This is a genomic window from Streptomyces sp. NPDC021225, from assembly GCF_044332865.1.
GTDB lineage: Bacteria > Actinomycetota > Actinomycetes > Streptomycetales > Streptomycetaceae > Streptomyces.
Genome location: NZ_JBIRPV010000016.1, coordinates 1 through 57,015 on the forward strand (window position 1 = coordinate 1; position 57,015 = coordinate 57,015).

Sequence of the window (57,015 nt, forward strand, 5' to 3'; positions counted from 1 at the left end):
TTGGAGCGCGCCGAGACTGAGCGGGTGGAGGGGTGCGTGTCTTGGCGCGCTGCGCGGGCTGGACTGAGGAGCCGCGCGGCGACGGAGGAGCGAGCAGTGACGAGGGAAGCTCGTGCGTTGGAGCGCGCCGAGACTGAGCGGGTGGAGGGGTGCGTGTCTTGGCGCGCTGCGCGGGCTGGACTGAGGAGCCGCGCGGCGACGGAGGAGCGAGCGGTGACGAGGGAAGCCCGTGCGTTGGAGCGCGCCGGGACTGAGCGGGAGGGAGGGGCATGAGCGCGCCACAGCGGCGCGCGGGCGCTCCCGACCAGACCCCGGACGGCATGGGCGCCCCCCTGCGGATCGTCCGGCTCGCCAACTTCGTCACCCCCTCCTCCGGCGGGCTGCGTACCGCGCTGCGCGAACTGGGCGCGGGCTACCGGGCGGCCGGGCACGAGCCGGTCCTGGTGGTGCCGGGCGCGCACGCCTCCGACGAGCTCACCCCCCAGGGGCGGGTGATCACCGTCCCGGGGCCCCAGGTGCCCGGCACCGGCGGCTACCGGGTGCTGACCGACCGCCGACGGCTGTCCCGGCTGCTGGACGGGCTCGCGCCCGACCGGCTCGAGGTGTCCGACCGGACCACCTTGAGGTGGACGGGGGAGTGGGCCCGCCGGGCGCGCGTGCCCTCGGTGATGGTCTCCCACGAGAGCGCCGACGGCGTGCTGCGCACCTGGGGCGTCCCCGAGGCCGCCGCCCGCCGGGCCGCCGACCGGCTGAATGTGCGCACCGCGCGGGCGTATTCGCGGATCGTCTGCACCACGGAGTGGGCGGCGCGCGAGTTTGTACGGATCGGCGCGCGCAACGTCGTACGCGCCCCCTTGGGCGTCGATCTGGACCACTTCCGCCCGGCCCACCGCGACCCGGCGCTGCGCGACCGGCACCGGGGCGGCGCCGCGGTGCTCCTGGTGATGTGCTCGCGTCTGTCGCCGGAGAAGCGACCGGGTCGCGCGCTCGACGCGCTCGCCGAGCTGGGCCGGCGGGGCGTGCGCGCGGCGCTCGTGGTCGCGGGCGACGGCCCGCTGCGGCCGCGCCTTGAGGCCCGCGCTCGCGCGGAGGGGCTCCCGGCCGCGTTCCTGGGCCATGTGGCCGACCGGGGCACGCTCGCCGCGCTCCAGGCGAGCGCCGACGTCGTGCTCGCCCCGGGGCCCGCGGAGACCTTCGGGCTGGCCGCGCTCGAGGCGCTGGCGTGCGGCACGCCTGTCGTCGTCAGCGAACTGTCCGCCCTCCCGGCCATCGTCGGCGCCGCGGGCGCGACGGCGGCGGACCATGGCGCGGCGTTCGCGGACGCCGTCGAACACGTCCTGTCCCGCCCCGAGCCCATCCGCCGCGCCGCGGCCCGTGCCCGCGCCGAGCGCTACAGCTGGCCGGAGGCGGTGGCCGCGTTCCTCGCGGCGCACGACGCGCAGCCCGTCCACGACGTGTCTCCTGTCCACGGCGGGTCGCTCGTCAGCGGCGATGTCTCCGGTCGTGATCGCCGTACCGATGAGGCCCCCTCCTCGGAGGCGTCGGCGCGCGCGGACGGCCTGCCGGTCGGCCCGGCCGCCGGGACCGGGCGATGAGCTCGGCCCGCGGCGCAGGCCCCGTTCGGGCGGTCTCGGCCGCCGTCCCGCGTCAGCCGGTTATCGACCGCAGCACCCGACGCGAGGGCGCCCCTGTGCCCTGTGATGCCCCTTCAGCCTGGACTCATCTGGGGCGAAGGCCAGGGGAGTCACAGCCTCGGAGATCGCCCGGCCGGGGCCCGGGCCGCGTCCGCGATGTCCCGCCGGGCCCAGGACCGCGACCCCGCGGACACGACCTGGGCACACGGCGCCGCGGCCTGCCGGGGCGCCGACGGCTGTCCAGCGCGGCCTCGGCCTCGGTGCACGCGGCTGCCGCCGCTACCCGCGCCGACCGGAGCCGGACGCCGTACCGCGGACCCGGTGGCCGGCAGCAGCGAAGCGGTACGGCGATGCGACGCCCGCCCGGACAACCTCGAGGCCAGGCGGCGGGATCCCTCTCGTGGCGGGCGGTCAGCCGGACGCGGCCGGGCACTTCCGAAGGCGCTGCCGACCACGGCCTGTCCCGCGTGCGGCGGCGGCTGTGACCGCGATGTGGGGCCCGGGCGCCCCGGTCCCGGCGGATCCGGCGGGGCGGCAGGACGGAGAGGTCCCGCCGGACGGCGTCGTCGTGGCGCCGCGTACCGCCGCGCGACGAGCCGTCGGGCAGCGGCCGGAGACGGGCGAGCCGGGCGGCCTGACCGTGGGCCCGCTTCCGGCACGTTCTCCGCGGCCGCCGGTTTCGGCCGCCCCGGCCGTTTTCGCGGCCGTCCCGGACGACCCGGGCGGCCATCCGGCCGTACAGCCGCCGCGGTCCCCGGGCCCGCCCGCCGCCGTCGACCGCGCACCCCACACCCTGCGGTTCGTCGCGCTCGGCGACTCGCTGACCGAGGGGATGGGCGACCCCGCGCCCGGCGGGGGCCGGCGCGGCTGGGCCGTGCACCTGGCGGCCGGGCTCGCGCCCCTCCCGGGGGCGGTGGAGCTCGTGAACGTCTCCCGGAGCGGCGCGCTCTCCACCGACGTCGCCGACGGGCAGCTGGCCGCCGCCCGCGCCGCCCGGCCGCACCTCGCCTCGGTCGTGGCCGGCGCGAACGACACCCTCCGCGCCGCGTTCGACATCCGGCGGGTCGCCGAGGCGCTCGACACGACGATCGGCGCGCTGCGCGCCGACGGCGCCGTGGTGCTCACCGCGTGTCTCCCCGACCCCGGCCGGATGCTGGGGCTGCCGCCCCCGCTCGCCCGGCCCCTGGCCCGCCGGATGCGCGCCGTGAACGCCGTCGTGCACACGCTGTCCCGGCGGTACGAGGCGGTGCATGTGCATCTCGCCGACCACGCCTGGGTCGCCCGGCGGGCGGCGTGGAGCGTGGACCGGCTGCATCCGAGCGAGCTCGGACACCGGCTGCTGGCGCGGGAGTTCCACGCGTGCCTCGCCGCGCGCGGGATGGCCACCGGCCACCCGCCCGCCGAGGCGCTCGACGGCCCGCCGCCGTCGCTGCTCTCCGGCACCTGGTGGATGGCCACACGCGGCACCCGCTGGGTCGCCGACCGCTGCACCGATCTGCTGCCCGACCTCCTCCGGCTGGCGGCCGTCGAATGCCGCCACGCCGTGCTGGGCACCGGCCACCTGCTGGACGCCCGGGACCGTCGGGAGACCCGCGCCGCCCTCGCCACCATCACCCGCGAGCGGGCCACCCCCCACGACACCGACCAGGCCGATCACACAGACCCGGCCGTCCGGACAAAAGGGGCGACAATGGCGGGGTGACGACGGGACGCTGGGAGTTCTGGATCGACCGTGGCGGGACCTTCACGGACGTCGTGGGCAAGCGCCCGGACGGCCGCCTGGAGACCCGCAAGCTGCTCTCGCACCACCCCGAGCGATACCGGGACGCGGCCGTCGCCGGCATCCGGCTGACGCTCGGCCTCGCCCCCGACGAGCCCATCCCGGCCGACCGGATCGCCGTCGTCAAGATGGGCACCACCGTCGCCACCAACGCCCTGCTGGAGCGCACCGGCGAGCCGACCGTCCTGGTGGTCACCGAAGGCTTCCGGGACGCGCTGCGCATCGCGTACCAGAACCGCCCCCGCCTGTTCGACCGGCGGATCGTGCTGCCCGAGGCGCTGTACGACCGGGTCGTCGAGGTGCCCGAGCGGGTGGACGCCCACGGCGGCGTGGTGCGCGCGCCGGACCTGGACGCCACCGCACGCGCGCTGCGCACCGCGTACCGGGACGGCTTCCGCAGCGCCGCCGTCGTGCTGCTGCACGGCTACCGGCACGCCGCGCACGAGCGGGCGGTCGGGGCGGTGGCGCGCGAGCTGGGTTTCACGCAGGTCAGCTGCTCCCATGAGGTGAGCCCGCTGATGAAGCTGGTGCCGCGCGGCGACACCACCGTCGTCGACGCGTATCTCTCCCCGATCCTGCGCCGCTATGTCGAGGACGTGGCCGCGGAGCTGCGCGGCATCCGGCTGATGTTCATGCAGTCCAACGGCGGGCTGCGCGAGGCCTCGCACTTCCGGGGCAAGGACGCGGTGCTGTCCGGCCCCGCGGGCGGGGTCGTCGGCATGGTGCGCGCCTCGGGCGAGGCGGGCCACGACCGGGTCATCGGCTTCGACATGGGCGGCACCTCGACCGATGTGTCGCACTACGCGGGCGAGTTCGAGCGGGTCTTCGGCACCGAGGTGGCCGGGGTGCGGATGCGCGCTCCGATGATGAACATCCACACCGTGGCGGCGGGCGGCGGCTCGGTGCTCCACTTCGACGGGCGGCGCTACCGCGTGGGGCCCGACTCCGCCGGGGCCGTCCCGGGCCCGGCCTGCTACCGGCGCGGCGGCCCGCTGACCGTGACCGACGCGAACGTGATGCTGGGCCGCGTCCAGCCGGGCCACTTTCCCGCGGTGTTCGGCCCCCGCGGCGACCAGCCCCTGGACGCCGAGACGGTGCGCGGCCGCTTCGCCGCCCTCGCCGCCCGCATCGCGGAGGAGACGGGCGACCGGCGCGGGCCGGAGGAGGTCGCGGCCGGTTTCCTGGACATCGCGGTGCTCAACATGGCCAACGCCGTCAAGAAGATCTCCGTGCAGCGCGGCCACGACATCACCCGCTACGCGCTCACCAGCTTCGGCGGCGCGGGCGGCCAGCACGCGTGCGCGGTCGCCGACGCGCTCGGCGTGAACACCGTGGTCGTGCCGCCGCTCGCGGGTGTGCTCTCCGCGTACGGCATCGGCGTGGCCGACGCCACCGCCATGCGCGAACAGGCCGTCGAGGCGGAGCTGGGCGAGGCCACGCTGCCGCGGGTGCGCGAGACCTGCGCGGAGCTGGAGCTGCGGACGCGCGCCGAGCTGCGCGCGGACGGCGTCCCCGAGGAGACCGTCACCACCTCGGCCCGGGTCCATCTGCGGTACGCGGGAACCGACTCGGCCATCCCGGTCCGCCTGGACACCGCCGAGGCGATGGCCGAGGAGTTCGTACGGGAGCACCGCGCGCGCTACGCCTTCACCATGGACAAGCCGCTCGTGGCCGAGGCGGTGTCGGTCGAGGCCGTCGGCGCGGCGGGCCCAACGGCCCCCACCGGCGGGTACCCGGACGGGCGGCCGGGGCGCGCGGGCGGGCCGCGCCCGGCCGCCACCGTGCGGATGTTCACCGAGGGCGCCTGGCGGGACACCCCGCTGTACGAGCGCGCCGAACTGCGCCCCGGGGACGCCGTCACCGGCCCCGCGATCGTCGCCGAGTCGGACGCCACCACCGTCGTCGATCCGGGCTGGCGGGCCGCCGTCGGCGAGGGCGGCCATCTGCTGCTCACCCGGGTGCGCCCGCGGCCGCGCACCATGGCGGTCGGCACCGAGGTCGACCCGGTGATGCTGGAGGTGTTCAACAGCCTCTTCATGGCGATCGCCGAGCAGATGGGCCTGCGCCTGGAGAACACCGCCCACTCCGTGAACATCAAGGAGCGGCTGGACTTCTCCTGCGCCCTCTTCGACGCCGGGGGAAATCTCATCGCCAACGCCCCGCACATCCCGGTGCACCTCGGGTCCATGGGCGAGTCGATCAAGGAGGTGCTGCGGCGCAACGGGGACGCGATGCGGCCGGGCGACGTGTACGCCATCAACGACCCGTACCACGGCGGCACCCATCTGCCGGACGTCACCGTCGTCACCCCGGTCTTCGACGAGCGCGGCGCCGAGCTGCTGTTCCTCGTCGCCTCGCGCGGCCACCACGCCGAGATCGGCGGCATTACGCCCGGCTCGATGCCCGCCTTCAGCCGCCGGATCGAGGAGGAGGGCGTGCTCTTCGACAACTGGCTGCTGGTACGGGACGGCCGACTGCGCGAGCGGGAGACCCGCGAGCTGCTGACCTCCGGGCCGTATCCGTCGCGCGCCCCCGAGGCGAACCTCGCCGATCTGCGGGCCCAGATCGCCGCCAACGAGAAGGGCATCCATGAACTGCGCCGGATGATCGGGCAGTTCGGCCTGGACGTCGTCCACGCCTATATGGGACACGTGCAGGACAACGCCGAGGAATCCGTGCGCCGCATCGTCCCGCGCCTCAAGGACGGCTCGTACCGCTACGAGACGGACAGTGGCGCGGTCATCGAGGTGTCCCTGAGGGTGGACCGCGCGGCGCGCGGGGCCGTACTGGACTTCACCGGGACCTCACCGCAGCAGCCGGGCAACGCCAACGCGCCCAGCTCGGTGGTGATGGCGGCCGTGCTCTATGTCTTCCGGACGCTGGTGGCCGAGGACATCCCGCTCAACAGCGGGTGCCTCAAGCCCCTCGAGGTCCGCATTCCCGAGGGCTCGATGCTCGCGCCCGCCTTCCCCGCCGCCACGGTCGCGGGCAACGTCGAGACCTCACAGGCCGTCACCGGCGCGCTGTACGCGGCGCTGGGCATCCAGGCCGAGGGCTCCGGCACGATGAACAACGTCACCTTCGGCAACGACCGCGTGCAGTACTACGAGACCGTGGCCAGCGGCTCGGGAGCCGGGGACGGCTTCGACGGCGCGGACGCCGTGCAGACCCATATGACCAACTCCCGGCTGACCGACCCCGAGGTCCTGGAGTGGCGCTACCCGGTGCGCGTGGACGCCTTTGAGGTGCGGCGCGGCAGCGGCGGCCGCGGCCGCTGGCGCGGCGGCCACGGCGTCACCCGCCGCATCCGCTTCCTGGAGCCGATGACGGTGGCGCTGCTGACCGGCCATCGGCGGGTGCCGCCGTACGGCATGGCGGGCGGCGGGCCGGGCGCGTGCGGCGAGAACCTGATCGAGCGCGCCGACGGCTCGGTGGACCGGCTCGGCGGCTGTGACACGGCGGAGGCCGGGGCGGAGGACGTGCTCGTCGTCCACACGCCGGGCGGCGGCGGCTTCGGCCCGCCGCGCGACTAGGGTGTTCCGACTGCCCGAGCGACTGCTGAGCTGACTGTCTGTCATAACCCGTATGCCGTAACCGGAGTTCGGCGCCCGTACGGCCGTTTGCCGCCCGGGCCGCGGGGGACCCGCCACCCGTCAGGCGTACGGCGATCGGCAGCTGAGGAGCGGCCATGGAGTGGTGGCGCCACGCCGCGTGCGTGGACGAGGACCCGGAACTGTTCTTCCCGGTGGGGGTGGCGGGCCCGGCGGCCCAGGAGCAGCGGGCGCGGGCCAAGCGGATCTGCGGCCGCTGCCCGGTGATCGACGAGTGCCGGGAGTACGCGCTGGACGCGGGGGTGACCCACGGCGTGTGGGGCGGCACGAGCGAGGAGGAGCGCCGGGCGCTGCGCGTCCGGGCGCGGCGGCGGCACGCACGGTGACGGTCGGGCGCGGCTGAGCGGCAGCCGGGGCGGGGCGGCGGACTGCCGCGGCGCGGAGGGATGGCGCTGAGCTGAAGGACGGATCGCGCCTCGGGCCGCGCTACCGCCGCCGCAGCACGCCGCGGATGAACGCCGCCTGCCCCGCGTGCTGGAGATCGTCGGAGATGACGCTGACCAGCCGGACGCCCAGCGTCACCGGTGGGGTCCACGCCTCGTCCACGATCACGTCCAGATCGGCGTCGCGCAGCCCCCGGACGAAGCCGACGGTGCGCTCGTGGACGGCGTCGTGGTACCCGAGGAGCAGCTTCGGGGGCACCCGGACGGCGGCCACGTCCTTGGCCCGGTGTCCGTAGCCCGTCGCCGCCGCCGAGAAGGGCAGCCCGAACCGGTCGTACCAGCCCTCCTCGGTCCAGACCTGCTCGGTCTCCGCGACCTCGGAGACATGGTCGTCCTGAACCCGCGTCAAGTGCCACACCAGCCAGGCGACGGTGTTGGCCTTGTCGTCGAGGCGGGTGGCCAGCTGGTCCTCGTTAAGTCCCTTCACCGCTTCGTGAACCGTCTCCTGAACGCGGCCGAAGCCGTCGGCCAGGACGTCTGCGCTGTTCATTCTCACGATCGTAGGTGGCCCGGCCCCGATTTCCCGGTCATCTGAGGTCGTGGTGAGCGGAATGGCGCCGCGGTCCGTATGGAAGGGGGGTCCATGCCGTCCAGGGCCCCGGCGACCGGAGGGCGGCGCCGTGCTGGAACGACGTAAGGAGGCAGGCTGGTGGGACACACGCGGCGCAGGGCGCACCGTGTCGCGCGCCTGGTGGCCATCGGGGCAGTGGTGTGCGGCGGTCTGATGGTCTCTCAGGCCGCGGCGGACGGATCGCCCGCCCACAAGTCCGGCGGCGATCCCACCCGGGCCCTGGGGGCGAGAGACACCCGGGACGCCGAGCTGGCCAGGAGCCTGGTGGACAAGCTCGGCACCTCCCGTACGGCCGGCGGCTGGATCGGCGCCGACGGCCGGGCGGTGGTCGCGGTGACGGATGAGGCGGCGGCCGAGGAGGTCACCCGGGCGGGGGCGCGGGCCAAGCAGGTGCGGTACAGCATGCGGCAGCTGCGCTCGGCGACCGACACGTTACGGGCGGCGCCCCGGGTGGCGGGGACCGCTTGGGCGGTGGACGCCACGACCAACAAGGTGGTGGTGCTCGGCGACAGCACCGTCTCCACCGACCAGTGGTCACGGATGAAGGGGGTGGCCGCGGAGATCGGCGGCGAGGTGCGGATGGAGCGGACGACCGGCTCCTTCACCACCCGCACAGCCGGCGCCGAGCCGATCTTCACCCAGGGCGGGCGCTGCTCGGCCGGGTTCAATGTGACCAACGGCCAGGCCGGGTTCATCCTGACGGCGGGCCACTGCGGTCCGAACGGCACCCCGTGGTTCGCGGACAACCAGGGAAACACCACCGTCGGCACGACGGTCAGGAGCGACTTCCCCGGAAGCGACTTCTCCCTCGTGCAGTACCAGAACGCCGACCTGGACCAGAGCAGCGTGCTGAACGTCGGGAACGGGCAGATCGTGCGGATCACCGGCGCCGCCGATCCGGTCGTCGGCCAGCAGGTGTCGCGCAGCGGCAGCACCTCGGGGCTGCGGTCGGGCGAGGTGACGGCGCTGAACGCGACGGTGAACTACCCCGAGGGCACCGTCAGCGGGCTCATCCAGACCAATGTGTGCGCCGAGCCCGGTGACAGCGGGGGCCCGCTGTTCGCGCAGAACGTGGCGCTCGGCGTGACCTCCGGCGGCACCGGCGACTGCACCAGCGGAGGCGTGACCTTCTTCCAGCCGGTGACCAAGGCGCTGACTGCGCTCGGCGTGTCCATCCCGAACGCCCCGGCGAGCGACGGCGGCGACGCCGCCGCGGGCGCCGCGCCCACCACCCCCGCCAATGGCGCCAACGGCGCGGGCGCCCCGGTTGCGCCGGGAGGCGCGGGCGGACAGGTCAGCCCGATCATTCCGGGGACCCAGGGCGACACGTCGTCGCTCGCCGGGATCGTCTCCTACGCGGAGAGCCTCGGCCCCGGGCTGGCGCTCATCGGCGCGGGACTCCTCGGGTTCCTGGCCACGCTGGTCATCCGGCCGGGCCGGCGGAGGTACAGCGGCTATTCCACCCGCTGGGGGTGAGGTCCTCCGGCGGGCGGCCGCGTGTCGGGCGGCCTCCTGCCGCAGCCGCCGCGCGGCGCCGCCGGTGGACCAGCGGCGCCCGCGGCGGAGCGACCGCCTACAGGGCCCACCCGGGGGCCGGCCTGATCCGTGGGCGGTGCGAGACGATCTCGCCCTCGATATCGCGTTCCGCGGCGATCAGCAGCTGTTCGCCCAGGTCGTGCATGGCCCGCCCGGCCGCCAGCTCGTCGCCGATCTCCGGCACATCGTGGTCCTCGGGGCTGCACCGGGCGACGCCCCGGCCGGTGAACGAGGTGTCCTTCGTGTCGAGCACCACACGCGCCTTCGTCGTTCCCTGGTCCTCGTAGAGGTAGAGGTGGACCTTCCACTCCATTGTCTGCGGCATGGCCGACTCCTCACCTGGTTTCTCACCTGATGGCGGTCCGGTGTGCTCCGGATATGGCTTGTGCCCGCCTCACGCGGATATCACCCACTCTAGTGAGTGTCCTGTGCTGTTTTCTGATGCTGCGCGGTGTTTGCGGCGTTCTTGGCGGCGCCCCGGCCGGAGCCCTCGGTCTCGCGCCGGAACGCCCAGGCCATCCGGGGCTCGACCAGGGGGCGGAACACGCGCCGCACGGGCGCGGTGCACTGCACGGTGATCATGGCGATCGCGGCGCCCGTGACCGCCAGCTCGCCGACGGGGGTGTGCAGCCAGGGGTGGTCGTACCAGTCCCAGAAGCGGGACGACTTGATCACAAAGCCGTGCAGCAGATAGCCGTACATCGTCCCGGTGCCGAGCGCGGTGATCCACAGCCGCCGCCCTGGCACCCAGGCCAGGAACGCGGCCGTCAGCGCCAGCGCCAGCAGAAAGAGCGCGGGGGTGGTGAACACCCCGGCCCAGGCCGGCACGCCCCGGCCTGCCACGCTCCCGCGCCGGTAGAACCACCCCGCGTCCAGCCGGGGCGCCAGCGCGTACGCGGCGAGCAGCGCCCCCGCGCCGACCGGCAGCGCGGCCAGCCGGACCCGCCGGGTGCGCAGCCGCGTGAAGTGCTCGGGCCGCAGCGACAGCCCGAGGACGAAGAAGGGCAGGAACGCCAGCACCCGCTGGAGGGCCAGATCGCCGCCCACGTCCGGTGAGACCGCGGCGAGCACGGACAGGGCCAGCGCGACCGGCACCGGATGGCGCAGGGCCGGCCACAGCGGCGTGGTGAGCCGCCAGATGAACAGCGCGACCAGGAACCACATCACATACCAGGGGTCGAACAGGCTGATCGGATAGCCCGGGTCGTCCTGCGCCCAGCGGTAGAAGAGGGTGTACGCGACCTCGAAGACGACGTACGGCACCGCGACTCCGGTCAGGAGCCGCCGCAGCCGCCCGGGCCCCAGGTCGAAACCGCGCGAGAAATAGCCCGATATCAGCGCGAAGGCCGGCATGTGGAACGCGTACACCGTGAGATACGCCGCGGTCACGGTGCGGCTGCCGTAGGTGAGCGGCTCCCAGGCGTGACCGCAGACCACCAGCACGATGGTGAGGTACTTCGCGTTGTCGAAGTACGGGTCGCGGGTGCGGCCCGCGGAGCCGCCGGCCCGGGGCGGCGCGGCGGCGGCCGACGGAGTTCGCACTCGCGTGGGGCTGTCCTGCTGCACTGACTCTCCCGGGAACATTTGATCGAACGGTCATCGGACCCGGGGGCGCCTGCCCCGCCGCGGCCGCTCTCAATACAGATCGCCGCGGGGAAATCTCCGCGATCCGAGCCGCCGCGCGGTGGCTCGGCGGCAATCCGCGGGTAGTCCTACGTTTCAAAGCACGGTCACCGCAGGTCACTTCGCCCACACCGCGAGGCCCGAGACTTGAGGCCATCGCCGGACCTTACGGAGGAGCCATGCCCGCACCTGTGTTCAGCCGTCGCCACGGCATGCGCGCCGCGACAGCCGCGGCCCTGGCCATGCCACTGGCCATCCACGCCGAGGGCGCCGCCGAGGCCGACTCCGGCCCGGAGCGTGACGCGCGGCTGCGCGTCATGACCTTCAACCTCCGCTACGCCTCCGACGCCGAGCCCAACTCCTGGGCCCGGCGCCGCCCCGTGATGCGGGAGCTGCTGCGCCGCGAGGCGCCCCAACTCCTCGGCACCCAGGAGGGGTTGTACGGCCAGCTGCGCGATATCGCCCAGGACCTCGGGGCGCGTTACGACTGGCTGGGCACGGGGCGGGCGGGCGGCAGCCGCGATGAGTTCATGGCCGTCTTCTATGACACCGGCCGCCTCGAACCGCTCGAGTACGACCACTTCTGGCTGTCCGACACCCCGTATGTGATCGGGTCCAACACCTGGGGCGGGGCGGTGGTCCGCATGGTCACCTGGGTCCGTTTCCATGACAAGCGCACCGGAGGGCAGTTCTACGCCCTGAACACCCACCTCGACCACCGCAGCCAGCCCGCCCGCGAGCGCGCCGGCGCGCTGATCACCGAGCGGCTCGGCGGCCTCGACGCCGCCCTGCCCCGCATCGTCACCGGCGACTTCAACGTCGCCGCCCACGGCAACCCGGTCTACGACGCGATGCTGGGCGGCGGCTCCCTGGTCGACGCCTGGGACGCCGCCGAGCGGCGCAGCGCGCTGTACGCGACCTTCCACGGCTACAAGCCGCTGGTCCCGGACGGTGACCGGATCGACTGGATCCTCACCTCGCCCGCGGTGCGCACGCATGCCGCCACCATCAACACCTACTCCCGGGACGGCCAGTTTCCCAGCGACCACCTCCCGGCGCAGGCGCTCCTGGAACTGCCCTAGGCTGCCCAGTCGCCGATCTGCCGCCGCGCGCGCCCGATCAGGGCGCGGGCGGCGGGGCTGATGGGGCCCTCGGCGCGCCAGGCAAGCGCCAGGGTGCCGCGCAGCGCGGGCCGGGTGATCGTGAGCGCGCGCAGGTCCTCGCGCGACCGCACGATGCCCGAGGGCACGATCGCGATGCCCAGCCCGCGCGCCGCGAGCTGGGCGAGCACCGCGGGGGTGCCGGCCTCGAAGGCGATGTGCGGGGTGAACCCGGCCGCGGCGCAGGCCTCGTTGAGCAGCGAGCGGATGCCCGTGCCCTGGGGCAGGCTGATCAGCACCCGGTCGCGCAGCGCGTCGAGCGGGATCGTCGACCGCCCGGCCAGTTCGTGATCCGGGCTGACGGCCGCGACCACCGCGTCCTCCGTGACGACGTGGGTCTCGAGGTCCGGCGGGGGCGTGGTGCCGAAGGCGATGATCGCCGCGTCCAGCCGGCCGCCGCGCAGCGCGTCGATGAGCCGGTCGGATCCGTCCTCGGTGAGGGTGATCTCCACTGCCGGGTGGTCGTCGTGGAACTCGGCGAGCAGCGTGGCCAGGTCGACGTTGTGGGAGGTCACCGTACCGATGGCGACATGTCCGCGGACCAGCCCGGTCAGCTCCTCGACGGCCAGCCGCACCCCGGACACCGCCGAGAGCGCGGCCCGGGCGTGGGGGAGGACTGCCGCGCCGACCTCGGTCGGCCGCACCGAGCGCCCCGAGCGGTCCAGCAGCTCCTGCCCGAGCTCGTGCTCCAGGCGCCTGATCTGCGCGCTGACGCCCGGCTGGGCCACATGGAGCCGCTCCGCCGCCCTGGTGAAGTTGGCCTCCTCGACCACGGCCACAAAGTATTCGAGCTGCCGAAGTTCCATAACGATTGATTCTAGCGAGCAGCACAACCAGCTCTTGGACTTCTAGATCGCGAGGCCGCAGAGTGGAGGTGTCAGGACGAGAGACGACCGGAGACCGGGAGCAGCCATGACCGATCGGACCACCGCCCGCGAGCGGGCCACCGAGCCCGAGGACCTCACCCGCCTGTTCGTGGAGCGGGCCAACGCCGGGGACGCCGAGGGCCTCGCCGAGCTGTACGAGCCCGACGCCGTGCTTGCCTATCCGCCCGGGTCGCAGACGGTCGGCCGCGACGCGATCCGGGCCGTGTTCGAGCGGATGCTCGCGCAGGTGCCCCGCTTCGAGCAGGAACCGGCGCTGCCGACCGTCCGCAACGGCGACCTCGCCGTCACCTCCACGCACCCCGCCGACAACACCGGCGGGCGGGTCCAGGTCGTACGGCGCCAGCCCGACGGGAGCTGGCTGCGCGTGATCGACCGCCCCGAGATCAGGAGCTGACCGTGCGGGTGCTCATCGCCGGGGCCGGGATCGGCGGGCTGACCGCCGCCCTGAGCCTGCACGCGGCGGGCATCGAGGCCACCGTGATCGAGGCCGTCCGCGAGCTGCGCCCGCTGGGCCTCGGCATCAATCTGCTGCCGCACGCCGTGGGGGAGCTGACCGCGCTCGGCCTCGGCGAGGACCTGGCCCGCATCTCGGTCGCCACCGCCGAGAACGTGTACTGCGACCCGTCCGGGAACACGCTCTTCACCGAGGCGCGCGGGCTCGCCGGGGGCTACCGGTGGCCGCAGTACTCGGTGCACCGCGGCCGGCTTCAGGCCCTGCTGCTGGCCGCCGTGTACGACCGGCTCGGCCCGCAGGCCGTACGCACCGGCGCCCGGCTGCTGGACTTCGAGCAGGACGCCGACGGGGTCCGGGCCCGGGTTCCCGGGGCCGAGATTCAGGCGGCGGCGCTGATCGGCGCGGACGGGCTGCACTCGGCGGTGCGCGCCCGGCTGCACCCCGACCAGGGCCCGCTGCTGTGGTCGGGGGTGCGGATGTGGCGCGGGGCGGCCGAGGCCGGGCCGTTTCCCGGTGGCCGCTCCATGATCATCGCGCGCGGCCCGTCGGGTGCCGAGCTGATCGCGTATCCGATCGGCCCGTCCCTGGTGAACTGGGTGGCCATGGTGACGGTCGCCGAGCCGGGCCCGCTGCCCGGCGGCGCCGACTGGAACTCCCCGGGGCGCGCCGATGAGGTCCTGGAGCACTTCGGCGCCTGGGACCTGGGCCGGCTGGACGTACCCGCGCTGATCGAGAACAGCCCGGAGATCCTGGAATACCCGATGGTCGACCGTGACCCCCTGCCGACCTGGGGCGAAGGGCGGGTCACCCTGCTCGGCGACGCCGCGCACCCCATGTACCCGGTCGGCGCCAACGGGGCCTCGCAGGCCATCGTCGACGCCCGGGTACTGGCCGAGGAGCTCGCCCGTGACTTCTCCCGCGGCCTGGCCGCCTACGAGAAGGCGCGGCGGGAGGCCACCGCCGCCGTCGTCGCCGCGAACCGTGAGATGCAGCGCTCGGGGGACGCGCGGTCCCCGGAGGAGCTCGCCCGGATCACCACGACCTACCGGCGCGCCACCCGCGCCGACCACCACCACTGAGCCGGCGCCGAGGAGCACCGCAGCCGCGCGCTCAGGGGCGGCGGGCCCCCTGCCGGGCGCAGCGCAGCCAGGCGTCGAGCAGCCGGGCGGCCGAGCCGCCGACCGGCCCGACGGCGTCCGCGAGGACGGCGGCATCCGGGAGGTGGGCCGCGTCCACCGCGGCGACCGCCGCGCCCGCGTCGTCGACGGTGGCCGAGCAGACCGCCAGCAGGTAGTCCGGCACGGTCAGTTCGGGGTCGGTGCAGCCGACCAGCGGGGTGCCGACGGCGGCGACCAGCGGGAAGACCGTCCCGGGGATGCCGATCGCCGCCTCGGCGCGCGCGGAAGCCGTGACCGACGGGACGTCGCTGATCTCGTAGCGGTCCCAGAGCCGGCGGTCCTCGCGCGGGTGCAGACCGACCAGGATCCGCTTGCCCGCCGCGGCGAGCTTCTCCGCACCGGCCAGCAGCAGTTCCGTGCCCGGGGCCGCGTCTCCCGTGGCGTCCGGGTGTGTGACGCTGGTCAGGACGAGCACCAGACCGGGCTCCGGGCGGCGCGCCGGGAGGCGGTCGGTCTGCGGTGAACCGACCGCCCGGACCGGCCGCCGCGTGCCCAGGTACTGGGCGAACGCCCGTCCCTCGGCAGGCGAGGAGGCGGTCAGCAGCCGGATCCGGGGGCGCAGCTCGCGGGCGCGCGGCGCCTCGACCGGCTTCTGGTAGGCCAGGGCGCTCGCGGCCAGCGGGAGCCGCCGGAACCGGGCGGCGCAGTCCGCCGGCCAGTCCCCGGCCCCCGTGACGACCAGCAGATCCGCCTCCGGGGCGTCGGCCGGGGTGGCGACCCGCACCGGGTCCCCGGGGGTGATCTGGGTGTAGTCCGGCACCAGTTGGGTCAGCTGCCACCCGCGCCGCGCCACCTCGGCGAGCAGCGGCTTGACGTGGTACGTACCCCAGGGCTCGTTGGTGGCCACCAGCACCCGGGGCGGCCTGCCGCGCCCGGGCTCCGCGGCCGTCGCCGTACCGCCGAGCGCCAGCCCCGCGGCCCCTCCCAAGACCCCGCCGAGCACGGCGCGGCGTGACACCTGAAGTCCGTTCATGATCGGCACCGTAATGATCCGGCCCGGCGGACGAAGGCGACAGCGCGTGAACACCTCAGGAACACGCGCCGTCGCCTTCGCCCGCCGGGCCGCTGCCTTTCCGCGGTTTATCCGCGCTCAGATACGGGTGCGCAGCCTGATGACGGTGCCGTCCGTGTCGGCCTGCATCTGCACCACATCGCACAGCATGCGGACCCCCCACAGCCCGAACGCGGGCTCCGAGTCGGCCGGCGGGGCGAAGCCCCACAGCGCGTCCGGGTACCAGTGGCCGGGGCCGGAGATCTCGCTGACCAGATCGCCGTTGTCGGTCCACATCCGGAGGGCGGCCGGCGCCCTTCCGTGCCGGGCGGCGGTCGTGGCCACCTCGACCACGGCGGCGACCATGTCGCGCAGCGCGTCACCCGCAAGCCCGTGGCGGTCGGCCCGCTCGGTGGCGAAGGCGCGCAGGGCGTCCATGTCGGCCGTGTCGATGGACATCATCTCGGCCAGCCGGGGGGCGCGGGGGAGCGGCCGGCGGTCGCAGGTGGCGATGAACGGGCCCGGGTCGGTGTACTGCGGGCTCCTGCGCGGCCCCTCGCCGTCGATCATCTCGGGGTGGGTCCGCCGCGCGTAGTCGAGGATCTCGTTGGGCAGCGTCTCCCGGTCGTAGCAACAGATCACGCGCGCGCCGGAGTCGCTGAACGCCGCGTTGACGATGGACTCGTAGCGCGCCCACTCCACGACCTCGAGCGGGGTGCGCCCCTGCCACACCGGCTCCGCGACCAGCCGGGCCCGGCGGGGCTTCTGGGCCTTGACGTAGGCGTCGTAGGCGGCGATGGTCCGCACCGGGTGCTGGTACCAGCTGAGCGCGTCCTCGAACTGCACCGACGAGGCGTCCTGGCCCAGAGCGTCCCGCAGCGCGGTGATGTTCGCTTTGGAGGCGACGACGGCGACGGCGTCGTCGGCCTCGAGACCGGCGCGCAGGAAAGGCACGCCGACCGAGACCACCTCCTCCTCGTCCTGGTAGAGGAATCCGCGGTGCACCATGGAGCCGCGGTCCTCCGCGACTCCACTGCTCTGGCCGGTCATAGGGGCTCCCTCGCGCTGTGCCGGAAATACGCACACACGTCCGTTGCTCGGTCAACTGGACGGTGTGATGCGCAGTCTGCCACCCTCGCCCGTGTGTTGCACCGCCCTCCTCAACATCGAACAACACGTGAACGCAACGGTGTTGCCCATCGAAGGGGCAGGCGGTGGGCCGCGGCAGGGACACCTGCCGCTCATGGACGAGCCCATGGGGGTGGCATAGCATCCCCGGCGTGACACAGCTGAAATATGTCAACGCAAACGGACTTGACTTCGCCTACTACGAAGCGGGCCCGACCGACGCGCCGTTGGCGCTCTGCCTCCACGGATTCCCCGACACCGCGCACACCTGGCGCCATCTGCTACCGGCCCTCGGCGACGCGGGCTACCACGCCGTCGCGCCCTTCATGAGGGGCTACGCGCCCACCGGCATACCCGCCGACGGCGCGTACCAGGCCGGCGCGCTGGCCGCCGACGCCAACGCGCTGCACGACGCGCTCGGCGGCGGCGACGACGCCGTGCTCATCGGACACGACTGGGGCGCGATCGCCACCTACGGCGCCACCGGCCATTCCCCCGAGCGCTGGCGGCGGGCCGTCACCATGACCGTCCCGCCGCTCGGCGGAGTGCTGGCCGACTTCTTCGGCTTCGACTACGGCCAGTTCAAGCGCTCGTTCTACATTTTCCTGTTCCAGACGCCCCTGGCCGAGGCGGGGGCCGCGGCGCACGACATGGCCCTGATCGACGGCCTGTGGCGGGACTGGTCGCCGGGCTACCACCACGCCGAGCAGGACATCGCCCACGTCAAGGAGAGCCTGCGGGAGCCGGCCAACCTCGAGGCCGCCATCGGCTACTACCGCGCCCTGTTCGACCCGTCGAAGCACCTGGAGAAGTACGCCGCCGAGCAGGAGGCGGTCACCCGGACCGGGGAGCGGCCCACGCTCTATCTGCACGGCACGGACGACGGGTGCATCGGCGCGGACGTGGTCGGCAGCGCCAAGGACCACCTCCCGCCCGGCTCGCGCGTCGACCTGGTCGAGGGGGTGGGACACTTCCTGCACCTGGAGCGGCCCGAGGTCATCAACCGCAAGATCCTGGACTGGCTGGCCGAGTAGGCGCCCTTTTCTTTTGGGCTCGGTTCGCGGCCGGCTGAGGCGGCGATACCGCGACACGTGGCGCGCCGCGCGCCCACCCCACCGGTGAACCCGGCTCCCACCAGCGGATACGGGCTCACCGGTGGCCGCGGTATACCGGCCCGCCCCTCGGTTTACCGCCGCTATACCGCCGCTACCCCGCCCTCTTCCACACTGGACACATCGCTACAGCCGTCCGGTTGGGATGCGTCTGGAGAGGGCCAGTGAACGTCGACGAGCAACAGCACACGCACACCGAGCACGAAGCCCTCTACGCCTGGAGCACCTTTCAGGTCTCCGGCGGAGTGGAAGGGTCCGGCCCCAGCGGCACCTGCCGCGCGGAGAAGACCGCACGCGCCTGCCTCGAGGCGGCGCTTCAGGCCGCGGCCGTCCACTCGGACGTGTACTCCTGGGGACAGCTCAGCCAGGTGCAGGGGAACCTCGACCAGCCCTTCCACCTGTGGTCCCGCGCCCCGGTCGCCTGGGCGGAACCGGGGCCGCGGGAAACGGTCACCTGGCGGCCCGGGCTCGCGCCGCGCGGGCAATGACGCGCAACGGCATGCGGTGAGGCGGTGGCAATGCTCGTGTCAGGGGAATTCGGGATGAACAGCAGCGGAGCCGGAATCGGGCTCAGGACACCGGGAAGCCGGCCACACGCCGGCCACGGCCGCGGCCAGGGGCGCGAGGCGAATCCCGCCCGGGTCTACAACTACCTCGTCGGCGGCAAGGACAACTACCTCGCCGACTACGAGCAGGCCCAGCGGTTTCTGAAGGTCGCCCCCGAGGTCCGGGACACCGCGCTGTCCAACCGCCGCTTCCTGGCCCGGGCCGTCCGCGACCTGGCCGCGGACGGCATCACCCAGTTCCTGGACATCGGTTCGGGCCTGCCGGTGAACCCGAACGTCCACGAGGTCGCGCAGTCGGTCAACCCGCTGGCCCGGGTCGTCTACGTCGACAACGACCCGATCGTGGCCAGTCACGGACGCGCGCTGCTGGCCGGCTCGGGCACCACCACCATCAGGGCCGACCTGCGCGAGCCCGAGCGGATCCTGGACAACCAGGAGCTGCGCCGGCTGCTCGACCCGCAGCAACCGGTGGCGATCGTGATGGCGTTCGTCCTCGACTACATCGCCGACGCGGAGGACCCCTGGGGCCTGGTCGCCGAGCTCATGGACTGGGCCGCGCCGGGCAGCTGTCTGGTCCTGTCCCATGTCACCGGCGACTTCACACAGAACCCCTACCGGGACTGGTCCGGGTTCACCAGCCCCGTCTCGTCCGGGGCACGCGACCAGTCGCAGATCCAGGGATTCTTCAGCGGGCTGGAACTCCTGGAGCCCGGCCTTGTGCAACTGCCGCTGTGGCGGCCGGGCATCGGCGCCGAGCACGACCCGTCCCGCGTCTGGGCCTACGGCGGCGTCGCCCGCAAGCCGTAACCCACGGGCAGACCCCGGCCCGGCCCGCCTCAGCGCGGGCCGGGCCGTACGTCCAGCGTCATAAAGGCGGGGAAGAGCCCGCTCCAGGTGTGCCCGCGCCAGCTCTCGTACGTACCCGCCTGCTTCCACACCGGCAGGCCCTGGTCCAGGTGCGTCCGGCCCTCGGGGAACCTCCCCTGCTCCATGTACGTGATCCCCATCTCGTACAGGGCGAACCCCTGGTGGTGGATGTTGCCGGTCCGCCGCGCCCCCTCCAGGCTCTCCTTGAAGCAGGTCAGCGCCTCCTCGGACCGGCCGAGACCGCGGTGGGCCCGGCCCAGGTTGCCCAGGCCGACCACCTCGGCCGCCCGGTCGCCGGTCTCCCGGGCCAGGGCCAGATGGCGCTCCTGCACCTCGATGGCCTCCTCGTGGAGCTCCAGTTCGCACAGCGCGTCGGCCAGGTTGCACAGAGAGCGCAGCTCGCCCTCGCGATGACCCAGCTCCCGCCAGATCTCCAGCGCGGACTCCAGACACTCCCGCATGTCCTCATACGAGTGCTCCAGCCAGCACGCCCCCGCGAGGTGGTCAAGCGCCCACGCCTCGCCCTCCAGGTCGCCGAGGCGGCGGGCGGTCCGCATGGCCAGCTCGTTGATCGTCCGGAGGTCCTGGGTGTGCGCCCGCGGATAGAGGAACCACTGCAAACACTGCGCCAGCCACATCCCGAGGCGCGCCACCGGCTCCGGCTGGTCGGCGGAGTGGGTAACGGCGGCCAGCAGATTGCGGAGTTCGGCCTTCAGCCACGTCTCCGCCTCCCGGCCGTCGCGGAGCGGGACCACGGCGCTCTCGACGGCGTGGCGCGGCCAGGGGCGGAGCGGATCGAGCAGGGCGACCGCCTGCTGCGCGGTGGCCACATAGCAGGACAGCGCGCGTGTCACGGCCGACGAGCGCTCGCTCTCGGAGTCCTCCTGCTCGGCCCGCTCGGAGGCGAACAGCCCGAGCAGATCGTGCATGTGGTAGCGGATCGAGTCCGGGCTCTCCAGCAGCTGCGCGTCGACCAGCCGCTCCAGGGCGCTCTCGGCCCGGCTCTCGCTCAAGCCCAGCAGGGCCGAGGCCACCGGCAGGCTCACATCCGGCCCGGGCAACGCGCTGAGCAGCCGGAACGCCCGCGCCGCGTCCTGGTCGTCGGACCGCCGGCCCTCGCGGAAGGCGTCATAGCTGACCTGGAAGCTGGTACGGACGGCCAGGTCGCCGAAGCTCAGCTCGTCCAGCCGGCCGCGCGCGTCGGTCAGCTTGGTCACCAGGGAGCGCAGCGGGCGGTTGGGGCGGGCGGCCAGCCGGGCCCCGGCGATCCGCAGCGCCAGCGGCAGCCCGCCGCACAGCCGGGTGATGGCCTCGGCCTCCTCGGGCTCGGCCCCGACCCGCTCCGCGCCGACGATCCGCTCCAGCAGCGCGACGGCCTGGTCGCGGGGGAGGACGTCCAGGTGCAGATGGGTGGCGCCCTCCAGGGTGGTGAGCATCTCGCGGCTGGTGACCAGCGCGCTGCAACCGGGGCCCGCGGGAAGCAGCGGGCGGATCTGCTCCACGGAGGCGGCGTTGTCGAGGATCACCAGCAGCCGCCGGCCCGCCGCCAGGGAGCGGAACTGGGCCGCCGCCTCGTCGGTGTCGCTGGGGACGCTGGAGCCGTCCACCCCCAGGGCGCGCAGAAACCGGCCGAGCACCTCGCCGGGGTCCAGGGCGGTCAGCCCCGCGGTGGCGCCGTGCAGATCCACATAGAGCTGGCCGTCGGGGAAGCGGTCGGCGAGCTGGTGCGCGGCGTGGATGACCAGGCTCGACTTGCCGACCCCGCCGGTGCCGTCGATGGCCGCGATCACCACGGGCCGCCCGCCCGCGCCGCCCTCGCCGCTCTCGGCCACCAGGTCGTCCCGCTCCTCGACCAGCGTCCGGATCACGGCGACCTCGCTGTGCCGCCCGGTGAAGGCGGGGCTGGCGGGCGGCAGCTGTTGGGGGCCCCGGGGAGCCGGCCGGGGAGCGGCCGAGGGCGCCCCCCAGCCGCCGCGCGGTGCCCCCTCCTCCGTACGGTCCGGTGGCGGCGGCATCAGGGTCTCGTCGGCGGCCAGGATGCGCTGGTGCAGCCGTTGCAGCGCCGGGGTCGGCTCGACGCCGAGCTCGTCGGACAGGGCCCGGCGCAGATCGCGGTACGCCGCCAGGGCGTCGGCCTGCCGCCCGGACCGGTACAGCGCCAGCATCTGCCGGCCGCGCAGATCCTCCCGGAAGGGGTACTCGGCCGTCAGCGTCTCCAGCTCGCCCAGCACCGAGGCGTGGCGGCCGCACCGCAGATCCGCCTCGACCCGGGCGTCCAGGGCCTCCAGACGGCACTCCTCGAGCCTTGCGGTTTCCGCCTCCACGGCCGGGGTCGGGGGCACGTCCTGGAAGGGGGAGCCGCGCCAGAGCGCCAGCGCCTCGCGCAGCCGCTCCGCGGCGGCCTCGGGGGCGCCCCGGTCCAGACCGCGCCGCCCCTCCTCGACCAGCTGCTCGAAGCGGTGCGCGTCGAACTCGGCCGCCTCCACGGCGAGTCGGTACCCGTGGGCCTTGTACCCCTGCTTGTCGGTGATCAGGACGTCGCCGGACTCGTCCCCCAGGGCCTGCCGCAGCCGCGAGACATAGGTCTGGAGCAGCTTGCCCGCGCTCTGCGGGCGCCCCTCCTCGCCCCACAGCTCGTCCATGAGCCGCTCGGTGGGCACGGTCCGGTTGGCGTGGCACAGCAGCACCGCCAGCAGCATGCGCCACTTGGCAGGGCCGAGGGAGGTCCATTCGCCGCCGTCCCTCAGCTCAAGCGTGCCCAGGACCCGATACCGCACCCGTTACCTCCGAGGCCCTCGGTCCAAGCCACGGCCCCTGTCTCGTCGAAAAACGTCAACTCTTCGTTCTGGTAACGGTTATACCTTCTCAGCGGCCGTTCCCGTGCATCATTCACCGGACGGCCAGTGCGCCGGGCGGCTGAGCGTCCGGGGCAGCCTCGTGGTGGCGTCTCCCTTGGCCGCGTTCAGCTGGGCCTGGGTGAGGAAGACGGCTCCGGTGAGGTCGGCTCCGGTCAGCTCGGCGTCCCGGAAGTCCACCCCGATCAGATCGGCGGTCCGCAGGTCCGCGCCGGTCAGATCGGCCGCGATGAGACGGGCCCCGCGCAGGTTGGCCCCGCGCAGATCGGCGCCCTTCAGACGGGCCCCGATGAGATCGGCGCCCCGGTGGTTCTTCTTGCGGCCCGGGACCCGGGCCCGCACCAGCTCACTGGTCCGCAGCAGCAGGGCGTTCACCTCCTGGCGCAGCGCCGCCACATCCACCCCGGCCAGCGCTTCGGCGCTGCCGCGGGTGAGGGCGTCGATGTCCTCCAGCGCGCGGCGGAGGTCGGCGTGGACCGGGCGGGCCGGTGGCAGGGTCAGCGCCTCGGTGACGTACCACAGCAGCTCGTGCAGGGCCCGCATGACGGGGAACACCTCGAACATCCGCGGCGCGGTGTCGGGCGCCTGACGCCAGTCGCGGCCGCCGAAGGTGACCTGGGAGACCTTCTGGCCCGCCCCGAAGCAGTCGAAGACCGTGCAGCCGGAGAAGCCCCGCTCGCGCAGGTGCGCGTGGATGCCGCAGCGGAAGTCGGACTGGAGGTTCGTACACGGCCGCCCGGCCGGCTTGTCGACCGCGAAATCGGCCGAGGCGGCGAAGGGCAGGGCGACACAGCACAGTCCGAAGCAGTTCGCGCAGTCGGCCCGCAGGTCGAGCCGGTCGGGGGCGGTGGCGGGGGTGCCGACCGCGGGGGTTTCGCGCTTCCGGGACAACGTGCCTGAACTCCTGCCGTGAGGTGAGCACCGCGGTCCGCCGTGCTCGGGATGGATCTCCATTGTCCCTGAAACCCCCCGGGGGAGGTGTTGGCGGGCTGTTAGGGGCCTGTTAGGGACCGGTTAGCCCGCTTCGACATGGTCATCGGCGAGCGGCCGCGGGGCGCCGGTGCCCGCAGGTTCCAGGGAGAGGACGCATGTCGTGATTTTCGCTGTGGTGGGGCTCGTCCTGGTCGGCGTCGTCAGCGCGCTGAACCTGGTGATCCTCCTGGTGGTGCTCCGCCGTTGGCGGGAACTGGAGGCTTCGGGTGGCGGCGGGCACAGCCATGGCTTCCCCACGACCGGAGCCATCTCCAACATCCGGACCGGCGACCGGCTCCCCGATTTCTCCGCTCGTGCCCTTGACGGCACCGCGGTGACGGAGCGCACTCTGCTCGAGAAGGAGACCCTGGTCGGGTTCTTCTCGCTCACCTGCAAGGCCTGCGTCGACGCCGTGCCCCTCTTCGCCGGGCACGCCGAGCGGCTGCGGGCCGACGGAGGGACCTCCTTGGCGATCGTCCATGGAGACGACTCGGCCGACAGCGAGCTGGCCGCGATGCTCGGCGAGGTGATGGACATCGTGATCGCCGAGGACTCCGAGGCCGAGTTGTCGAAGCGGTACGGCGCCAAGCACTACCCGAGCTACGCCTGGTACGGGCCCGACGGCATGGTGACCACGGCGGGCGCGGGCGTCGCCGCCCTGCGGGCCCAGCCGGTCGCCTCCTAGCGTCCCGAAGGCCCACCCACAAAGCCCGCGCGGGCCGCGGCCGCCGCGTTCGACGTCCCTTTGTGGCGGCGGTCCACCCGTGTGCGGAAACCGATCACACCAACCCCAAGGAGAAGCTATGTTCCGCAGCGTGACCGAGCGTGTCACCCGCGCCGTCGAGGTGCTGCTTCCCAAGGCCACCGCCGACGCCGCCTGCCCGCCGGACCCGTACACCGAGTGCAAGGAAATGAGCGGTACCTGCTTCTGTCGCAACTGCTCGACCAACGGCGCCTGCAAGGTCGTCTGCGGCGCCTGGTACAGCATGAGCCACAACTACTGCTGATTTACTCTGAGCACTGAATAACGCCGGTTGATCTGCCGCGTGGCCATCCCGTCGGGGCGGCCACGTCGGCACGCCGAAGCTCGCCGAACGAGCCGCGATGTGGCCTCCGCCGAAGCGGCCACATCGCCTTCGCGCAACCCCTCCCAGGAGCCTCCGTGTTGTACGTATCGCTTGCCTGCCGCCTCGCTCTGGTGGCGGTGATGACGCTGGCGGCGGTGTCCAAGCTGCGTTCCCCGGGCGTCTTCGCCGCCTCCCTCGAAGGTTTCGACTTCATCCCCGCGCGGCTGAGGTCCCCCCTCGCCGTACTGGTCCCGGTCGCCGAGCTGCTGATCGCGCTGGTGCTGGCCGTCCCGCCCACCGTCACCATCGGATTCGTCCTCGCCACGCTGTTCTGCTGCGGTCTGACGGCCGTCCCGATCCTGGTGCTGGTCCGCGGGAAGACGGTGAAGTGCGCCTGCTTCGGCGCCAGTGAGGTCCCCATGAGCGGCTGGCACGTCGCCCGCAACGCGGTACTGCTGGCGGCGGCCGGCCTGGGCACCCTCGTGGCGCTGCGCCTGGGCGACGGGGTGCCCGCCCATGCGCCGGGGATCGCACTGGCCGTCGTCGCGGCCGGGCTGCTCACCACTTTGATCGTCTTCGTCGATGACATCGCCGCGCTCTTCGAGTCCCCGGTCGCGGTCGGGGACCTCGGCCGGTGAGACGGCGCCGGAGCCGGAAAGGACACCCGTGGAATACCTCGTCGCAGGACTCGTTCTGGTCGCGGCGGTCACCGCGCTGAACGTCGTGCTGACCCTGGCCGTGGCGCGCCGCTGGCGTGCCCGGCTGAGCGCCCCGCCGGCCGCGCACCACGGCCACCACGGCCCCGTCGCATTCGACGGGGAGCTCGAGCTGGGGATCGCGCCCGGAGACCGGATGCCCGCCTTCACCGCGGTCACCGCCGACGGCGCGACGGTCACCCGTGACGAACTGGCCGGCCGGCCGGCGCTGGTCGCCTTTCTGTCGCTGGAGTGCTCGAGCTGCGACGACAGCGTCCCCGAGCTCGGCGAGCGCGCGCGCCGAGTGCGCGACGCGGGCGGCACGGTGCTGGCCACGGTGGTCGGCATCGACGCGGCCGACAGCGAACTGGCCGCCCGCCTCGCGGGCGTCGCGGACCATGTGGTGCCCGAATTCCTCGACGCACCCGTCAGCAACCTCTTCGGGGCCCGCTTCTACCCCGGATTCGCCCACTACGGCCCCGACGGGGTCGCCACCGCCACCAGCATCGGCCTGGAGGGGCTGGGCGAGCCCGCGCAGCCGTCGGTGCCGTGAGCGACGTCGTCCCCGGCACGAAGCCCGGCACGAGCCCCGGCATGGAGCCCGACACGGAAGACATGGCAGACGAGGTCTCCGTCGTCCGGGGGATGAAGGCGGCCTACGCGCTCGCCTGGCGGGCCTGCCCCGGCATGCTGCTCCTCCAGGCCGCGATGGCGGTGATCGGCGGCACGGCACCGGTGGCCACCGCCTGGCTGACCAAGGTCGCGCTCGACGAGCTCACCTCCCCCGACCCCCGGACCGGGGCGCTGGTGTGGATGGCGGCGGGCATCGGCGCCCTGGGCATCGCGATGGCCGCCACCTCGGCCGTCACCGCCTACGCTCAGGGGCGCGCCCGGCGCGCCATCGGCCTGCACGCACAGGACCGGCTGTTCGCCGCGGTCAACCGGCTGAGCGGGCTGGCACGCCTGGAGGAGCCGCGCTTCCACGACCGGCTGCGGCTGGCTCAGCAGTCCGCCGAGCACGCCCCGGACCAGCTGGTCCAGATGGGCCTGTCCTCGCTGCAAGGGACGCTGGGCATCGCCGGATTCCTGGGCACCCTGTTGGCGATCAGCCCGGTCATGGCGGGCGCCGCGCTGGTGGCCGCCGTACCCGCGATGATCGCCCATCTGGCGCTGAGCCGACGGCGCGCCGGCCTGCTGTGGCACACCAGCCCCGTCATGCGGCGCAAGTTCTTCTACCAGATGCTGCTGACTGACCTTCAGGCCGCCAAGGAAGTCCGCCTGTTCGGGCTCGGTGACTTCCTGCACGGCCGGATGCTCACCGAACTGCGCGCGGCCAACACCGCCGAGGACCGGCTGGAGCGCGGCGTGGTGCGCGTCCAGGTCTCCCTCGCCGCCCTCGGTGCCCTGCTGTCGGCCGGGGGGCTGCTGTGGGCCGTGCACGCCGCGGCCGCGCGGACGATCAGCATCGGCGATGTGTCGGTCTTCATCGCCTCCCTGGCCGGGCTCCAGTCCGGGCTCGGCGTCCTGGTGCAGGGCATCGCCCAGGGACATCAGTCCGCCCTGGTCTTCCACCACTTTCTGATGGTGGCCGGGGTCCGGGACGACCTGGCCGGGCCCTCGCACGCCGGGGAGCTCGCCCCGCTGGCCCGCGCCATCGAGCTGCGCGATGTGTGGTTCCGCTACGACGAGAACTCCCCGTGGATTCTGCGCGGTCTGAACCTGACCATTCCGCACGGCACCAGCGTGGCCGTGGTGGGGCTCAACGGTGCCGGCAAGAGCACGCTGATCAAGCTGCTCTGCCGGTTCTACGACCCACAGCGCGGCGCGGTGCTGTGGGACGGCGTGGACATCCGCGACGTACCCGTGGAGCGGCTGCGGCAGCGGATCGGGGCGGTGTTCCAGGACTACATGGACTACGACCTCACCGCCGCCGAGAACATCGGGCTGGGGGACCTCGCGGCGATCGACGACCAGGACCGGGTCAGGGCCGCCGCCCGGAGCGCGGGGGTCCACGAGACCGTCGAGCGGCTGCCGGCCGGCTACCGGACCATGCTGAGCAGGCTGTTCCACCCGGGGGACCAGGAGGAAGACGAAGAGGGCGGGGCGGACGGGGAGGAGGCCGCGCGGACCATCGGCGTCCATCTCTCCGGCGGGCAGTGGCAGCGCCTGGCGCTGGCCCGCGGGCTGATGCGTCAGGGCCGCGATCTGATGATCCTGGACGAGCCCAGCTCCGGTCTCGACGCGGTCGCCGAGCGGTCCGTCCACGACCGGCTGCGGTCGCTGCGCGAGGGCTCCACCAGCGTCCTGGTCTCCCACCGGCTCAGCGCCGTCCGCCGGGCCGACCGGATCGTCGTCGTGCAGGACGGCCGGATCCTGGAGAGCGGCGACCACGCCTCTCTCACCGCGTCCCCCGACGGTGTCTACGCCCGGCTCTTCCACACCCAGGCGGAGGGCTACCGGGAGGACCCGGACCCGTCGGCGGGCGGCGCCCGGCCGGGGTCCGGGGAGACCGGCGCGGTGCCGACCACGGTGGGTGCCGGATGAGCCCGGCCCTGGGCTGGGCCGCGGCCGCGGCGCTGGTCATCGGGTCCGCGGCGGCGGCCCGGCTGGTGCTGTCCACCGTCACCGTGCGGGGCGGCAGCATGACCCCGGCGCTGCTGCACGGCGATGTGCTGCTGGTGCTGCGCCACCGCCGCCGGGCCCGGCCCGGCCGGATCGTGGTCGTCCAGCGGCCCGACCGCGCCACGGGGTGGCACGGTCCCGCCGACCCCTCCGGGGCCGCCGGATGGTACGTCAAACGCGTCGTCGCGGCGGTCGGGGACCCGGTGCCGCCCTGGGTGGCGGGGGCGGCGGCCGACCGGCCCGGCCGGGTGCCGCCCGGCATGCTGGTGCTGCGCGGCGACCACCCCCGCTCGGAGGACTCCAAGCAGTGGGGCCTGTGCCCGGCGGACCGGATGTACGGAGTGGTGCTGCTGCGGCTGCGCACCGGGGGCGAGCGCGCCGCCGCGTGACCGGCGGCGCCGTGCCCGGGCCTCTCACACCCCGAGTCCCGGCGCGCTCAAAGGCCCGGCCGCGCCACGTCGGCGGCCCGCGCCGGCAGCCGCAGCTTTCGCCCCGTCGTCAGCGAACGCTCCCAGTGCTCCCGGGCGGCGTGCTGGTCACCGAAGTGGAAGTGGGTGAGCGCGATGGTCTCCAGGGTGTCGGCCGTGCCGCCGCGCTCCCCGAGGCGCAGCCGGATCCGCAGCGCCTCCTCCAGCGTCCGGAAGGCCTCCGCCGGGCGGTTCAGCGCCCGCAGGGCGTCCCCGATCCGGGTCAGGGCGGCGGCCGTGCCGTCGAGGACATCGTGCTCCCGCCACAGCTCCAGGGCCTCCCGGTAGCGCTGCTCGGCCGCCGCCGGCTCGCCGGCCGCCATCAGCGCGTCGCCCATGCTGCTCAGGACCGTCGCGACGCTCCTCGCATCGCCCGCCTCCCGGTAGAGTTCCACGGCCCGCTCACCGCAGGACAGCGTCTCGCCGAGCCGCCCCAGCCTGCGGTGGACCTCCGCGAGCCCGGCGTACGACGACGCCTGTCCCGTCACGTCGTCCGCCTTCTCGAAGTACGACAGGGCCAGGTGCAGATGGTCCAGACACAGCTCCATACGGTGGGCCGAGCCGTGGGCTTCACCGGTGCGGCTGTGCAGCCACCCCTGGCCGACCAGGTCGTGGTGTTCCTCCGCGCACCGCAGCGCGAGCCGCGTACAGCGCTCCCACTCCCTGGTCCACCAGAACCGCTGCGCGTAGCCGAACAGCCCCGCGGCCATCCGCCAGGCCAGGTCGGGCCGCCCGTACCGGGCCGCCAGCCGGATCGCCTCGGAGAGCGCGGGCAGCTCCCGTACGCACCACTGAAGCGCCTGCTCGGCGCCGGTGAACGCGGGCGGCGGCGCCGCGGCCTCGGCCTCCAGCGGCGGCAGCGGGTGGGACCGGGGCGTCAGCACGGCGTCCGCCTTCGCCACCGCCGCCGTGTACCAGACCAGCAGCCTCAGCCGGGCCGTCACCCGGGTCTCTCGTGACTCCTCCGCGGCCGCCCGCTCCAGCGCGTACTCGCCGAGCAGGTCGTGGAAGGTGTACTGGCCGGGCGACGGGGTCTGGAGCAGATGGGCGTCGACCAGCGCCTCGAGCAGGTCGTGCGCCTCCTCCACCGGCCGGCCCAGCAGTGCGGCGGCCGACTCCGCCGACAGCGTGTGCCCCGACCACAGCCCGAGCATCCTGAAGCCGCGCGCCTGCTCGGCCTCCAACGGCAGTGGACTGTCCCGCATCGCCACATAGCTCATGGCGAAGGCGTCCTGGACGGCGAGACCGCCCGCGGACAGCGCCCGCAGCCGCCCCCGGCTGGAGTCCAGGCGCCGCGCCAGCGCGGCCAGCGGCCAGCCGGGGCGGTTGGCCAGTTGGGCCCCGGCCAGCCGCAGCGCCAGCGGCAGCCCGCCGCAGGCGTCGAGAATCCTCGCCACGGCCTCCGGCTCGTCCCGCGTCCGCCGGGAGCCGCAGAGCGAGGTCAGCAGCCGTCGCTGTCCCTCCGCGTCCAAGGGCTCGAGACACAGGCGCCCGGCGCCGGGCAGATCGGCCAGGGTGTGACGGCTGGTGATCACGACCGCGCAACCGCCGCTGCCGGGCAGCAGTGGCGTCAGCTGCGCCGCGTCCCGGGCGTTGTCCAGCAGCACCAGCATCCGACGGCCGTCCAGGGTCGAACGGAACCGGGCCGCGCGGTCGTCGGGGTGCTCGGGCAGCGCCTTCTCCCGTACCCCCAGGTCGGTGAGGAACCGGGCGAGCAGGTCGTGCGGGCTACGAGCGTCACCGGCGCCGAAGCCGCGCAGGTCCGCGTGGAGCTGGCCGTCGGGAAACCGGGCGCGCAGCCGGTGTGCCGCGTGCACGGCCAGGGCGGTCTTGCCGACGCCCGCCATGCCCGAGATCACCACGACCCGGGGCGCCGCCGGCTCCGGGTCCGGGCGGAGCATGGCGCTCAACCGCTCGAGCTCGGCCTCCCGGCCGGCGAAGTCCACGGTGTCGGCGGGCAGCTGGGCCGGGTGCGGGCGGAGCCTGCGGGTGGCACGGGGCGGCGCGGGGGGCGCGATGGGGGTGCCGGTGGTGGTGTCGGGCACGGGCGGCGCGACGGACACCGAGAGCTGCTGAGCCGTCAGGATCTCCTGGTGCGCCTCCTGGACGGCGGGCCCCGGCTCGATGCCGAGCTCGTCGATCAGCGTGCGCCGCAGCCGGTGGAACACGGCGAGCGCCTCGGCCTGCCGGTCGGTGCGGTGCAGGACGAGCATCAGCTGGCGGTGGAACACCTCGCGGAGCGGATGCTCCTCGGCCAGCCGGGCCAGCTCGGGGGCCAGCCCGCCGTGGCGGCCCAGCCGCAGCTCCGCGTCGAAGCGCCATTCCAGCGCCTGGAGCCGGGCCTCTTGGAGCTGCTGGATATGGGGTCGCACCTCCGGGTGGCTGAGGGCCGGATCCGGCAGGTTGGCCAGCGGCGCGCCGCGCCACAGCTCCAGCGCCTGTACGGTCTCCCGGCCGACCGCCGCCCATTCCTGCCGCAGCCGGCCGGCGCGGGCGCGCTCCAGCCGCTCCGTGAACAGCTCGCTGTCCAGCTCGCCCGCCTCGACGGTCAGCAGATATCCGCCCGGCACCGCCCGCAGCCGCGGCTCGCCGTCCTCGGCGAGGATGCGCCGCAGCCGGGCCACATGGTTGTGCAGCGAGGCGCTCGCGGTGGCGGGCGGATGCTCGCCCCACAGCACGGCCTCCAGGGTGCCGAGCGGGACCGCGCGATTGGGCCGCAGCAGAAGCGCGCCCAGCAGCGCCCGGCCCTTGGGGCTGCCGATCAGGCGGGCGGCCGCGCCGTCGTGGACGGTCAGCGGACCGAGCAAGCCGAACCTCATCTGCGCACCTCCTGGCATCTCCGGACAACTGGGCTGATCGGCCCTTCAGTTGCCGGTGGATGCTCAGTTGGCGGGTATGATAACTGCCCGTTCGGGCAAGGGTCGGCAATTCTTCGGCCATGGTTTGAGAACCAAACGCACTGCTCGTACGCTGCGGGTATGAAGGATCCGCGGCCCTGCTCCATCGCCGATTCGCTCGCGGTGGTCGGGGAGAAGCACTCGCTGCTCGTGCTCCGCGAGGTGTTCCTCGGGGTGCGGCGCTTCGACGCCATGGTCCGCAACATCGGCGCGCCCCGCGACGTCCTGGCGGCGCGGCTGCGCCGCCTGGTGGCGGCCGGGGTGCTGGAGAAGGTCCTCTACAGCGAGCGGCCCCGGCGCTTCGAGTACCGGCCCACGCAGGCCGGCTGGGAGCTCGAACCGGTGCTGCTGATGCTCATGAAGTGGGGCGACCGTCACCTCGCCGACCGGCCTCCGGTGGCGCTGGAACACTCCTGCGGCGCCGAGCTGGAGCCCGTGGTGGTCTGTGGCGCGTGCGGGCAGCGGGCGTCCCGGGACACGCTCACCCACCGCGTCCAGGCGCCGGGGTGGACCACCACCGGTCCCGAGGCCGGCTGAGCCGCGCCTGTCCCGGCATCCGGTGATTCCGCACGCGCGATAAGCGGCCTCAGTCCCGGCCGAGCCACAGGTCCGGGCCGAAGACCTCGTAGTGGATCGCCTCGGCAGGCACGCCGAGCCGGAGCAGGTCTTTGCGGACCGCGCGCATGAACCCGAGCGGGCCGCACAGGAACACCGTCAACCCTTCGGGAAGGTCCAGCGTGGCCACGTCGGCCCGGCCGACTGTCGCCTCGCCGTCGCTGTGGTCTGCGTCGTGCTCGGCGTGCTCGGCGTTCTCGTACCACAGGCGCAGCCGGGCGCTGGGGAGTGAGCCGGCCAGCCGGCGCTGCTCGTCCTTGTGGGCGTGGTCGGCGGGGGAGCGGTCGGCGTGGACCACGGTGACCCGGCGGGTGGATCCGGTGGTGACCAGGTGGTCGAGCATGGCGAGCATCGGCGTGGCGCCGATTCCGGCGGAGGCGAGCAGCAGCGGGCCGTCGCCCTCGGGCAGCACCAGGTCGCCGAAGGGGGCGGACACGGTGAGCACGTCTCCCACCCGCGCGTGTTCGTGCAGCCAGGACGACACCTCGCCGTCCGGCCCCGCGTCGCCCCGGACGCGCTTGACGGTGATGCGCCACCCCGCGCGGCCGGGGGCGGCCGAGAGGCTGTACTGGCGGATCTGCCGGGCGCCGTCGGCCAGTTCGACCTGGACGCTGACGTACTGGCCGGGGCGGAACGGGCCGGTGGGCAGCGCGTCGGCGCGCCGCAGCACCAGCGACACCGCGTCCGGGGTCTCCCGGTGCCGCTCGGCGATCTCCATCCGCCGCCACACCTGGCCCTCGGCGGCGCCGGCTTCCTGGTACAGCCGGGCCTCGGCGGCGATCAGGGCGTTGGCCATCAGCCAGTAGACCTCGTCCCAGGCGGCGGTGGCCTCGTCGGTGAAGGCGTCGCCGAGCACCTCGGCCATGGCCGCGAAGAGATGGCGGTGGACGACCTTGTACTGGTCGGAGGTGATGCCGAGGGAGGCGTGCTTGTGGGCGATCCGGGCGAGCATCGCGTCCGGCCGGGCGCCGGGGTGCTCGATCAGCAGTCCCGCGAAGCCGGCGAGGGCGCCGGCCAGCGCCTTCCGCTGCTCGCCGTTGGCCTGGTTGCCGCGGTTGAACAGATCGCGCAGCAGGTCCGGGTGGGCGGCGAACAGCTTCCGGTAGAACAGCCCGGCGATGTCCTCGATGGCCGCGCCGACGGCGGGCAGGGTGGCGCGGATGACCGGGGTGGATCGCTCGGTGAGCATGGCTGCTCCTTAATTGGTTAATGATCTTCGTGTTTAGCGGCAGAAGGACGCGCCCCACGGCGGGAGCGCGGATCAGTCGGGGCGGCGGCCGGTCAGCCCGACCAGCACCGGGCCGGTGGGCGCGGTCACCAGATCGGCGACCGTCAGCGGATCGAGCGTGCGATAGAACGCCTCCTGCGCCTCGCGCAGCGCCCCGCGCAGCCGGCAGGCGCCGCGCAGCGGGCAGGGCGTGTCGCCCTCGCAGGCCACGACCTCGCCCTCGCCCTCCAGCTCGCGCACCAGCCAGCCGACCGAGGCGGTGCGCCCGAGCCCGGTCAGCTCGAGCCCGCCGCCGCGCCCGCGCCGGGCCTCCACCACGCCGAGGTGCTGGAGCCGGGTGATCGCCTTCGCCATGTGCGCGTACGGCACGTTGACCGCCTCGGCCACCTCGCGCGTGGTCAGCGGCGCGCCCCCCTTGAGGACCGCGAGGCGCATGACGGCGCGCAGCGCCAGATCCGTGAACTTGGTCAGTCGCACGGCACGACCGTATTAAATCCGCATGCTAGATTCCAGTTATCGGTGGGCGGCGGTCTTGTGGTATCCGTCTCACGGCCGAGCGGGTGGAACGGGAAGGAACGGTGGGAAGCCGATGCCGTCGGTATCTGGTGTGCTGGGGCGGATGACGGAGCTGCTGCGCGAAGTGGCGGAGGACCGGGGCGGGGCGCTGTGGCGGCTCCCCGCCGAAGGGCGTCAGCTCGACGCCAACATCATCCGGTTGCCCGCCGACGCCCGGGTCGACCCCCATGTGGAACCCGACCTCGACGTGGTGCTGTTCGTCGCCGACGGCGGCGGATGGCTCGAGGTGGCCGACGTCCGGCAGCGACTGGAGCCCGGCTGTGTGGCATGGCTGCCGCACGGCGCCCGCCGTGCGCTCTCCGCCGGCGCGGACGGTCTGGTCTACCTCACGGCACACCGCCGCCGCCCCGGCCTCGCCATCCGCACCGCGGCCCCGGAAGGGGGCGAGCCGGCCTGCCTGCTCAACCGGGTCTGCACGGAGTGCGGCCGGCTCGCGCAGGAGTCCGACGCGCGCTACTGCGCCCGGTGCGGCACCCGCCTGCCGTCGGACTGACGCGCCGCCGTCTCCGCGACGGCGTGACCGCGCGGGCGACCGCCGGGCTCGTCGGACGGTCGACACCTGGACGCCGACTGACGGTGACCGCGGCGTCAAGTTTCGGCCATGCGCCGGGCCAATTCTGGTCAGGTGCTGGTCCGTCGTGTGTTCAATCGAGTCGCCGTCGTCGACCTTCCGCGCCAGTGCCTGCTGCTCGGACTCGCGGGCTCGGTGGCACTGGCCGCGGGAGGGCTGACCGCCGGCGCGCTGCCCATGGCGGACGCGCTGGTCCCCGGGACCGGCGGCGCCGCGATCGGCCTGGTCAGTACGTACTTCGGCCTCGTACTGCTGGTCGCGGCCTGGCTGCTGCTGGGCCGCGCGGTACGCGGCCCGGCGCCGCCCGGCCCGCGCGCCCTGCTGCTGACCCTCGCCGTCTGGGCCGCCCCGCTGCTCCCCGCGCCCCCGCTGTTCAGCCGGGACGTCTACAGCTATCTCGCCCAGGGCGCGATGGTCGACGCCCGCGTCGATGTGTACGTCCACGGGCCCGCCCTGCTCGGCGGACCGCTCGCCGCCGAGGTGGCGCCCGTGTGGCGGTACACCCCAGCCCCCTACGGCCCGGTCTCCCTCGCCTTCGAGACGGCCATCGCCAACGTCTCCCGGGCCGAGGTGTCCGCCGGGGTGTTCGGCATGCGGCTGGTCGCGCTGCTGGGCGTGGCGCTGATGATCCTCGCCCTCCCCGCGCTCGCCCGCCGCTGCGGCACCGATCCGGCCGAGGCCCTGTGGCTGGGGGCGCTCAACCCGCTGTTGCTGCTGCACCTGGTGGGCGGGGCACACAACGACGCCGTCATGATGGGGCTGCTGGGCGCCGGGCTGGTGGCCGCGACCGGCCGGTGGCCCGCCTGCGGCGCCGTGCTGGTCACCGTGGCCGCCCTGGTCAAGGCGCCCGCCGCGCTCGGGCTGCTGGCCGTCGCCGCGCTCTGGGCGGGCCTGCTGACGGGGAGATGGCGGCGCACCCGGGCCGCCGCGGCGACCGCCGCGCTGGCGCTCGGCACCACGGGCGCGGCCACGGCCGTCGCCGGCACCGGCTACGGCTGGATCACCGCCCTGGCCACGCCGGTCTCCCCGGACAACTGGGCGCTGACCAGCGCCCTCGGCCGCGCCACCGAGGCCGGTCTGGACGCCGTCGGCAGCGGCCTGGCACCGCTGGCCACCCCGGCCTGGCACGCGCTGGGACTGCTGGCGACCGCCGTCACCGTGTCCGTCGTTTGGCTGCGCGCCTCCCGCTCCCGCCCCGTCTACGCGCTGGGGCTGAGCCTGACCGCGGTGGCGGTGCTGGGCCCCGCGATTCGCCCGTGGTATCTGCTGTGGGGGCTGTTCCTCCTCGCCGCGGCCGCGCCGAGCGGTCCGGTGCGCCGGGCGGTCGCCGCCGCCAGCGGGGTGCTCGCCCTGGCCGTGCTGCCCAGCGGATTCGCGCCTGACCAAAGGCAGTTGACCCTCGCCGTATGCGGCGGAGCGCTGGCGCTGCTCGCCCTGTGGTGCGCCCACCGTGCCCCGGGACTCGGCTCAGCGTCCGCCGCCGGGGAACGCAGTCCGGAGGCGGCATGACGGGGCCCACCACCACGCGCGGCCGGCTGCTGCTGACGTTCGGGCTGACCGGGGCCGTGGCGCTGTTCCTCGCCACCGTGCCGCTGCACCGCGACTGGTTCGACCTGAGCGTCTACTACGGGACCGTCGGCCACTGGCTCCACGACGGCGGGCGCATCTACGACTACACGACCCCCGGCGCGGACGGCACCGCCTACGGATTCACCTACCCGCCCTTCGCGGCCCTGTGCATGCTGCCGATGGCCCTGGTGAGCTGGCCCGGCGCGATCACCATCTGCCTGCTGCTCAACCTGGCCGCCTCGGCGGCCGTGCTGTACTGGCTGACCGGCTCCCTGGTACGCCGGCACGCCCGGCACCCCTGGTTCGGCTTCACCGTCGTGGCCTGCCTGTTCGCCCTGCTGGAGCCGGTCCGGGACACCTTCAGCTTCGGCCAGGTCAATCTGGTCCTGCTGGCGCTCGTGCTCTTCGACGCCCGGCTGCTGGCCACCGGCCGCGGCCGGTACGCCGGGTTCGGCATCGGCCTCGCCGCCGCCATCAAGCTCACCCCGGCGATCTTCATCATCCATCTCCTGGTCACCGGGCGCCGGCGCGCCGCCGGGACGGCCGCGGCCACCGCGGCGGCCGCGACCCTGCTCGCCGCGTGGGTGGCGCCGACCCCGTCGCGGGACTACTGGACCGAGGACCTGTGGGACACCGACCGCATCGGGGTCGCCGCGTATGTCTCCAACCAGTCATGGCGCGGCATGCTGGCCCGGCTCGTCGACCCCGTCCCCCCGAGCGGCGCCGTCTGGGCGCTGGGGGCGCTCGCCGTCCTGGCCGTCTGGGCCCACCGGGTGCGGCGCGCCGCCGCCGCCCGGGACGAGGCGGCGGGCTTCGCGCTGACCGGCGTCGCCGCCTGCCTGGTCAGCCCGATCACCTGGGTGCACCATCTGGTCTGGCTGATCCCGGCCCTGACCGTGCTGGCCGACACCGCGCTGCGGCCCGGCACGCCGCCCGCGCGCCGTCGCCGGCTGCTGTCCACGGCGGTCGCGGTGTATGTGATCCTGTGCAGCAGCGTGGTGTGGCTGTGGCGCTTCCACCCCACCGGCCTGGACGGCTTCCTCGGCGGCAACGCCTATGTCTGGATCTGCCTCGGTCTGCTGCTGACCCTCCCGGTGCGCGCACCGGACGTCGCCGTTTCGCCACCGCCGCGACGAACGGATGTCGGCCGCGATACGCCGGAACGCCACCCACGGCGGACATGCTGACCGTACCGCGCCTCCTGCCCCCCGGCCCTCGTCAGCACCTGTGAGCGCACATGCCCGCGACCCTGCCCGAGCGGCGCCGCCTCTCCGCCCCCCGACGGCTTCCGCTGCGCCAGATCCTGTGCCTGGTGCCGATCGCCGTCGTCCTGGTGTGGGTGATCGGACACTGGTCGCTCATCGGCTCCGGCGCCCGTCAACTCCTTGACGCCAACCCCTACTGGCTGCTCGCGGCGGTCACCACCACCGGACTCGGATGGGTCGCCGTGTCCTTCGCCCGACAGGGAACCGTCCTTGAACGGCTTCCCGCCGGGCGGCTGTTCGCCACCCAGTTCGCCGCCGGGGCCGCCAACCACCTCCTGCCGTCGGGGATCGGCGCGAGCGCGGTCAACATCCGCTTCATGACCGGCTGTGGCCTCCCCGCCGCCCGCTCCTCGGCCGCGCTCGCCCTGTACTTCCTCGCGGAGGCCGTCGCCCGCATCTCGCTGCTGCTGATCCTCCTGGTCGCCTTCCCCGAGGCGCTCAGGCTCGGGCCGCTGCTCCCGGACCGGATCGGGGCGGCGCTCCCGGTGACGGCGGCCGCGGTGGTCTGCGCGCTGCTGGCCGTGGTCCTGACCATCCGTCCGGTGCGCCGGATCGTCCGCACCTTCCTGGTCACCGCGCTCACCGACGCGCGCTCCCTGCACGCCCGGCCCTCCAGGGCGCTGGCCCTGTGGGGCGGTTCGCTGGCCTTCCCTGTTCTCCAGGCGGCCGGGCTCGCCGCGGTCGCCGTCGCGGTGGAACTGGACGTGCCGCCTTCGCATGTCGTGCTCGCCTATCTGGCCGCGACCGTCGTGGCCGCGGTCGTCCCGTCGCCCGGAGGCATCGGGTCGGTGGACGCCGCTCTGGTCATCGCGCTCGTCGCGACCGGGGCGCCGGCGGACGCCGCCACCTCCGCGGTGCTCGCCTACCGCTTCATCACGGTCTGGCTGCCGCTGATCCCCGGAGCGCTGGTGCTCGGAACCCTGGTGCGCCGCAAGGTCGTCTGACCCGCCCCGCGCCCGCGCCGACCGATCCCCTCCGGTCTTCTCCCCGGCGTGCGGTTGCCCTTCGCCGTCGAAAAGGTGAACACAGGAAATCCGAAGGATTAATTCCGGGGGCCGGCCCATCGTTGGGTAAATTCCCGGGGCCGAGAGGCAACCAATCCCTGATTCAAAGGGTCAAACAGTCAGACTCGGCACGGCGCGCAATACAGGGGGAAGTGGTGCGACATCTCATTCGGCTACCCGCGTGCGCGGCGCCGATGTGTGACCCGGCTCATGGGAACTCATCGGCGTCGCCGGACAAGTAATCGGCGTGAAGCAAAAAAATCCGCGCCGACTTTCGGAATTGGATCCTGACGAATTGCGATCGCTCATGACCGGCCGAACGGCCCGCACCCGGCCGGATGACCAGCCGCGCACGGCCGCCGCACCACCCGCGGCCGAAGCTCTGCCCGAAACCCCGCGCGACGCCCCGCCCGACGCCTCCCCAGAGACCCCGAGTGACGCCCCGCGCGGCCTCCGTGCGCGGGCCGGGGCGCTCGCCGCGCTGGTCACGGTGGCCGCCGTCTGCCTCGGCGACGCCGTGGCCCGCAGCTATCCCTTCGGGTTCAGGACGCGCAGCGTGAACGACCTGGGCAACCAGTTCGTGCCCTTCCACGCCCACCTGTGGGACCTGCTGCACGGCCGGGGGACCGGCGGTCTGTTCGTCAACTGGCAGTCCGGATATGGCAGCAGCTTCCTGCCCGACCTGGGCACCTACCTCGGCAGCCCGTTCGCCCTGCTCGTCGCCCTCTTCCCGCGCGACGAGATCGATCTCGCTGTCTACGTGATCACGCTGCTGAAGATGGCGGCGGCCGGCGCGGTGATGGCCCAGCTGCTGCTCACGCTGCGCCCCGGCCGGTGGTGGGCGGCCGGGGCGCTCGGCGCCTCGTACGCGCTGTGCGGCTGGTCCGTGGCCGAGGCCTCGTACAACCCCATGTGGCTGGACGGGCTGATCGCGCTGCCGCTGCTGTGCCTGGTCGGCCACTGGGCGCTGGCGGGGCGGCGGTTCGTCCTCGGCACGCTGCTGGTCGCGCTCGTCTGGATCGCCAACTTCTACACCGCGTACATGGCCACCCTCGGCGCCGTGCTGCTGCTCCTCACCCGGCTGCTGGTGGAGCACGCCCCCACCGGCGTCCCCCTCCGGCGGCGCCTCGCGCCGCTGTGGCGGCCCGTGGCCCGGCTGGCGGGCGTCCTGGCGCTCGGGGTGGGCCTCGCGGCGCCCATGGTCTCCGTCGTCTACTTCGGCACCAAGCACGCCTACCCGGGCCGGGTCGTGGAGTTCTCGGCCAAGCCATGGACGGACGTCATGGCCCGGCTGCTGCCGGGCACGTACAACTTCAGCAGCCCGGCCGTCTACGTCGACACGGTGGCACTGCTGCTCGCCCTGACGCTGCCGTTCAACCCGGCGGTCCCCAGGCGGCTGCGGGGCGGCTGGACGCTGCTGGTCGCGGGGGTGGCGCTGTCCCTCCAGTGGGGGCCCACCCAGCTGGCCTGGCACGCCTTCTCCACCCCCAACGGCAGCCAGTACCGGGAGACGTTCGTGCTGAGCGGGTTGCTGGTGACCGCCGCCTGGCTGTCCTTCGCCCACGGCACACCGGGCCGGCGCCCGCTGCTCGCCGGAGGCGCGCTGCTGGCGGCGATCGCGGCCGCCGCGTCCCGCGCCACCGAACTGATGCGCCCGTGGACCTACCCGCTGCTGCTGGCCGGGGTCGCCGCCGTGGCGGCCGCCCTCGTGCTGGCCCGGCTCGCCCGCCGGTACCACCGTCCGCTGCCGGCCGCCCTCGCCGTCGTCCTGCTGATCGGCGCCCAAGTGGGCCAGTCCGCGGCCACCACGGCCGTCGCCGACCGGCTGCGGCTGGGGCACCTGGACGACTACGCGCCCTGGGGCGAGCGCCAGCGGACACAGCAGGCGCTGATCGCGGACGCGGACGGCTGGCCCCGGTACCGTACGGACCCGGGCCGCGAGCAGACCGTCGGGAACGACCCGCTGCTGGTCGGCGGGCAGGGCGCGCAGTACTACAGCAGCCTCACCTCCGATGTGTTCAGCCGCACCCTCACCGCCCTCGGCGGCGGCTGGTACTCGCGCGGCCGATCCGTGCAGAGCCTGGACAACCCGGTCACCGACGCGATCTTCTCGGTCGGCGCCCGCGTCCATTCCGCGCCCGATCCGCACCGGGACCCGAACGCGACGACCGACATCGCGCCGTATGTCACCCGCGAGGCCGTACCGCCCCTGGTCACCGTCCGGCCGAAGGCCGAGAGGGCGCCCGCCTTCGGCCCCTCGCCGTTCCGCAACCAGGAACTGCTCCTCGGGGCCCGGGTGTACACCATGGCCGACAAGATCTCGATACGAGGCGCGGACGGCAGGCCGGCCGCCCGCACCCCCGACGGGGGCTATCGACTGCCTCCCGGGCCGACCGAGCAGTCCCGCCCGAAGGCGCTGCTGACCGCCATGTGCCCGGGCGGCTCGCAGGTCTTCCTGTGGGCGCCGCACTACTGGGGCACCGCCGCGCTGCGCGGCGCCGACCGGCCCCCGGTCGGCTTCCGGGGCGACCACCCGGTCACCAAGATCGCTCCCATGCAGCCGCTGGGGACGGCCCCGGCCTCCGGGCGCGTCGAGGTGGGTCTGACCATCCAGAAGGGCGGCACCGTCCCCGTTGATTCCGTCGGCTGCCTGGACACGGGACGGCTGCGCGCGGCCACGGGCCGGCTCCGGGCCCAGGGCGCCACCTCCGTCCATGTTTCCGACAGCGTCTCCGACACCGGCATCCGCGCCGAACTGCCACCCGGCTCCCGCGGCATCGCCGTGGTCGCCGTCCCGCGGATCGCGGGCTGGCAGTGCGCCGCGGGCGGCGGCCGGCACCGCCCGGCCGACAGCTACCTCGGCCTGGTCGCGGTGAAGCTCGACGGCTCCGCCACCTCCATCGACTGCACGTTCCGCCCTCCCGGCCTGCGGCTGGGCACCGCCGTGGGAGCCGCCGCGCTCCTGGCCCTGACCCTGTCGGCCGCATTCCGGTTCCTGCGCGCCCGACGGGAGAGCCGCCATGTCCACCACTGACGCCCGCGAATTCCTCACGGGGGAGACCATGCTGATTTCGATCGTCGTACCCTGCTACAACGAAGAAGCCGTGATCGGTCGTTTTCATGAACACCTCACCCGGGAACTCAAGGCGGTCGGACACGACTTCGAATTCCTTTATGTGGACGACGGCAGCAAGGACCGCACGCTTTCTCTTCTGAAACAGCTGGCCGAAACCGATCCCCGGGTCCGCTACGTCTCCTTCAGCCGCAATTTCGGCAAGGAGGCGGCGATGCTGGCCGGGCTGCGGTTCGCCTCCGGCGACGCCGTGGTCCTCATGGACGCCGATCTCCAGCACCCGCCGGAGCTGGTCAAGCGCATGGTCGAGCTGCATGCCCAGGGCCATGACCAGGTCATCGCCAAGCGCACCCGGGACGGCGACCGGGTCACCCGGGCGCTCACCGCCCGCGCCTACTACCGGCTCATCAACCGCTTCGTCGACGTGGAGCTCGTCGACGGCGTCGGCGACTTCCGGCTGCTGTCCCGGCGCGCGGTGGACGCCGTGCTGGAGCTCACCGAGTACAACCGCTTCTCCAAGGGGCTGTTCGCCTGGGTCGGCTTCCCGAGCGTGACCTTCGAGTACGAGAACGCCGTGCGCGAGGAGGGCCGCAGCAAGTGGACCTTCGGCCAGCTCCTCAACTACGGGGCCGACGGGCTGATCTCCTTCAACAACAAGCCACTGCGCGCCGCGGTCTACCTCGGCCTGCTGCTGGTGTCGGTGGCCGCGCTGTACGCGGTGTGGATCGTGGGCAGCGCGGCGGTCAACGGGGTCGACACCCCCGGCTATGTCACCCTGCTCGTGGTCATCACCGCGCTGGCCGGGGTCCAGATGGTCATGGTCGGCGTCATCGGCGAGTACATCGGCCGCATCTACTATGAGGTCAAGCGGCGCCCGCACTTTCTGGTGCAGTCCACCAACGCGGTCCCCGCCGCCACGCTGAACGACCAGCTGAAGGACCTCGTCCGGTGATGCATCGCCCCCTGCTCGGCCAGCTCGTGAGATTCGGCCTGGTCGGCGTCGTCAACACCGCCACGTACTACGGCATGTATCTGTGCTTTCTGCGCCGGCTGCCGTATCTCGTGGCCCATGTCGCCGCCTTCGCCCTCAGCACGGTCGGCTCGTTCCTGCTCAACTCCTGGTTCACCTACCGTACCCGCCCCACCTGGCGGAAGTTCCTGCTCTTCCCCCTGACCACGGCCGCCAACTTCGTCATCACCACCGGCGGGGTCTATGTCCTGGTCGACCTGGTGCACATCGGGGACCGGGCGGCCCCGCTGATGGCCGCGGCGGTGGCCGTGCCCATCACCTTTGTGCTATCCAGGACGATCATGCTCGGGCCCGCCTCCGGGGGGCCGGGCGAAAACGCGGTGCACGGGGGAGACATGACGGCCGGAGAAGAGCCCGGGGTGTACGAGATCCGTGTGCACGGCTTCGCGGACAGCGAGGAGGCCCTGGCCCTTCAGGACCCCATCGCCCGCCTGCTGTGCCCGGAAGAGGGGCACGACGGCCCGTGCGAGGTGCCCTGGGGCTTCACTCTCGGCCGTGACGATCGGGCCCGGGAGCGGGCCGACGACGACGGGGCCACGGTGCTCGTGCTCGGCGTCTACGCCTCCGGCGCGCGGGCGGCGGAGGTGGCCGACCGGGTGCGCGCCGCCCTCGGCGAGACGCGCCCGGTCGAGCTCGGAGAGGGCGATGCCGAGCAGTTCGAGACGCTGGTGAAGCAGTACTGGATCGAGAACGCGCCCAGCGGGGGCTGACGCCTGGGCGGCCGTGTCACCCGGCGGGGCCGGCGTCGCGGACCAGCAGGGCCGCCTGGACCCGGTTCGAGCAGTCCAACTTGGCCAGCACACGGCTCACATACGTCTTGATGGTCTTCTCGCTCATGTGCAGCGCGCGGCCGATCTCGGCGTTGGACATGCCCTCGGCCACCAGACGCAGCACCTGTGACTCGCGCTCGGTGAGCGCGGTCAGGCGTTCCACGGCCTCCCGGCGGCGCCGGGCCGCGACCGGGGCGATCAGGTCGAGCACCGGCCGGGTGACCCCGGGGGACAGATAGGCTTCGCCGCCGTGTGCCGCCCGCACCGCGCGGATCAGCTCGTCGGGCGTGCAGTTCTTGAGCACGAATCCCGCCGCGCCGCCCTGGAGCGCCCGCAACACGTTCGGCTCAGCCCCGAACGCCGTCAGCACCACCGTACGCAGCTCGGGCGCCTGCCGCCGCAGCTCCTCCAGCGCGCCCAGCCCGTCCAGGTGCGGCATGTTGATGTCGACCAGGGCCACATCCACGCGATGCCGGACCGCCTCGGCCACGGCGGCCCGGCCGTGCTCCGCCTCGGCGACCACCTCGATGTCGGGCGCAGACTCGAGCACGGTGCGGATACCGGCCCTGATCAGTGGCTCGTCGTCGGCCACCAACACCTTGATCATCTCAGTTCACCCCCAGCAGCATGCCCACGGGCAGCACCACGAACATCACGGCGGCGGTGGCGAATCCGAGCGCGGCGGTGCGCAGATGCCCGACCGCGGGCGGCACTTCGTCCCCCTCGCCAGTGTCGGTGGCGGCGGCGGTCGGCACCATCGCCACCAGCCGGAAACCCTGGTCCGACAGCCGGTGGTCGGCGAACCCGCCGACCTGCCGCATCCGCTCGTCCAGCCCGCGCAGCCCGTGTCCGCCGCCCGCCCCGCCGGGATCCCGCGGCCCCTCCGCAACCGGATTGTCCACGGTGACCAGCAGCGCGTCCGGCTCCCAGGTGAGGCACACCGTCACCGGGCGACCCGGGGCGTGCTTGGCCGCGTTGGTCAGCCCCTCCTCGACGGTCCGGTACACCGCCTCCCCGGCCGCCGGGGGCAGCGGGCGGGGCTCCCCGCCCCGCCGCAGCGTCACCGGCACCCCGGCCGCCCGGAACTCCGCCACCACGTCGTCGACGGCCTCCGCCCCGGGGCCCCGGGCGGCCGTCTCGTCCGTTCCCCGCAGGGCGCCGACCAACTCGTGCAGCTCGTCCATGGCGCCACGCGCCGTCCCCGCCAACTGCCGTACCGCCTCCCGCTGCCGCTGAGGCAGTTCGGCCACCTCCAGCGCCGCCGCCTGGACCGACACCAGGCTGAGCCGGTGGCCGAGGGAGTCGTGCATGTCCCGGGCGATCCGCAGCCGTTCGCGCAGCCGCTCCCGCTCGGCCAGCAGCTCGCGCTCCCGGCGCAGCCGCCGGTTGCGCCGGCCGAGCTCGGCCACCAGCCGCCGATGCTGTGCCAGATACCGGCCGACGAGCAGGGGCAGCACCACGAACACCACGAAGAGCGCCATCAGTTGCGACAGGGCGGGCGCGTCCGCGGGCCGGGCCACGAGCCCCACCGCGAGCCAGCCGAGCGCGGCACCGGCCACCTGGGCCGTGTCCCGCCGCGCCACCGCGCGGTGTCCGGCCTGGTAGGCGGCCCACAACAGCAGGACATACGAGCCCCCGGCCAGGGCGGACAGCAGCAGGCACGCCGTGAAGGCCGCCGCCGGGGCCCGCTCGCCCAGCGCGAGCACGCCCGCCACGGCGAGCGCGTACGCCACGGCGGCCCAGGGCAGCGCACCGCCGTGGGGCGTGGCCACGAACAGCGCGGTGTCCGCCACGAACACGGCGGCGGCCAGCAGAGGTCGGCCGAGGGGCAGCAGGCTCATGGCAGCAGGCTAAGGCCTGGCCGATGGTGTCGACTTTGGTCCCGGCGACGGGCGACTTTCGGCGACAGCCCGGCGCCGGGCCCGTTGCCTAGCGTGAACGGCGTGATCGAAGTGCGCGACCTCAGCAAGAAGTACGGGAACACCACCGCCGTTGACGGGTTGTCCTTCACCGTGCGGCCCGGCCGGGTGACCGGTTTCCTCGGGCCCAACGGGGCGGGCAAGTCCACCACGATGCGGATGATGCTGGACCTCGACCGCCCCACCACGGGCCACGTTCTCATCGACGGAGACCGATACCGCCGGCTCCCGGATCCGCTGCGCCGGGTCGGGGCGCTGCTGGAGGCCCGGGCGGTGCACGCCGGCCGCAGCGTGTACGACACCCTGCGGTGGCCGGCCCGCAGCAACCGCATCCCCGAGAAGCGGGTACGCGAGGTGCTGGAGCTGGTGGGGCTCGCGGGCGTGGCCCGCAAGCGGGCCAAGGGCCTCTCGCTCGGCATGGCCCAGCGGCTCGGCATCGCCGCGGCGCTGCTCGGCGATCCGTCGGTGTTGTTGTTCGACGAGCCGGTCAACGGGCTGGACCCCGAGGGGATCCTGTGGATCCGGAACCTGATGAAGGACCTGGCCGCGGAGGGCCGGACCGTGTTCGTCTCCAGCCATCTGATGAGCGAGATGGCCCTCACCGCGGAACACCTGATCGTGATCGGGCGCGGCCGGCTGCTCGCGGACACCACCGTAAGGGAGTTCATCGAGGCCAACTCCAGCTCGTACGTGCGGATCCGCACGCCGGAGCCGGAGCGGATGCGCGCCGCGCTGGCGGCCACGGGCGTCCGGGTGCGGCGGTCGGCCGACGGGGCGCTGGAGGCCTACGGGGCGCGGTCCGAGGCGGTCGGGGAGCTGGCGGCGGCCCAGGGGCTGACCGTGCACGAGGTCAGCGCGCAACAGGCCTCGCTCGAAGAGGCGTTCATGCGGCTGACGGGGGAGGCCGGCGACCACCGGGCGGGAGGTGTCCGGTGATGGATACGACCCGGGTGCGCGCAGCCTTCGCCGCCGAATGGATCAAGATCCGTACGGTCCGGTCGACCCTTTGGACCCTGTTGCTCGCCTTCCTGCTCAGCGTCGGTCTGGGCCTGCTCGTCGGCCACTCCCTGAGCGCGGGCTTCTCCCGGATGAACCAGGAACAGCAGGAGAACTTCGACCCCGTGGCGGCGGGGTTCCTGGGGCTGATGGTCGGCCAGATCTCCCTCGTCGTGTTCGGCGTGCTCCAGATCGGCGCCGAGTACACCAGCGGCACCATCCGCGCCTCGCTCATCGCGGTGCCCCGCCGGGGGCTGTTCTACGGCGCCAAGGTGGCGGCGGCGACGCTGACCGCGATGGTGTTCTCGCTGCTCACCGTGTTCCCCGCCTTCTTCGCCGCGCAGTGGGCGCTCGGCCCGCACGGCGTGTCCCTCGGCGACCCCGGTGTTCCGCGCGCGGTCCTCGGCGCCTGGGCGTATCTGACGCTGATGTGCGCGTTCTCGATCGGAGTGGCCACGATGCTGCGCAGCACGTCGCTCACCCTCGGCATCCTGATCCCGCTGCTCTTTCTCAACTCGCAGGGGCTCGGCAACATCCCGAAGATCCGGATCGTGGCGCAGTTCCTGCCCGACCAGGCCGGGGCCGTGATGATGCAGGTGGTCTCGGTGGACGAGTCCTTCATCGGCCACCGGGACTTCGGCCCCGGGGTCGCCCTGGTGATCCTGCTGGCCTGGACGGTGGCGGCCCTCGCCGGGGGGTATGCGGTGCTGCGTCGCCGCGATCCTTGATGCATATGATGTGCAAGTGCATGATTACCGCATCAGGACGGCCACGCCCGAAGACCTCGACGGTGCCCGGAGCGTGATGCTGGACACCGTGTACCGGGACTTCGGTACGGGATATGTGCCGCGCTGGCACGGCGACATCGTCGATCCGGAGGGCGCCTACCTCCGTTCCGCGCGGCACACCCTGCTCGTCGCGGTCGACGGGTGCGACGGGCGGGTCGTGGCGACGGCCGCGCTCGACTCGCGGGGGCCCGCGCATCCGCCCAACCCCCGCGCGCTCGCCGAGCGCTACCCCTCGGGGCGCACCGCGCAGCTGCGCCGGGTGTACGTGCGGCCCGAACACCGGCGGCGGGGGCTGGCCCGGCAGTTGGTGGCCCGGCTGTTGGACTTCGCGGCGGCGGACGGCGGCTATCGCTCGGTCTATCTGCACACCGACCCCGCCGTGCCCGGCGCCGAGGCCTTCTGGCGGTCCCTGGGGGAGGTGGTGTGCGACGAGCGGGCGGAATCCGGGGGCGGGGAGCGGGTCGTGCACTTCGAGGTGGCCCTGCGAGGGCAGCCCAACCCTGGGGGCAGCATTAATGGAAACGATAATCATGTAACCTGTGCGGCGTCCCGCTCGTAGAACCCGTGGAGAACGAGGACCATGCGCTTCGCCCGCCGCCGTCGGCTGCTCTCCGGCCTGCTGCTCGCCCCCCTGCTCTCCGGCTGCTTCGCGGCCGAGGACAAGTCCTCCCCGTCCGGCTCCGGTTCCGGCCCCGGCGAGCGGCTGCGCGTCGCGCTCGCCTTCCCGCCCGCCGAGAACTTCTCGCCGTACGGCAGTGACGCCACCCTGCTCAGCCGGCTCGGTGTCACCGAGGGGCTGACCCGGCTGGACGCCAACGGCGCAGCGTCCCCCGCGCTCGCCGAGTCATGGCGTCAGGAGGGCGAGCGCGCCTGGGTGTTCACCCTGCGCGAGGCCCGGTTCCAGGACGGCACCGAACTCACCCCGGCCGCGGTCGCCGCCGCCCTCACCCACGCCACCCGGGCCGACCCGGCCCCCGCCGCGCTCTCCGGGGTGCGGCTCACCGTCGAGCCCGCCGGAAAGCGGCAGGTCCGCGTCACCACCACCGACCCCGACCCGGCGCTGCCGCTGCGGCTGTCCAGCCCGAGCCTGGCCGTGCTGTCCGCGAAGGCCTACCGCGAGAAGGGCACCGTCGATCCGGCCGGGACCGCCACCGGGCCGTTCGAGCTGACCAGCACGGGCGGCGGCAACCGGGCGGGCCTGGACCGCTTCGACGACTACTGGGGCGGCCGGGCGCAGGCCTCCGGCATCGACGCGCGGTTCATCGCCGACGGCACGGCCCGCACCAACGCCCTGCGCACCGGCGAGGTGGACATCGCCGAAGCCGTGCCGGTCGCCCAGGTCTCCTCCCTCGACAAGGGCACCGCCCGCGAACTGGCCACCACCCGCACCACCAGCCTCCAGCTGAACACCCGCTCCGGCCCCTTCGCCGACCCGAAGGTGCGGGCCGCCGCCCGCGCGGCGGTCGACACCTCGGTCCTCGCCAAGGACGTGTACGAGGGATACGCCGACCGCGGGCAGGGCGTGTTCGGGCCCGCCCTGAGCTGGGCGGCGGACAAGCGCGAGGAGCCGAAGGGGCGGGCGCGGGCCGCGCGCGTCCACGGCACCGCCATCACCCTCGCCACCTACGACAACCGGCCCGAGCTGCCCGAGGTCGCGCAGGTGCTGCAACAGCAGCTGAAGAAGGCAGGGTTCACGGTCGAGGTGGAGGTGCGCGAGTCCTCGCGGATCGAAGGCGACGCGCTGGCCGGCAAGTTCGACGCGTTCGTCGGCGCCCGCAACACCATGCTCGACACCGGCGACCCGGTCTCCGTCCTCGCGAGCGACTTCACCTGCGACGGCAGCTACAACCTGGCGCTGCTGTGCGACAAGCGGGTCGACCGGGCGGTCGCCGAGGCCGAGACCACGGCCGACCCCGCGCGGCGGCAGGGCGCGGCGATGGCGGCGGAGGCCGAGATCCTGCGCACGGACGCGACCGTTCCGCTCGTCCACCAGCGGATCGTCCACGGCGTCCGCACCTCGGTTCACGGCGTCCTCCTCGACCCGTACGAGCGCACCCTCATCGGCCCCGGGACCCGGCGCTGAGCGCCATACGCCGGGGCGCACCGGGCGCGCTGTGGCGCGCCGTCGTCGTCGCGGCCCTGCTGTGCGGCATCGGTCTGCTGCCCTGGCTCTCCCGCACCGACCCGGCGCTCACCGTGCTCGAGGCGCGGTCCGCCGAACGCGACCCCGCCCCCGAGGTGCTGGCCGCCATCCGCGGTGAACTCGGCCTCGACGCGGGCCCCGTGCACCTGCTCGGGCGGTGGCTCGGCGGGCTGCTGCACGGCGACGCCGGACACTCCTGGATCTCCGGCGGCGCCGTGCTGCCCGCCGTCACCACCGCCCTCGGCGCCTCGCTGCTGCTCATGGCCGCCGCGCTGGCCGTCGCCGCCGTCACCGCCGCCGCCGTGTGCGCCCGCACCCTCCGGCTCGGCGCGCGGCGCGCCCTCACCGGGCGGCGCACCGGCGGCGCGGCGGCGATGCTCGCCGCGCTGCCCGAGTTCCTGACCGCCTCCGTCCTGGCCACCGTGGTCGGGGTGCAGCTCGGGTGGCTGCCCGCGCTCGGCTGGTACGGCCCGCGCTGGCTCGTCCTGCCCGCGCTGGCCATCGGCCTGCCCACCGGGGCGCTGCTCGGGCGGATGCTCGACGACGCCCTGCCCGGCGCCTTCGCCGAGCCCTGGGCGCGGGCCGCCGCCGCCCGCGGCATCCCGGGCCGGCGCATCGCCCGGCACGCGCTGCGCCGGTGCCTCCCAGGCCTGCTGCCCAACCTCGGTCTCTTCGTGGTCGGCCTCACCGGCGGCGCGGTCGCCGTGGAGCAGATCTTCGACATCCCCGGGCTCGGCCGGCTCACCCTGGACGCCGCCATTGCCCAGGACCTGCCCGTGCTCCAGACCGGCACGCTCGCCCTGGTGGCACTCGCCGCGGCCGTCAGCGGCCTGGCCCGGCTCGCGGGCCGCGCGCTGCTCGGACCCGCGCTGCGCGACGGCGCGCTGGTCACCCTGCACCGGCCGGACGCCCCCGACCGCAGCCGCCTTCCCCTTGTCCACGGCGCGCTGCTGCTCGGCGTCATCGCCCTCGGCCTGGCCCGCGACCCGCTCGCGCTGGACACCGCCGCCCGGCTGCGCGCCCCGTCCTGGGCGCATCCGTTCGGCACCGACGCGCTCGGCCGCGACCTCCTGGCCCGGGTCGGCCACGGCGCGCTCACCACGCTCGCCCTCGCCCTCGCGGTCAGCGCCGCGGCGCTGCTGGCCGGGGTGGCGCTCGGCCTGGCGCCCCGGCTGTCCCCGGCCCTCGTCGACACCGCCAACGCCGTGCCGCCCGTACTCGCCGGACTCCTCGTCACCGGAGTCACCGGCGGCGGCCCCGCCACGCCCGCGCTCGCCGTGGCCGCGGTCGCCTGGGCCCCGCTGGCCGCGCACACCTCCGCCCTGCTGCGGCAGGAGCTCGCCACCACCCACCTCGCCGCCACCCGCGCACTCGGCGCGGGACGGGCACATGTGCTGCGGCGCGCCCTGCTGCCCGCCGTACTGCCACCGGTGACCCGGCACGCGCTGCTGCGGCTGCCCTCGGTGGCGCTCGCCCTCGCCTCCCTCGGCTTCCTCGGCCTCGGCGCCGGGCCGCCGTCCCCCGAGTGGGGCCTGCTGCTGGCCGAGAACCACCCGTACGCCGAGCGCGCCCCCTGGGCCGTGCTCGCCCCCGCCGCGATGCTCGCCGTCCTCGGGGCGCTGGCGGTCACCGCGTCCGGCGGGGTGCGGTGGCCATGGCTGGACCGTGGCGGTCGGGCGTCCTCCGCGGCGCGTGAGGAAGCCCGATGACCGGCACCCCCGTCCGAACGCCCGCCGCCACGGCCCGGACCTGGCGGCGGTGCCCCGGGTTGCCGCCGCTGCCGCCCCTGCTGCGGCTGCTGATCTGGACCCAGCTCGCCTTCAACATCGGCTTCTACGCGGTCCTGCCCTTCCTCGCCGAACACCTCGGCACGGCCATCGGCATGGCCGGCTGGCTGGTCGGCCTGGTACTCGGCCTGCGCACCTTCAGCCAGCAGGGGCTGTTCGTGGTGGGTGGCGCACTGGCCGACCGGTACGGCATCCGGCCGGTGGTGCTGGCGGGCTGCGCGCTGCGGATCGCCGGCTTCGCGTGGCTGGGCTGGGCGGAGCGGACCTGGGCGGTCATCGGCGCGGTGCTGCTGATCGGCTTCGCGGCCGCGCTGTTCTCGCCCGCCGTGGAGTCCGAGGTGGCCCGCCAGGCGGTCCGTTGGGAGGAGGCGGGCGGCGGGCCCCGCACCCGCGTCCTGGCGCTGTTCTCCGTCGCCGGGCAGGCCGGCGCGTTCGTCGGACCGCTGCTCGGCGCGCTCCTGCTGGCCGTGGACTTCCGCGCCGTATGCCTCGCCGGGGCGGGGGTGTTCGTCCTCGTCCTGGCCGGACATCTACGGCTGCTGCCCCAGCACATCCCCGGCCGCAAGCCCACCCGGCCCCGGGGTGGGCCAGGTCGTGTCCGCATAGTCGCGTCGGATCAGCCCGCGGCGCGGGGGCGCCCCCAGCTACCGCTGGGAGGTGCCCCCACAGCGGTAGCTGGGAGGGGGCACCGCCCAGCGGTAGCGGGGGGAGCGTGCGATCGCAAGGCGGAGGGTCGCCCTCGTACTGGGCGTACTTGGGCGACCCCGACAACGCAGCGCGGGGGTACCCCCAGCGGTAGCTGGGAGGGGGCACCACCCAGCGGTAGCGGGGGGAGCGTGCCAGGCGTCGCGGGCCCGGCGGGACTATGCGGACACGGCCTACGGACCCTGGCGCGCAACCGGCGCTTTCTCGCGCTGTGTCTGGCGTACGGTGTCTACCTGCTGGCGTACAACCAGCTCTACCTCGCCCTGCCGCTGGAAGTGGAGCGCGCGGTGGGCTCGCAGGCGCCGCTGGCCTGGCTGTTCGCTCTCTCCTCCGCGCTGGTGGTGACCGCCCAGCTGCCCGTCACCCGCTGGGCGGCCGCCCGGCTGGACCTGCGCCGCTCCATGGCGGCCGGGCTGCTGCTCGTCTCCGCGGGCTTCGCCGCGGTGGCCGCCGCACGGCCCGCCGCCTGGACGGGCGCGGCCGGGCTGCTCCCGGCGGCGGGCCTCGTGGTGCTGCTGACCCTCGGCCAGATGCTGCTCGTCCCGGCCGCCCGCGCCTGGGTGCCCGACCTCGCCGAAGAAGGCAGGCTCGGCCTCTACACCGGCGCGCTGTCGTCCGTCTCCGGCCTCGTCGTCCTGGCGGGCAGCGCTGCGACCGGCTCGCTGCTCGACGCGGGCCTGCCCGCCGCGGTGCCGTGGCTGGTACTCGCCGCGCTCCCGCCGGCGGCGGTCGCCCTGCTGCCGCGCCACCGCGGTGGGCCTCCGGAACCCCCGGCCCCCACGGCGAGCCGGTAGCCGCACCGGCGGCCGAGTGGGCCGGGCGGGCCGGGTGTTCCGGGCGTTCCGGGATATGGAATCCCGCACGGGCCTCCTTGACCCGGTGTACCCGCCACTGATTTGATCGATGACATGAAGCGACAGGACCTCACGCGGCGGCGCCACGTCGATCTCGTGCGTGTCTCGAGCGCGTTCTGTTGCCGTCGGGTCTGAGCGAGCCCGTCAACCTCCGCTTCGCATCCCCGCCGCGCCGCCGCTGACGCATTCCGGCCGCGCGCCCTCCGGCTACGGCGTTTCCACCGCCGCCACCTCACGTCCGTGACGTCCGTAACGGCTGTGCCGCCCGTTGCCGTTGCCCTTTGATGCCCCGTCAGTTCTTTCTCGTGCCTTCACCGGCCGATCGGCCCGACCACCGCATCGCACCACCGTCCCGAAGGGTCCGCCATGGCCACCGTCCTGTCCGTCTCCGGAAGCCCCTCCGCCACCTCCCGCACCGCCCGGCTGCTGCGCCACCTGGACGCCCGGCTGGAGCGGCACGGACACGAGGTGATACCGCTGGACGTCCGTACGCTCCCGGCCGGGGCCCTGCTCGGCGCCGACTTCGCGCACCCGGCCATCACCCGGGCCACCGCCCTGTTCGCGCGGGCGGACGGCGTCGTCATCGGCACACCCATCTACAAGGCCGCCTACTCCGGCCTGCTGAAATCCCTGTTGGACCTGCTCCCGCAGTACGCCCTCGAAGGCAAGACCGTGCTGCCGCTGGCCACCGGCGGGACCACCGCACACGTCCTAGCCATCGACTACGCGCTGCGGCCGGTGCTCAACTCCATGGGCGCCGGACACATCGTCCAGGGCTGGTTCACCCTCGACAAGGATCTCCAGACCGGGCCGGACGGCGCGCTCACCATCGCCCCCGGCTCCGCCGAAGCCCTGGCCCAGGTCGTCGACCGGTTCTCCCTCGCACTGGGCGGCACCCCACTGCTCGCCGCCGCCGGCTGACACCGGCCCCGTCCGCCCCCACTGCCGCCGCCACCCCGAACGGAGTTCCCGAGTGAGCCTCACCTTCCACTGGTTCCTGCCCACCAACGGCGACAGCCGCCATGTCGTCGGCGGCGGCCACGGCACCCCGGTCACCGAGGCCGGCGGCGACCGGCCACCGACCGTGGGCTACCTCTCCCAGATCGCCCGCGCCGCCGAGGACCTGGGCTTCGTGGGCGCGCTGACGCCGACGGGCGCCTGGTGCGAGGACGCCTGGCTGACCACGGCCATGGTCAGCCAGCGCACCGAGCGGCTGAAGTTCCTGGTGGCCTTCCGGCCCGGGTTCCTCTCGCCCACCTTCGCCGCGCAGATGGCCTCCACCTATCAGCGGCACACCGGCGGGCGGCTGCTGCTCAACGTGGTCACCGGCGGCGAGAGCCGGGAGCAGCGGGCGTACGGCGACTTCCTCGACAAGGACGCCCGTTACGCGCGCACCGGCGAGTTCCTGGGCATCGTCCGGGATCTGTGGGACGGCAGAACCGTGAATCTGACCGGCGACCATCTGCGGGTGGCGGAGGCGAAGCTGACCCGGCTGCCCGACCCCGTCCCGGAGGTGTACTTCGGCGGCTCCTCGCCCGCCGCCGGAGCCGTGGCGGCCCGGCACGCGGATGTCTATCTCACCTGGGGCGAGCCGCCGGCCGCGGTGGCGGAGAAGATCACCTGGGTCCGGGGGCTGGCCGCGCGGCAGGGCCGCAGCCCGCGCTTCGGCATCCGGCTGCACGTCATCACCCGGGACACCGCCGAGCAGGCCTGGGCCGAGGCGGGGCGGCTGCTGGACGGCTTCGACGACGACACCGTACGGGCGGTGCAGGAGGGCCTCGGCCGCAGCGAGTCGGAGGGGCAGCAGCGGATGCTCGCGCTGCACGGCGGCGGCCGCGACGGCCTGGAGATCCACCCCAACCTGTGGGCCGGGATCGGGCTGGTGCGCGGCGGCGCGGGGACCGCGCTGGTGGGCAGCCACGCCGAGGTCGCCGACCGGATCGCCGAATACCACGCCCTGGGCATCGACGAGTTCATCCTGTCCGGATATCCGCACCTGGAAGAGGCGTACTGGTTCGGCGAGGGCGTACTGCCGGTCCTGCGCCGCCGCGGCCTGTGGAGCCACCCTTTCCGCGGTGACGAACGCATCGCCGCGGACACCCCCCTCGCGGTGTCCGGGAGTTCATGACGACTCTCGCGATACGCGGAGCGTCTACACGTCCTGGGCCACGACGCCGGACACCGCGTGGGTGACGGAACACCTGGTAGAGGGGTCCGTCACCCACGCCAAGGTGTTCCACGTTCCGGCATCCTGAAGAGGTCATGGACGAGATGAACCAGACCACGGTTCCGCTGCGCGCCGCCCAACAGGCCTGCGCGCAGCTGGCCCGGCAGGGGTGGGAAGCGGCCCGCCTGGCCCTGGAGGAGCTGGAGCGCCGGGGCGCCGGGTCGGTGCGGGCGTCCCGGGCCGGGGCCGCCACCATGGCGGGGGTGTACGCCCTGCGGAGCGAGCTGATGTCCGCGTCGCCGGGGCGGACCGTCGAGCTGGCGCGGTTCGCCGACGAGCTGGCGCGGTACGGCGAGGACACCGTCCGCTTCTTCTCGGTGGAGCGCGCCGGCTGGACCGTCCTGTGCGTGGTCTCGGACGACCTCGCGCGGGGCGTGGCCGCCACCGCGGTCCGGGGCGGCGAGCGGCCCGGGCGGAGCGACGCGGGCGCGGCGGCGGAGGGGGAGCTGCCGGCCACGGCGGCGGGGGGCTTCTGTGAGGAGCTGCTCGCGGACGGCTGGAGCTCGGCGGAGCTGGGCGTTCAGGGGCTCGCCGAGCGGCCCTCCGCCACGGTTCCGCTGTGGCTGGGGAGCGCCGCGGCCCTGGCGGACGGCTACCGGGCCAGGGCCGAGGAGTACGCGCGGATGTCCAGCCCCCGTCGGACGCGCGACCTGGAGCGGTTCGTGGCCGCGCTGGCGGAGCACGGCGAGGACTTCGTCCGCTTCTTCTCCGTGGAGCGCGGCGACTGGACCGTCCTGTGCGTGGTGGCCGGTGACCTCTCGCGCGCGCTGGCCGCCAACGCGATCAGCAGAGCTTCCACGGGCTGACGTCCGCCCCGGCTCCCCGCCCCCGACCCTTGACACGGCGACGATATGCGGCGTGCAATATTTCGCATGCCGGTACCCCAGAGCCGAGGGCTCGTCTCCAGGCCCCTGCTGCGTGAAAGCGCCTATCAGGCGATCCGTGACGCGATCGTCGACGGCACGCTCGCCCCGGGCGAGCGGCTGAACGACGGCGATCTGGTGGAGTGGCTGGGCATCAGCCGGACGCCCATCCGGGAGGCCCTGGCGCGGCTTGAGCAGGCCGGGCTGGTGCGCACCAGGCCGGGCCACTCCACGACCGTCAGCCCGCTGGACGTCCGGGCGGTGCGGGCCGCTCAGTCGGTGACGGCGGCGATGCACGAGCTCGCGGTGCGGGAGGCGGTGCCGAATCTGTCGTCCGCCGAGCTGGACGCCATGCGCGAGGCCAACGCCCGCTTCGCCGACGCCCTGCGCCGCAATGACGTCGGGGCCGCGCTCGCCGCCGATGACGACTTCCACGCCGTGGCGGTCACCGCCTCCGCCAACCAGGCGGTCCGTAGCGTCCTCGAGCAGTTCACGCCGGTGCTCAGGCGGCTTGAGCGGCAGCGCTTCGGCTCGCTGAGCGGGCGGAGCTCGGTCGCGCAGCACGAGCGGATCATCGAGCTGTGCGCGGCCGGGGACGTCGAGGGGGCGGCCGCCGCCGCCCGCGCCAACTGGCAGACGCTGGCCCCGCTCCTCGACGTGGTACCGGCGGACGACACCGAGTAGTCCGCGCCTCCCGATCCCCCTCGTCTCAGCACACCCTCGCACCCCGCACCCGCGAAGGAGCCACCATGTCCCTCGACGACTTCGAGCGCTATCCGCTGCTTTTCGGCCCCAGCCCCATCCACCCCCTTGACCGCCTCAGCGACCACCTCGGCGGGGCCCGCATCTGGGCCAAGCGCGAGGACTGCAACAGCGGGCTGGCCTACGGCGGCAACAAGACCCGCAAGCTGGAATACCTCGTGCCCGACGCGCTCCGGCAGGGCGCGGACACCTTGGTGAGCATCGGAGGTGTCCAGTCCAATCACACCCGCCAGGTGGCCGCCGTGGCGGCGAAGCTGGGGCTCAAGGCCGTGCTGATGCAGGAGAGCTGGGTGGACTGGCCCGACTCCGTCAACGACAAGGTCGGCAACATCCTGCTCTCGCGGATCATGGGCGCGCGGGTGGAGCTGATCGACGCCGGGTTCGGCATCGGCTTCAAGGACAGCTGGACCCGGGCCCTGGAGGAGGTCCGCGCCGCGGGCGGCACTCCGTATCCGATCCCGGCCGGGGCCTCCGACCACCCGCTGGGCGGTCTCGGCTTCGCCAACTGGGCCCGGGAGGTCCAGGCGCAGGAGCGTGAGCTGGGCGTTTTCTTCGACACCATCGTGGTGTGCAGCGTCACCGGCTCCACCCAGGCCGGCATGATCGCGGGCTTCGCGGGCCAGGACCGCCCCCGCCGGGTGCTGGGCATCGACGCCTCGGCCAAACTGGCCGAGACCCATGCCCAGGTGGAGAAGATCGCCCGCGCCACGGCCGAGCTGATCGGTCTGGGGCGTGAGCTGAGGGACGAGGAGATCACCGTGCTGGAGGGGTGGGCCGGCGATCTCTACGGGATCCCCGTGGCCTCCACGGTCGACGCGATTCGGCTCACCGGCGGTCTCGAAGGCGTGATCCTCGATCCGGTCTACGAGGGCAAGTCCATGGCGGGCCTCATCGACCTGGTGCGGGGCGGCGACATCCCCAAGGACTCCAACGTCCTGTACGCCCATCTCGGCGGCCAGCCCGCCCTCAACGCCTACAGCGGCGCCTTCGGCTGACCACGGGCGGCCCTTGCGTGAGAACCATCGTTCTCGTAGAGTCCCCGACAGGGGCAGAGAACGATGGTTCTCTGCTGTGAGGAGTTGATATGCCCGCCGAGTCGCGCCCCCCGTTCCCTCCCTTCACCCGGGAAACCGCCATCCAGAAGGTCCGTGCGG

General features: G+C 73.9%; 50 protein-coding genes and 1 pseudogene (1 of these 51 only partly in view). 38 read left to right on the plus strand and 13 right to left on the minus strand.

Going from position 1 to position 57,015, the window contains the following annotated elements; all coding sequences use genetic code 11:
* Positions 1-320: 320 nt before the first annotated feature.
* The 4 genes from ACH4S9_RS41245 to ACH4S9_RS41260 all read left to right on the plus strand — a co-directional run bounded on the left by ACH4S9_RS41245 (position 321) and on the right by ACH4S9_RS41260 (position 7,351).
* Entirely contained in the window at positions 321-1,595 is a 1,275-nt protein-coding gene (locus ACH4S9_RS41245; RefSeq protein ID WP_358843681.1) for a glycosyltransferase, read from the plus strand.
* 529 nt (positions 1,596-2,124) lie between these two features.
* Entirely contained in the window at positions 2,125-3,336 is a 1,212-nt protein-coding gene (locus ACH4S9_RS41250) for a GDSL-type esterase/lipase family protein (protein WP_385343629.1), read from the plus strand.
* Positions 3,333-6,947 (plus strand): hydantoinase B/oxoprolinase family protein, encoded by a 3,615-nt coding sequence (locus ACH4S9_RS41255; RefSeq protein WP_398376834.1) that lies wholly within the window; start codon positions 3,333-3,335, stop codon positions 6,945-6,947. The genes ACH4S9_RS41250 and ACH4S9_RS41255 overlap by 4 nt, the downstream gene beginning before the upstream one ends.
* A 155-nt stretch (positions 6,948-7,102) precedes the next feature.
* Positions 7,103-7,351 carry a WhiB family transcriptional regulator gene (locus tag ACH4S9_RS41260; RefSeq protein WP_352127805.1) on the plus strand — a complete coding sequence of 83 codons (249 nt, stop codon included), beginning with the start codon at positions 7,103-7,105 and terminating at the stop codon, positions 7,349-7,351.
* A gap of 100 nt (positions 7,352-7,451) precedes the next feature.
* Here the strand turns inward: ACH4S9_RS41260 and ACH4S9_RS41265 are convergent, their stop codons facing one another.
* The gene (locus ACH4S9_RS41265) at positions 7,452-7,958 is read right to left on the minus strand and encodes a DUF664 domain-containing protein (protein ID WP_311723075.1); all 507 of its coding nucleotides are present in this window, start codon (positions 7,956-7,958) and stop codon (positions 7,452-7,454) included.
* 159 nt (positions 7,959-8,117) lie between these two features.
* Between ACH4S9_RS41265 and ACH4S9_RS41270 the strand changes: the two genes are divergently transcribed.
* Positions 8,118-9,515 carry a S1 family peptidase gene (locus ACH4S9_RS41270; protein WP_311723074.1) on the plus strand — a complete coding sequence of 466 codons (1,398 nt, stop codon included), beginning with the start codon at positions 8,118-8,120 and terminating at the stop codon, positions 9,513-9,515.
* Between the two features lie 97 nt (positions 9,516-9,612).
* Here the strand turns inward: ACH4S9_RS41270 and ACH4S9_RS41275 are convergent, their stop codons facing one another.
* Both ACH4S9_RS41275 and ACH4S9_RS41280 read right to left on the minus strand, forming a co-directional pair.
* Complete coding sequence (locus ACH4S9_RS41275) at positions 9,613-9,900, minus strand: DUF1876 domain-containing protein (RefSeq protein ID WP_311723073.1); 288 nt, start codon at positions 9,898-9,900, stop codon at positions 9,613-9,615.
* An 89-nt stretch (positions 9,901-9,989) separates the two neighbouring features.
* Positions 9,990-11,159 (minus strand): acyltransferase family protein, encoded by a 1,170-nt coding sequence (locus ACH4S9_RS41280; RefSeq protein ID WP_398376837.1) that lies wholly within the window; start codon positions 11,157-11,159, stop codon positions 9,990-9,992.
* A gap of 218 nt (positions 11,160-11,377) precedes the next feature.
* Between ACH4S9_RS41280 and ACH4S9_RS41285 the strand changes: the two genes are divergently transcribed.
* Positions 11,378-12,280: an endonuclease/exonuclease/phosphatase family protein gene (locus ACH4S9_RS41285; RefSeq protein WP_398376838.1), complete on the plus strand. Its 903-nt coding sequence runs from the start codon at positions 11,378-11,380 to the stop codon at positions 12,278-12,280.
* Here the strand turns inward: ACH4S9_RS41285 and ACH4S9_RS41290 are convergent.
* The gene (locus ACH4S9_RS41290) at positions 12,277-13,164 is read right to left on the minus strand and encodes a LysR family transcriptional regulator (protein WP_311723070.1); all 888 of its coding nucleotides are present in this window, start codon (positions 13,162-13,164) and stop codon (positions 12,277-12,279) included. The genes ACH4S9_RS41285 and ACH4S9_RS41290 overlap by 4 nt on opposite strands.
* A gap of 106 nt (positions 13,165-13,270) precedes the next feature.
* Here ACH4S9_RS41290 and ACH4S9_RS41295 point away from each other — a divergent pair, with 106 nt between their 5' ends.
* Together ACH4S9_RS41295 and ACH4S9_RS41300 are read left to right on the plus strand one after the other, a co-directional pair.
* Complete coding sequence (locus ACH4S9_RS41295; protein WP_358843621.1) at positions 13,271-13,639, plus strand: nuclear transport factor 2 family protein; 369 nt, start codon at positions 13,271-13,273, stop codon at positions 13,637-13,639.
* Positions 13,640-13,641: 2 nt separating this feature from the next.
* The gene (locus ACH4S9_RS41300; RefSeq protein WP_398376839.1) at positions 13,642-14,778 is read left to right on the plus strand and encodes a flavin-dependent oxidoreductase; all 1,137 of its coding nucleotides are present in this window, start codon (positions 13,642-13,644) and stop codon (positions 14,776-14,778) included.
* A gap of 31 nt (positions 14,779-14,809) precedes the next feature.
* Here the strand turns inward: ACH4S9_RS41300 and ACH4S9_RS41305 are convergent, their stop codons facing one another.
* Positions 14,810-15,850, minus strand: coding sequence for a hypothetical protein (locus ACH4S9_RS41305; protein WP_398376841.1), 1,041 nt, complete (start codon positions 15,848-15,850; stop codon positions 14,810-14,812).
* Between the two features lie 117 nt (positions 15,851-15,967).
* Complete coding sequence (locus ACH4S9_RS41310; protein ID WP_311723066.1) at positions 15,968-16,918, minus strand: sensor histidine kinase; 951 nt, start codon at positions 16,916-16,918, stop codon at positions 15,968-15,970.
* Positions 16,919-17,148: 230 nt separating this feature from the next.
* On the opposite strand from ACH4S9_RS41310, the gene ACH4S9_RS41315 reads away from it, so the two are divergent.
* From ACH4S9_RS41315 to ACH4S9_RS41325, 3 genes are all read left to right on the plus strand, one after another.
* On the plus strand, positions 17,149-18,030 hold the full coding sequence (locus ACH4S9_RS41315) for an alpha/beta hydrolase (RefSeq protein WP_311723065.1): 882 nt from the start codon (positions 17,149-17,151) through the stop codon (positions 18,028-18,030).
* 242 nt (positions 18,031-18,272) lie between these two features.
* Positions 18,273-18,596, plus strand: coding sequence for a hypothetical protein (locus ACH4S9_RS41320; protein WP_311723064.1), 324 nt, complete (start codon positions 18,273-18,275; stop codon positions 18,594-18,596).
* 54 nt (positions 18,597-18,650) lie between these two features.
* A complete protein-coding gene (locus ACH4S9_RS41325) occupies positions 18,651-19,481 on the plus strand; it encodes an SAM-dependent methyltransferase (protein ID WP_398376842.1) in 831 nt (276 codons plus the stop codon).
* 29 nt (positions 19,482-19,510) lie between these two features.
* Here ACH4S9_RS41325 and ACH4S9_RS41330 read toward each other — a convergent pair whose 3' ends face one another.
* Both ACH4S9_RS41330 and ACH4S9_RS41335 read right to left on the minus strand, forming a co-directional pair.
* A complete protein-coding gene (locus tag ACH4S9_RS41330) occupies positions 19,511-22,318 on the minus strand; it encodes an AfsR/SARP family transcriptional regulator (RefSeq protein ID WP_398376843.1) in 2,808 nt (935 codons plus the stop codon).
* Between the two features lie 108 nt (positions 22,319-22,426).
* Positions 22,427-23,287: a pentapeptide repeat-containing protein gene (locus tag ACH4S9_RS41335; RefSeq protein WP_385343574.1), complete on the minus strand. Its 861-nt coding sequence runs from the start codon at positions 23,285-23,287 to the stop codon at positions 22,427-22,429.
* A 202-nt stretch (positions 23,288-23,489) separates the two neighbouring features.
* On the opposite strand from ACH4S9_RS41335, the gene ACH4S9_RS41340 reads away from it, so the two are divergent.
* From ACH4S9_RS41340 to ACH4S9_RS41365, 6 genes are all read left to right on the plus strand, one after another.
* A complete protein-coding gene (locus ACH4S9_RS41340) occupies positions 23,490-24,053 on the plus strand; it encodes a redoxin domain-containing protein (protein WP_311723060.1) in 564 nt (187 codons plus the stop codon).
* A 118-nt stretch (positions 24,054-24,171) separates the two neighbouring features.
* Complete coding sequence (locus ACH4S9_RS41345) at positions 24,172-24,375, plus strand: hypothetical protein (protein ID WP_311723059.1); 204 nt, start codon at positions 24,172-24,174, stop codon at positions 24,373-24,375.
* A 155-nt stretch (positions 24,376-24,530) separates the two neighbouring features.
* Positions 24,531-25,073: a MauE/DoxX family redox-associated membrane protein gene (locus tag ACH4S9_RS41350; RefSeq protein WP_398376844.1), complete on the plus strand. Its 543-nt coding sequence runs from the start codon at positions 24,531-24,533 to the stop codon at positions 25,071-25,073.
* 28 nt (positions 25,074-25,101) lie between these two features.
* Positions 25,102-25,683 (plus strand): TlpA family protein disulfide reductase, encoded by a 582-nt coding sequence (locus ACH4S9_RS41355; RefSeq protein ID WP_398376846.1) that lies wholly within the window; start codon positions 25,102-25,104, stop codon positions 25,681-25,683.
* The gene (locus tag ACH4S9_RS41360) at positions 25,680-27,674 is read left to right on the plus strand and encodes an ABC transporter ATP-binding protein (protein ID WP_385343582.1); all 1,995 of its coding nucleotides are present in this window, start codon (positions 25,680-25,682) and stop codon (positions 27,672-27,674) included. Before ACH4S9_RS41355 ends, ACH4S9_RS41360 begins: the two co-directional genes overlap by 4 nt.
* Positions 27,671-28,141 (plus strand): S26 family signal peptidase, encoded by a 471-nt coding sequence (locus ACH4S9_RS41365; RefSeq protein WP_385343585.1) that lies wholly within the window; start codon positions 27,671-27,673, stop codon positions 28,139-28,141. The genes ACH4S9_RS41360 and ACH4S9_RS41365 overlap by 4 nt, the downstream gene beginning before the upstream one ends.
* Before the next feature lie 47 nt (positions 28,142-28,188).
* On the opposite strand, the gene ACH4S9_RS41370 is transcribed toward ACH4S9_RS41365, so the two are convergent.
* The gene (locus ACH4S9_RS41370; RefSeq protein WP_398376849.1) at positions 28,189-31,038 is read right to left on the minus strand and encodes an AfsR/SARP family transcriptional regulator; all 2,850 of its coding nucleotides are present in this window, start codon (positions 31,036-31,038) and stop codon (positions 28,189-28,191) included.
* 159 nt (positions 31,039-31,197) lie between these two features.
* Here ACH4S9_RS41370 and ACH4S9_RS41375 point away from each other — a divergent pair, with 159 nt between their 5' ends.
* On the plus strand, positions 31,198-31,653 hold the full coding sequence (locus ACH4S9_RS41375) for a helix-turn-helix domain-containing protein (RefSeq protein ID WP_311723052.1): 456 nt from the start codon (positions 31,198-31,200) through the stop codon (positions 31,651-31,653).
* A gap of 49 nt (positions 31,654-31,702) precedes the next feature.
* Here ACH4S9_RS41375 and ACH4S9_RS41380 read toward each other — a convergent pair whose 3' ends face one another.
* Complete coding sequence (locus ACH4S9_RS41380) at positions 31,703-32,920, minus strand: globin domain-containing protein (protein ID WP_398376851.1); 1,218 nt, start codon at positions 32,918-32,920, stop codon at positions 31,703-31,705.
* Between the two features lie 72 nt (positions 32,921-32,992).
* Positions 32,993-33,436: a nitric oxide-sensing transcriptional repressor NsrR gene (gene nsrR / locus ACH4S9_RS41385; RefSeq protein ID WP_311723050.1), complete on the minus strand. Its 444-nt coding sequence runs from the start codon at positions 33,434-33,436 to the stop codon at positions 32,993-32,995.
* 112 nt (positions 33,437-33,548) lie between these two features.
* Here nsrR and ACH4S9_RS41390 point away from each other — a divergent pair, with 112 nt between their 5' ends.
* The 7 genes and pseudogenes from ACH4S9_RS41390 to ACH4S9_RS41420 form a co-directional block, all read left to right on the plus strand.
* Complete coding sequence (locus ACH4S9_RS41390; protein WP_311723049.1) at positions 33,549-34,028, plus strand: hypothetical protein; 480 nt, start codon at positions 33,549-33,551, stop codon at positions 34,026-34,028.
* 147 nt (positions 34,029-34,175) lie between these two features.
* Positions 34,176-35,615, plus strand: coding sequence for a polyprenol phosphomannose-dependent alpha 1,6 mannosyltransferase MptB (mptB, locus tag ACH4S9_RS41395; RefSeq protein WP_398376853.1), 1,440 nt, complete (start codon positions 34,176-34,178; stop codon positions 35,613-35,615).
* On the plus strand, positions 35,612-36,862 hold the full coding sequence (locus ACH4S9_RS41400) for a glycosyltransferase 87 family protein (RefSeq protein WP_358843638.1): 1,251 nt from the start codon (positions 35,612-35,614) through the stop codon (positions 36,860-36,862). Before mptB ends, ACH4S9_RS41400 begins: the two co-directional genes overlap by 4 nt.
* A 50-nt stretch (positions 36,863-36,912) precedes the next feature.
* A complete protein-coding gene (locus ACH4S9_RS41405) occupies positions 36,913-37,884 on the plus strand; it encodes a YbhN family protein (protein WP_398376856.1) in 972 nt (323 codons plus the stop codon).
* Positions 37,885-38,251: 367 nt separating this feature from the next.
* Positions 38,252-40,978, plus strand: coding sequence for a YfhO family protein (locus ACH4S9_RS41410; RefSeq protein ID WP_398376857.1), 2,727 nt, complete (start codon positions 38,252-38,254; stop codon positions 40,976-40,978).
* Between the two features lie 28 nt (positions 40,979-41,006).
* Positions 41,007-41,969 (plus strand): glycosyltransferase family 2 protein, encoded by a 963-nt coding sequence (locus ACH4S9_RS41415; protein WP_311723347.1) that lies wholly within the window; start codon positions 41,007-41,009, stop codon positions 41,967-41,969.
* A pseudogene (locus tag ACH4S9_RS41420) lies at positions 41,969-42,349 on the plus strand (GtrA family protein); the annotation flags it as partial. The gene ACH4S9_RS41415 and the pseudogene ACH4S9_RS41420, both read left to right, overlap by 1 nt.
* 424 nt (positions 42,350-42,773) lie before the next feature.
* Here the strand turns inward: ACH4S9_RS41420 and ACH4S9_RS41425 are convergent.
* Both ACH4S9_RS41425 and ACH4S9_RS41430 read right to left on the minus strand, forming a co-directional pair.
* Entirely contained in the window at positions 42,774-43,424 is a 651-nt protein-coding gene (locus ACH4S9_RS41425) for a response regulator transcription factor (RefSeq protein ID WP_358843641.1), read from the minus strand.
* Between the two features lies 1 nt (position 43,425).
* On the minus strand, positions 43,426-44,658 hold the full coding sequence (locus tag ACH4S9_RS41430) for a sensor histidine kinase (RefSeq protein ID WP_398376860.1): 1,233 nt from the start codon (positions 44,656-44,658) through the stop codon (positions 43,426-43,428).
* Positions 44,659-44,760: 102 nt separating this feature from the next.
* Between ACH4S9_RS41430 and ACH4S9_RS41435 the strand changes: the two genes are divergently transcribed.
* The 13 genes from ACH4S9_RS41435 to ACH4S9_RS41495 all read left to right on the plus strand — a co-directional run.
* The gene (locus tag ACH4S9_RS41435; RefSeq protein ID WP_398376862.1) at positions 44,761-45,672 is read left to right on the plus strand and encodes an ABC transporter ATP-binding protein; all 912 of its coding nucleotides are present in this window, start codon (positions 44,761-44,763) and stop codon (positions 45,670-45,672) included.
* Positions 45,672-46,460, plus strand: coding sequence for an ABC transporter permease (locus tag ACH4S9_RS41440; protein WP_398376863.1), 789 nt, complete (start codon positions 45,672-45,674; stop codon positions 46,458-46,460). Before ACH4S9_RS41435 ends, ACH4S9_RS41440 begins: the two co-directional genes overlap by 1 nt.
* Positions 46,461-46,476: 16 nt before the next feature.
* The gene (locus tag ACH4S9_RS41445; protein ID WP_398376864.1) at positions 46,477-47,079 is read left to right on the plus strand and encodes a GNAT family N-acetyltransferase; all 603 of its coding nucleotides are present in this window, start codon (positions 46,477-46,479) and stop codon (positions 47,077-47,079) included.
* Positions 47,080-47,100: 21 nt separating this feature from the next.
* Positions 47,101-48,603 carry an ABC transporter substrate-binding protein gene (locus tag ACH4S9_RS41450; protein ID WP_398376865.1) on the plus strand — a complete coding sequence of 501 codons (1,503 nt, stop codon included), beginning with the start codon at positions 47,101-47,103 and terminating at the stop codon, positions 48,601-48,603.
* 5 nt (positions 48,604-48,608) lie between these two features.
* Positions 48,609-50,372, plus strand: a complete 1,764-nt coding sequence (locus ACH4S9_RS41455; RefSeq protein ID WP_398376946.1) for an ABC transporter permease subunit — start codon at positions 48,609-48,611, stop codon at positions 50,370-50,372.
* Complete coding sequence (locus tag ACH4S9_RS41460) at positions 50,369-51,949, plus strand: MFS transporter (RefSeq protein ID WP_398376867.1); 1,581 nt, start codon at positions 50,369-50,371, stop codon at positions 51,947-51,949. Before ACH4S9_RS41455 ends, ACH4S9_RS41460 begins: the two co-directional genes overlap by 4 nt.
* A gap of 114 nt (positions 51,950-52,063) precedes the next feature.
* The gene (locus ACH4S9_RS41465) at positions 52,064-52,144 is read left to right on the plus strand and encodes a putative leader peptide (protein ID WP_352135355.1); all 81 of its coding nucleotides are present in this window, start codon (positions 52,064-52,066) and stop codon (positions 52,142-52,144) included.
* Positions 52,145-52,375: 231 nt separating this feature from the next.
* Positions 52,376-52,930 carry an NADPH-dependent FMN reductase gene (gene ssuE / locus ACH4S9_RS41470; RefSeq protein ID WP_311723036.1) on the plus strand — a complete coding sequence of 185 codons (555 nt, stop codon included), beginning with the start codon at positions 52,376-52,378 and terminating at the stop codon, positions 52,928-52,930.
* A gap of 52 nt (positions 52,931-52,982) precedes the next feature.
* The gene (locus ACH4S9_RS41475; protein ID WP_398376868.1) at positions 52,983-54,137 is read left to right on the plus strand and encodes an LLM class flavin-dependent oxidoreductase; all 1,155 of its coding nucleotides are present in this window, start codon (positions 52,983-52,985) and stop codon (positions 54,135-54,137) included.
* Positions 54,138-54,271: 134 nt separating this feature from the next.
* On the plus strand, positions 54,272-55,042 hold the full coding sequence (locus ACH4S9_RS41480; RefSeq protein ID WP_398376870.1) for a hypothetical protein: 771 nt from the start codon (positions 54,272-54,274) through the stop codon (positions 55,040-55,042).
* Positions 55,043-55,108: 66 nt separating this feature from the next.
* Entirely contained in the window at positions 55,109-55,783 is a 675-nt protein-coding gene (locus ACH4S9_RS41485; protein ID WP_311723033.1) for a GntR family transcriptional regulator, read from the plus strand.
* A 65-nt stretch (positions 55,784-55,848) separates the two neighbouring features.
* Positions 55,849-56,856, plus strand: coding sequence for a 1-aminocyclopropane-1-carboxylate deaminase (locus ACH4S9_RS41490; RefSeq protein ID WP_398376871.1), 1,008 nt, complete (start codon positions 55,849-55,851; stop codon positions 56,854-56,856).
* Positions 56,857-56,945: 89 nt separating this feature from the next.
* Positions 56,946-57,015: the 5' end (the start) of a nuclear transport factor 2 family protein gene (locus ACH4S9_RS41495; RefSeq protein ID WP_311723031.1), read on the plus strand. Its footprint extends 404 nt past the window's final position; 70 of the gene's 474 nt are visible here — the first part of the coding sequence; it begins with the start codon at positions 56,946-56,948; the stop codon falls past the right edge of the window.

Coding starts and splice junctions, on each gene's coding strand:
- ACH4S9_RS41245 (WP_358843681.1), top strand. CDS start 321: ATGGGCGCCCCCCTGCGGATCGTCCGGCTCGCCAACTTCGTCACCCCC.
- ACH4S9_RS41250 (WP_385343629.1), top strand. CDS start 2,125: ATGTGGGGCCCGGGCGCCCCGGTCCCGGCGGATCCGGCGGGGCGGCAG.
- ACH4S9_RS41260 (WP_352127805.1), top strand. CDS start 7,103: ATGGAGTGGTGGCGCCACGCCGCGTGCGTGGACGAGGACCCGGAACTG.
- ACH4S9_RS41265 (WP_311723075.1), bottom strand. CDS start 7,958: ATGAACAGCGCAGACGTCCTGGCCGACGGCTTCGGCCGCGTTCAGGAG.
- ACH4S9_RS41275 (WP_311723073.1), bottom strand. CDS start 9,900: ATGCCGCAGACAATGGAGTGGAAGGTCCACCTCTACCTCTACGAGGAC.
- ACH4S9_RS41280 (WP_398376837.1), bottom strand. CDS start 11,159: ATGTTCCCGGGAGAGTCAGTGCAGCAGGACAGCCCCACGCGAGTGCGA.
- ACH4S9_RS41285 (WP_398376838.1), top strand. CDS start 11,378: ATGCCCGCACCTGTGTTCAGCCGTCGCCACGGCATGCGCGCCGCGACA.
- ACH4S9_RS41290 (WP_311723070.1), bottom strand. CDS start 13,164: ATGGAACTTCGGCAGCTCGAATACTTTGTGGCCGTGGTCGAGGAGGCC.
- ACH4S9_RS41295 (WP_358843621.1), top strand. CDS start 13,271: ATGACCGATCGGACCACCGCCCGCGAGCGGGCCACCGAGCCCGAGGAC.
- ACH4S9_RS41305 (WP_398376841.1), bottom strand. CDS start 15,850: ATGAACGGACTTCAGGTGTCACGCCGCGCCGTGCTCGGCGGGGTCTTG.
- ACH4S9_RS41310 (WP_311723066.1), bottom strand. CDS start 16,918: ATGACCGGCCAGAGCAGTGGAGTCGCGGAGGACCGCGGCTCCATGGTG.
- ACH4S9_RS41325 (WP_398376842.1), top strand. CDS start 18,651: ATGAACAGCAGCGGAGCCGGAATCGGGCTCAGGACACCGGGAAGCCGG.
- ACH4S9_RS41345 (WP_311723059.1), top strand. CDS start 24,172: ATGTTCCGCAGCGTGACCGAGCGTGTCACCCGCGCCGTCGAGGTGCTG.
- ACH4S9_RS41365 (WP_385343585.1), top strand. CDS start 27,671: ATGAGCCCGGCCCTGGGCTGGGCCGCGGCCGCGGCGCTGGTCATCGGG.
- ACH4S9_RS41370 (WP_398376849.1), bottom strand. CDS start 31,038: ATGAGGTTCGGCTTGCTCGGTCCGCTGACCGTCCACGACGGCGCGGCC.
- ACH4S9_RS41375 (WP_311723052.1), top strand. CDS start 31,198: ATGAAGGATCCGCGGCCCTGCTCCATCGCCGATTCGCTCGCGGTGGTC.
- ACH4S9_RS41380 (WP_398376851.1), bottom strand. CDS start 32,920: ATGCTCACCGAGCGATCCACCCCGGTCATCCGCGCCACCCTGCCCGCC.
- ACH4S9_RS41390 (WP_311723049.1), top strand. CDS start 33,549: ATGCCGTCGGTATCTGGTGTGCTGGGGCGGATGACGGAGCTGCTGCGC.
- ACH4S9_RS41400 (WP_358843638.1), top strand. CDS start 35,612: ATGACGGGGCCCACCACCACGCGCGGCCGGCTGCTGCTGACGTTCGGG.
- ACH4S9_RS41405 (WP_398376856.1), top strand. CDS start 36,913: ATGCCCGCGACCCTGCCCGAGCGGCGCCGCCTCTCCGCCCCCCGACGG.
- ACH4S9_RS41410 (WP_398376857.1), top strand. CDS start 38,252: ATGACCGGCCGAACGGCCCGCACCCGGCCGGATGACCAGCCGCGCACG.
- ACH4S9_RS41415 (WP_311723347.1), top strand. CDS start 41,007: ATGCTGATTTCGATCGTCGTACCCTGCTACAACGAAGAAGCCGTGATC.
- ACH4S9_RS41425 (WP_358843641.1), bottom strand. CDS start 43,424: ATGATCAAGGTGTTGGTGGCCGACGACGAGCCACTGATCAGGGCCGGT.
- ACH4S9_RS41430 (WP_398376860.1), bottom strand. CDS start 44,658: ATGAGCCTGCTGCCCCTCGGCCGACCTCTGCTGGCCGCCGCCGTGTTC.
- ACH4S9_RS41440 (WP_398376863.1), top strand. CDS start 45,672: ATGGATACGACCCGGGTGCGCGCAGCCTTCGCCGCCGAATGGATCAAG.
- ACH4S9_RS41450 (WP_398376865.1), top strand. CDS start 47,101: ATGCGCTTCGCCCGCCGCCGTCGGCTGCTCTCCGGCCTGCTGCTCGCC.
- ACH4S9_RS41460 (WP_398376867.1), top strand. CDS start 50,369: ATGACCGGCACCCCCGTCCGAACGCCCGCCGCCACGGCCCGGACCTGG.
- ACH4S9_RS41465 (WP_352135355.1), top strand. CDS start 52,064: ATGAAGCGACAGGACCTCACGCGGCGGCGCCACGTCGATCTCGTGCGT.
- ssuE (WP_311723036.1), top strand. CDS start 52,376: ATGGCCACCGTCCTGTCCGTCTCCGGAAGCCCCTCCGCCACCTCCCGC.
- ACH4S9_RS41480 (WP_398376870.1), top strand. CDS start 54,272: ATGGACGAGATGAACCAGACCACGGTTCCGCTGCGCGCCGCCCAACAG.
- ACH4S9_RS41485 (WP_311723033.1), top strand. CDS start 55,109: ATGCCGGTACCCCAGAGCCGAGGGCTCGTCTCCAGGCCCCTGCTGCGT.
- ACH4S9_RS41490 (WP_398376871.1), top strand. CDS start 55,849: ATGTCCCTCGACGACTTCGAGCGCTATCCGCTGCTTTTCGGCCCCAGC.